Consider the following 57,671-nt stretch of genomic DNA (forward strand, 5'->3'; position numbering starts at 1 on the left):
ATTCCATGTCAGGGAAAGGTCAGGCACAGAAGTCTTGACCTTTGCTCCGGTATGGGCCATTTGGAACAATTCAGGACTTAACAAGTCTTGAATTAGAACAAGATGCGAGTGTGCAAGCGATGCTGAGGCTCTCCAAACTGGCCGATTACGCCACTGTCCTTCTGGTTCATCTCGGTCGTCATGAAGGACTGGCAACAGCCGCAGCCCTTGCAGTAGAAACCGGCGTTCCCGAACCCACCGTGGCCAAACTTCTCAAGGGACTGGCCTCCAGCGGTCTGGTCCTTTCCCATCGTGGCGCACGGGGCGGCTACCGTCTTGCGGGCGAACTTGAGAAGGTGACCGTCGCCGCTGTCATCGCGGCAGTAGACGGGCCGATCGCCATTACCGCCTGCTGTGACGGGCGTGAATGCGAGCATAGCTCATTGTGCGGTCTGTCGGGGCAGTGGGACGTCGTGAACGACGCCATCCTCAGCACACTCAACAGCATTACACTGGCGGATATGGGTCGGCATGCGGAGCGTCTGCCAAGACGCGGCCCTGCTCTGGCTCCTGCCGCCACCGTTGGAGCGGAGTCCCCCTCCGTGACCGAAGCGGTCAGTTAAGGACAGCACACCATGCCAGCCGTGACGGAAACCCGCGAGACAGTCGAAAAGCTCGCGAAATCCAGCTACGAATGGGGCTTTGAAACCGATATCGAAATGGATATCGCGCCCAAGGGTCTCAATGAAGAAACGGTCCGCCTGATCTCCGAGCGCAAGGGCGAGCCGCAATGGATGCTGGACTGGCGTCTGAAGGCTTTTCGCGCGTGGCTGGAAATGGAAGAGCCGACCTGGGCTCATATTCATCATCCGCCGATCGATTATCAGGACGCGCATTACTTCGCCCAGCCGAAGAAGAAGCCTGGTCCCAAGAGCCTTGATGAAGTCGATCCCGAACTACTCAAGACCTACGCTAAACTGGGTATCCCCCTGCACGAACAGGCGCTTTTGGCCGGTGTGGAAGGGGCTGAAGAAGCGCGCCTGCCAGTTGCCGTGGACGCCGTTTTCGACAGCGTGTCCGTCGCAACAACCTTCCGCAAGACGCTTGCCGAAGCCGGTGTCATTTTCTGCCCGATCTCCGAGGCCATCCGCGAGCATCCCGAACTGGTCCGGAAATATCTGGGGACGGTTGTGCCGGTGTCCGACAACTTCTTCGGGGCGCTGAATTCCGCCGTCTTTACCGATGGTTCGTTCGTTTACATCCCCGAGGGTGTCCGCTGCCCGATGGAACTGTCCACCTATTTCCGCATCAATGCGCGCAATACGGGACAGTTCGAACGGACGCTTATCATTGCTGAAGACCGCGCAACCGTTTCCTATCTGGAAGGCTGCACAGCGCCGCAGCGTGATGAGAACCAGCTTCATGCGGCCGTGGTCGAACTGATCGCGATGGAAGACGCCTCGATCAAGTATTCCACCGTTCAGAACTGGTATCCGGGCGACGATGAAGGTCGGGGTGGTATCTACAACTTCGTCACCAAGCGTGGAATCTGCCGCGGCGCACGGTCCAAGATCTCTTGGACGCAGGTTGAAACCGGCTCTGCCATCACCTGGAAATATCCGTCCTGCGTGCTGGCAGGAGAAGGATCGGTCGGGGAGTTCTACTCGGTTGCGGTGACGAACAATCACCAGCAGGCCGATACCGGCACAAAAATGATCCATCTTGCGCCCAATACGCGCTCGACGATCATCGCCAAGACGATCTCGGCGGGTCAGTCGGACAGCACCTATCGTGGCTTGGTCCGCATGCAGCCAAAGGCCCGCAATGCGCGCAATTTCACGCAGTGCGACAGCCTTCTGATCGGCGATCAGTGTGGCGCGCATACGGTGCCTTATATTGAAAGCCGTAACATGACGGCGCGCGTGGAGCATGAAGCGACCACGTCAAAAATCTCTGAGGACCAGCTCTTCTACTGCCGCTCGCGCGGCCTTTCTGAAGAAGATGCAGTCGGTCTGATCGTCAATGGTTTCTGCCGCGAGGTGCTCAAAGAGCTGCCGATGGAATTCGCGGTCGAGGCGCAGAAACTTCTGCAGATCAGCCTCGAAGGAAGTGTGGGTTAATATGAGCGATTTTCTGAAAATTCAGGGTCTTCAGGCCCGCATCGACGCCGACGGCACGCCCAAGGATATCCTCAAGGGGCTCGATCTCGAAGTCCCCAAGGGTGAAGTCCATGCCATCATGGGACCGAACGGCTCAGGTAAATCCACGCTGTCTTATGTGCTTGCCGGTCGTGACGACTACGAAGTGACGGGTGGGTCTGCCACGTTCAAGGGACAGGATCTTCTTGCTCTTGAACCCGAAGAACGGGCTGCTCTGGGTCTGTTTCTGGCATTTCAGTCGCCCGTCGAACTGCCGGGTGTGAACAACGCGAATTTCCTGCGGACTGCTGTGAATGCGGTTCGCCGGGCGCGTGGTGAAGCTGAACTGGATGCCGTGGCCTTTCTCAAAGCTGTCCGTGCCGAGACCAAGCATCTGTCCATGTCCGACGACATGCTCAAGCGTGCGGTCAATGTCGGCTTCTCGGGTGGTGAGAAGAAGCGCAACGAAGTGCTCCAGATGCGTCTGCTCCAGCCGTCCTTTGCCATCCTCGACGAAACGGATAGCGGCCTGGACATTGATGCCCTGCGCATCGTGGCAGAAGGTGTGAACTCTCTGCGTAGCCCGGATTTTTCCGCTTTGGTCATCACGCATCATCAGCGTCTGCTCGACTATATCGTGCCGGATCGTGTGCATGTCATGGCGCATGGCCGTATCATCCATAGCGGCGGCCCTGATATCGCCAAGACGCTTGAAAAGCAGGGCTATACCCAGTTTCTCGAGGCGGCAGCGTGAGCGTACAGCCAATCGTGGCGCAGGATACCCCGGCTCTGGAGGCGTTTATCCAGCGCGCCTCTGGACGCGGGGCCGCTCTTGCCGAAGTCGGCCTGCCGACACGTCGCGTCGAAGCATGGCGCTATACGCCGCTGCGGTCTATCGCGGACACGGCATGGACACAGGCTGCTCCTCTGGCGTCTGAAACCGTCAATGCACTCCTGAACGATTTGCCGTTACCAGAAAGCGGCGCGCGCATGGTTTATGGCAATGGCAGGTTGTTAGAGGGGCTGTCTGCTCCTCTGGACGTTGACCAGCAGGCTTCGGACCATGTTTCCCCGCTCAAGGGTGTCTTTTCCGCGACGCTGAATATGGCGCTGGGCGAAAAGGGGCTTGATCTTCACATTCCGGCAGGAACGGACGCCGGGCTGCTGACCCTTATCAGTCTGTCCAGCGGCGACACTGTTTCGACGCATCTTCAGCATCGTATCGTGCTGGAAGATGGCGCATCGCTCACACTGTACGACGTCAATGCAGGCGAAGGGCGGTATATCGCTAATCCGCGCTTCGATATCGTCGTGGGCAAAGGCGCCACGCTGCGTCACATCAAATTGCAGCGCGAGAGCCTGAGCGGTACGCATCTTGCCATTGTTTCCGCTGACGTGTCGGAGAAGGGCGAGTATGACAGCTTCACCCTAAATCAGGGCGGGAGCCTCGCCCGACACGAAGCCGTCGTGACGCTGAACGCCCCACATGCCATGGTCCATGTAAATGGGGTGCAGATCGTGGACGGCCAACGTCTGAACGACCTGACCTCCATGATCCATCATGCGGCTCCCGATGGCAGTTCACGCCAGACCGTCAAGACGGTTCTGTCCGACGCCGGGCAGGGTGTTTTTCAGGGCAAGATCCTCGTGGATCGCGTGGCCCAGAAAACCGATGGATATCAGATGAATCAGGCGCTGCTGCTGTCTGAAAAGGCGCAGATCAACAGCAAGCCCGAGCTGGAAATCTATGCCGACGACGTCAAGTGCAGCCACGGCGCGACTGTAGGTGCCCTTGATGACGAACAGCTTTTCTATCTGCGCTCCCGCGGCGTTCCCGAAGCGCAGGCGCGCGATATTCTCGTGCGGGCGTTCCTGATCGATGCGCTGGATCTTGTCGCCGATGAGGCTCTGCGTGATCTGCTGGTGCGGAGTATGGCGTCATGACCGGCAGCAGCGTCCCGTCCCGCAAATCGACGGCTGAAATCCGCGCTCATTTTCCGATCCTGAACGAAACCGTTCATGGTCGCCCGCTGGTATTTCTCGACAGCGCGGCCTCGTCCCAGAAGCCCGATGTCGTGATCGAGGCCATGCGGGATGCTGCGTATCATCAATATGCCAATATCCATCGCGGTCTGCACTGGATGAGCGAGCGTACGACGGAAGCCTATGAGCGCGCCCGTCATGACGTCGCCCGCCTTCTTAATGCCCCCGATCATCGCGAAATCGTCTTCACCCGCAACAGCACCGAGGCCATCAATCTGGTGGCTCACAGTTTCGGCAATCTGCTGAAACCGGGGCAGGCGGTTCTGATTTCCGAACTGGAACACCACGCCAATATCGTGCCCTGGCTCATGCTGCGGGACCGGGCAGGAATTGATCTGCGTGTCGTTCCCATCAACGATGCTGGCGACATTGATCTGGACGCCTATGAAGCGCTCCTGTCGGATGGCAAGGTGGCGCTTGTGGCCGTCACGCATATGTCCAATGTGCTTGGAACGATTACCCCGGCCCGCAAGCTGACGGAAATTGCCCACGCTTATGGCGCGCGTATCCTGCTGGATGGATCGCAGTCCGTCGTGCATCGCAGGATTGATGTGCAGGAGCTTGGCGCGGATTTCTTCACCTTCACTGGGCACAAGCTCTATGGTCCCACAGGCATCGGTGTGCTTTGGGGCAAGATGGAGCTTCTGGACGCCATGCCGCCGTTCATGGGCGGTGGCGACATGATCGAGAACGTCTCGTTCGAGCGCGCGACATGGGCGCATGTTCCGCACAAGTTCGAAGCCGGAACACCGGCCATTCTGGAAACGATTGGTCTGGGGGCTGCCGTGCGCTTTGTGGAAGAGATCGGTTATGAGGCCATCTCCCGACATGAAGCGGAACTTACCCGTTACGCATTGGAAAAAATGCGCGCAATCAACAGTCTGCGTGTGCTGGGGGAACCTGCGGAACGCGGCGGCGTGATTTCCTTCATCATGGATGGTGCGCACCCGCATGATCTGGCGACATTGCTTGATCAGCTTGGGATTGCCATTCGCGCCGGACAGCATTGTGCGGAACCGCTGGTCCGGCGTCTGGGTGTTCAGGCAACAGCGCGCGCCAGTTTTGGCATCTATACCACGACCGATGAAATCGACACGTTTATCGAGGGTCTTGAACGGGCCCGGATGATGCTCACATGAGTGAAGCCATGACCGATATCCCCACCACCGAAGATACAGCCTGCGTTCCGACCACCGGAACTGCGCCTGATCAGGACGCGGTCATCGCCGCCATCGCCACGGTTTATGATCCGGAAATTCCGGTGAATGTCTACGAACTTGGCCTGATCTACGCCATCGACCTACACGACGATGGTCGCGTTCATATGGAAATGACGCTGACGGCGCCGAATTGCCCCAGCGCGCAGGAACTGCCCGAGATGGTGCGGGATGCCGTCTCTCATGTGCCGGGCGTCAGTCAGGCGACGATCGAAATCGTCTGGGATCCGCCTTGGGACATGAGCCGTATGAGCGATGATGCCCGTCTTGCCCTTAACATGTTCTGATCCGGGAAAAACCATCATGTCCGATGTCGCAACGCGCCGTCCGCTGCCTGCCCTTATGAGTGTTTCTGATCAGGCCGCCAAACGTCTGAAAGCCCTCTATGAAGGCTCTCATCAGGGACAGATTCTACGGATCAGTGTAGGAACACGCGGATGCTCGGGGTTGTCTTACGAAATGAATTTCGTAACAGAAGCGCAGCCTGCTGATGAACGGGTCGAGGATCAGGGCGTTACCCTGCTGGTGGATCGCAAAGCCACCCTGTTCCTGACCGGCACTGTCATGGATTACGAGGTCAAGGACCTCGAATCCGGTTTTACGTTCAGGAATCCGAACGAGAAGGGTCGTTGCGGCTGCGGCGAGAGCTTTCACGTTTGATCCGCTTCGCATCCCGCGAAAGCACGACGACAGCTTCGACTTCCGTGGACCATAGGAACTGGTCCACGATCGTCAGGCCAACAACTGAAAATCCTGCGTTCCAAAGCGCTCTGCCGTCTTTTTCCAGCGCGACAGGGTTGCAGCTCACATAAACGATGTCCGGCACGGCAGATTTTGCCAGAGGCACAGTCTGTGCGCCCGCACCGCCATAAGGCGGATCGAGCACAACCGCCCGTGTTGATTTCAGATCATGCGGCAGAAGCGGCTGGCGCCCCAGATCCCGATGAAAACCATCCACGCGTCGGCCACCAGCCGCCGCTTTGAGGCAGTTTGCTGCCGCCAGATTACCCTCATAAGCCATGACGCGCCCCTTCTCCGACATGGGGAAGGTGAGTGTGCCACAACCGGCAAACAGTTCGGCCGTCACATCCTTTTTGTTCAACGATGGGAGGCCATCTAGAACCGCCGTGACAATGGCTTTTTCGGCATCGGCCGTTGCTTGAAGGAATGCGGAAGGTGGTGGTGAAACGACTACCCCGCCAAACTCTTCCCGCACCGCTCCCGAATGCGCGACGGTCTCGATTCCCTGATCTTTCGGGTCCTGCCAGGAGATGCGAGACAGATGATGTTCGCGCGCAAAAGCCGCCAGCTTGATGCGGTCCGCGCTGGTTAGTGGAGCAGGGGTCTGAAGCGTCAGATCTGGCCCGCTGTCGAGCAGGTTGACCATCAGGCTTCCACGACTCGTCAGGGCTCCCAGACTGCCCAGAACATCACGTAGTGGTGTCAGAAGCTCGAAAATTGCAGGGTGCAGGACGTGACATTCCGTCATGTCTACAGGATCGCCGTTGCGACGATGCAGGCCGATGATCACGCCGCCAGATATGCGCTGAACAGCAAAATCCATCCGCCGCCGTGTTTCAGGCACCGTTTGGAACACCTGTGCAGGTGGCAGATCGGTGAAACCTGCGGCCGTCAGGGCATGAAGGATGCGCTGCGATTTCCATTCCAGCAGAGCTGGCAGGGAAAGATGCTGTAATGCACAGCCGCCACACTCCCCAAACAGGTCGCAGGGTGGCCTTACACGCTCAGGGGATGAGTGAACGATATCAATCAGTTCAGGATGACCGGAAGCAAGGCGGACCTGAACGTCTTCCCCGGGCAGCGTGCCCGGAATAAAGACGCTCTGGCCATCAAGATGCGCAACGCCATCGCCTGCGGCACCCAGTCCTTCAATCCGGAGTTCTGCAACTCCGGTCAAGGTTTCATTCATTACCGTAATGGCGTCCATCATGCTGAACAGGGGCGGCAAGGTCAGCCTCCCCGGAGACCGTAACTTTCCGACGACGCGGGACCAGCATGAAGGCGGGTGTATCGCCGCCAAAGCCAGTTTTCGGGCCATCGTTTTCGAACGCGGGAGCCAGTTCAACAGAACGGTGGCTCACAGGAGAGTCGATCACCGCAACAGAAGCAGGAGCTGCAACTTGCTGCACGGCTTCGTTTTCATCACGTTCGGTACGATTACGCTTGCGACCACCCCGACGGCGTTTGCGTGCACGCTGTTCTCCGTCTTCGGACATCTCCTGAGGAGCTGGAACAGAGACGGATTCAGTAAGACGGCGTTCGCCTTCTTCCGGAGCCCAGTCAACGGTTGTGATACCTTCGAGAGCAGGGCGCGCAATAATCTTGCCTGTCAGGGTCTCGATCGCCTCAAGGAGTCTGCGATCGCGCGGCGATGCCAGACTGAAAGCGTGGCCTTCCTTGCCGGCCCGTCCGGTGCGCCCGATCCGATGGACGTAATCTTCGGCATTGAACGGCAGGTCGTAATTGAAGACATGCGACAGGCCGCCGATGTCGATACCGCGTGCAGCCACATCAGAGCAGACCAGAAATTTCAGTTCCCCGGAACGAAAACGTTCCAGAGTCGAGAACCGAAGCGACTGCGCCAGATCTCCGTGCAGATGTCCGGCTTCTATACCGTGCTTGGTCAGGTACTGCTGGATCATGTCCACATCGCGCTTGCGGTTGCAGAATACAATCGCGCTCTGGACGTTTTCGCGGCGTAGCAGTTTCTTGAGGGTGCGGCGCTTCTCGTCCTCAGGCACGATCACCAGAGCTTCTTCGATGGTCGTGGCAACGGAAGACTGGCGCGAAACCGTGATTTCAACCGGGTGACGGAGGAATGCATCGGCGAGACGACGGATTTCCGGAGCCATTGTGGCCGAGAAGAACAGTGTCTGGCGATGGGGCGGCAGCAGCCCGACGATTTTCTCGATATCGGGAATAAAGCCCATATCCAGCATGCGGTCGGCTTCGTCGATGACGAGGGTACTGGTCTGCGTGAGAAGCAGGCCGCCCCGTCCGAACAGATCAAGCAGACGTCCCGGCGTTGCGATCAGCACGTCAACGCCGCGATTCAGAACGTCGCGCTGTTCGGCCATGCTTTCACCGCCGATCAGCAGCGCATGCGTCAGGCGCAGATGTTTGCCGTAGAGCTTGAAATTCTCCGCGACCTGCAAAGCCAGTTCACGCGTCGGCTCAAGGATCAGCGAACGCGGCATCCGCGCTCTGGCGCGCGATCCGGAAAGCTTCTGAAGCATTGGCAGCGTGAAAGAAGCGGTCTTGCCGGTTCCGGTCTGTGCCACGCCCAGAACATCATGGCCTTTCAGGATTTCGGGAATGGCCTGCGCCTGGATCGGGGTAGGGTGCTCGTAACCCAGTTCCTGGATGGCCCGCATGATTGGTTCGTCAAGGCCCAGATCAGCAAAGCGGGGCTTGTCGGAAGCATTCTCGGCAATCACGACAGCCTCAGCGACGGCAGGCAGGACAGCCTCGTCCTCTGCGATCACTGTGGGCTCCGCAGCGACAGTCTTGGCACGGCGGCGACGGACCGGAGCCTTTTCGCTCTTGGTCGGTTCGGCTGTTGCCTCGGGGGTTTCTTCGGCGACGGGCGCGACGACGTCTTCTGCCGGAGCAGAAGCCTTGCGACGGGCCGGACGTGCTTTTTTTTCTGCCTTTTCTGCGACGGGCTTTTCGACGGTGGCTTCCGTGGCAACTGCGTCCGTTTTGCGGGGACGTCCGCGGCGGCGCGGAGCTTCGGCAGGCTTCGATGTCTCTTCCGAAGCGACTTCCAGTTCCGGCTGTTCGACAGCAACGACCTTGCGCGGACGACCGCGGCGTTTTGGAGTGGCTTCAGCTACCGTTTCATCCACCACTTTCGGGGAACGTCGACGGATGGGAGCGGGTGATGTTTCGCTGGCTATTTTCGGCTCCGCAACAGTCTTCCTGCCACGTACGGCAGGTTTGGCAACAGACGCTTCGTTTTCGGTGGCGGTCTCGGCAATCGGAGACGTCACCTTGCGGGAGCGGCGCGTAGCGGGTTTCGCTGCGTCCGTCTTGTCCGGGGTTGCGGAAGCTACGGTCTTCGAGCGCCGCGCTCGCGGGGCCTTGGCAGCAGGGGCTTCCGGTGTCGCAGACGTGTCGCCTTCATCGGCAATAGTCGGGGAAACCTCGGCTGCGGCACTGCGCGAAGCGGAAGGGCGGCCACGTTTTGGGGTGGCAGTCGTACGGGATTTGGAAGGACCGGAGGTCGTTTTCGCGCTCAAATGACTCTCGAGACTCTCGTTGACGGTGCGCACCCCAACAGGTGCGGGCCGGAGTTGAGGGCGGGGCAGGGACCCGCAGCTATAACTGGTGCGTTATCGATAAATGGCAGAAATGGCAAGCGATACGGCCCCAAAAGCGCCGTATCGCATACGATTTCAGATGCCGCGTGCCATTGCTGCGACAAGGATGGTCAGAACACCCAGTCCCGCCATGATCGCGGTGCGGCTGCGCAGTGTGTCAAACAGGGCGGCCTGGGGGCGCATGGCCCGGCGTGCCCGACGGAATGGCCCCTGAACGGTCATGATGAAAACCACTGCCATGACCAGCCCCAGGAGCTGCATCGCATTGACGGGCCAGGCCACGGCACCAAATCCGCCTTCATGAAAAACCAGCCCCCAGCCGCTCAGCAGCGAAAACGGCACCACCTGATATAATCCGCGGAAAAAGCGCGTATAGCCCTGAAGCAGAACTGAATTGCGTGGTCCGGGATCAAGCAGTCCGACCGTGGAGCGGACGACCAGCGTCGAATAGATTGACCCGCCAACCCAGTAAGTCATGCACAGCACATGAATTGCGAGCACGAGGCTCCAGATGATCGATCCTGTCATTGGTTCTCGTCAGGGTTGGAAATTGAAAGAGAGGGAAAGATCATTCCCGAAATGCGTTTCCCTTGAATACCCGACGCAGCCCTCTTTGCGCCAGAGTGATTGCAAAAGTGCCATCGCGAACCGGGTAACGCAAAAGCAGTTCGCGCTTTGCATCATGAGTCCGGCAGGAGATTGCCCCGATATGTCCCGACATCCTTTTGCACTTCTTCTCCCTGACGAGAGCGACCGGATGGACCGGCGGGCAGCAGCCATTCTGCCCTCCACGCTTTTGATGGAAAGCGCCGGGTGGGCTGTTGCCCGCGTGATCCAGAGCCGATTTTCGCCCTGTCGTGTCACTGTGGCCTGCGGGCCGGGGAATAATGGCGGCGATGGTTATGTCGTTGCGCGCCATCTTGCGCGTCAGGGCTGGCCGGTCCGTGTGGCTGTGCTCTCCAGTCCGAAGGCAGGAACACCGGCAGCGGAAATGGCTGCGCAATGGACGGGACTGACGGTTCCGTTTTCCGTTGAAGAAATGGGGCGGGCGGATCTGGTGGTGGATGCAGTCTTCGGTTCCGGGCTGAAACGACCCGTTTCGGACGAGATCGCTTCCGTGCTGGCTGCCGCTTGTCAGGTCGTGGCGATCGATATGCCAAGCGGAGTTTCGGGGGCGTCGGGCGAAATTCTTGGTCGGGCGCGTAATTGTCTCCTCACCGTGACTTTCGTCCGTCCGCGTCCCGGCCATGTCCTGCAACCGGGCGCTGGGCTGTGTGGCGAGGTGATCTGTGCCGATATCGGCATGCCTGAGCGTGCTTGGGAGGGAATTCAACCGACCGTGCAGCATAACAAGCCCGGTTTGTGGAGCCTGCCCGTCTCGGGTGAGGGAGATTACAAATATCGTCGCGGGGTCGTCAGCCTGTGTGGTGGAGTTGAGATGCCGGGCGCGACCCGTCTTGCAGCAGCGGCGGCTCGACGAAGCGGCGCGGGGCTGGTTCGAATTTCGGCGGGCGAGGGCGCGCCAGCCTACCGACTCGGCGATCCCGGTCTGGTTGTGGACGCTGAGCCGCTTTCCGAACTGCTGGAAGATGTCCGGCGTAAGGTGTGGATCTGCGGACCCGGTCTGACCAAAGATGAAGTCGCAGCAACCCTGCCGCAACTTCTGAAAGCCGATCGTACGGTGATCGCCGATGCCGGAGCACTGGCTTGGGGAGCGAAGGATCTGTCCCGTCTGAGAGGGGTTGCAGCCGTCACGCCTCATATCGGGGAGTTCCGCAAACTGTTCGGCCCTGTCGAAGGAAATCGTATTGAGGCTGCGCGTGCTGCCGCAGAACGCCTCAATGCCGTCGTTGTCATGAAAGGGCCGGATACCATTATAGCGGGCCCTGACGGACGAATTGCCATTAATAATCATGCCTCTTCCGCTCTTGCGACCGCGGGATCGGGAGATACGCTGACAGGTGTGATCGCTGCATTGCTCGCTGCGGGAATGGACGTCTGGGAAGGCTGTTGTGCGGGCGTCTGGCTGCATGGAGAGGCCGGGATCGAGGCCGGGAAAGCTCATGGTGGCTGGCCTGTGGCAGAAGATCTGGACCTGCCTCTTGGCGCGGCCCGTGCGACCGCCACGCGCCTTGCGCAGGAGGCTGGACGCAAAAAGGCGGTCCACTCCCTGTTGTGAAGTCGCGTTTCATGCGCTAAAGGCCGCGCTTCCGAGGTTCGGTAACACGAGCCAGGAAGCCGAGCGCTGCGGGCGTGGTGAAATTGGTAGACACGCCAGATTTAGGTTCTGGTGGCGCAAGTCGTGGGGGTTCAAGTCCCTCCGCCCGCACCAACCCGGCTTCCCGAGAAAGAGATTTGACCAACCTACCGACCGAGAGGATCGCCTGGCTCATGCAGGTTACGCCCACGCTCAACGAAGGACTTAAGCGCGCCTTCACCGTCGTTGTCCCGTCTGCTGACCTGCAGGCTCGTCGCGATGCACGACTCGCTGAAGTCGCCAAGACGATCAAGCTGCCCGGTTTTCGTCCGGGCAAGGTGCCGGCCTCCCTCGTCAAGCAGCGTTACAGCGATTCCGTGAATGCGGAACTGCTGGAAGAAGTCATCAACGACGCCACGACCAAGCTGTTCGCAGAGCAGAACGTCCGTCCGGCGATGCAGCCGAAGGTCGAAGTGGTCTCCGCCATCGAAGACGGCAAGGATCTCGAATTCAAGGTTGAGACCGAAGTTCTCCCGGAAATCGAAGTTCCCGATCTGTCCGGCCTGAAGCTGACGCGCCTTGGCGCCAAGGTCAGCGAAGAGACCGTCGAGAAGGCGCTGAACGATGTTGCCCGTCGCAGCCGCAAGTTCGAGACGATCGAAGAAGACCGCGCAGCCGCTCAGGGCGATGTGGTCTGCGTTGACTTCGTGGGCAAGCTGGACGGCACGCCGTTCGACGGCGGCACGGCTGACGACGTAAATGTCGAAATCGGCGGCGAAGGCTTCATCCCCGGCTTCGCCGAGCAGATGGAAGGCATGAAAGCTGGCGAAGAGCGCGTCATCAACGTGACGTTCCCTGCCGACTATCAGGCCGAAGAACTGGCCGGCAAGGCCGTGACTTTCGACATCAAGGCGAAGTCCCTGAAGAAGGCCGTTGATCCGGCCATCGACGACGAGCTTGCCAAGACGATCGGTTTCGAGAACCTCGAGCAGATCCGCAAGATCATCACCGAGCAGGCTGAAGGCGAATACCAGCAGCTCTCGCGTCTGCGCATCAAGCGTGATCTTCTGGATGCCCTGTCCGAGAAGACGGACTTCGAAGCACCGTCCAGTATGGTTGACGCCGAGTTCAACCAGATCTGGGCCCGCGTCGAAGAAGACCGCAAGGCCGGTCGTCTGGACGAGGAAGATGCTGGCAAGGACGAAGAGACCCTCAAGGCCGACTACCGTCGCATTGCCGAGCGTCGCGTGAAGCTGGGTCTGCTGCTGGCTGAAATCGGCCGCAAGCAGGAAATCCAGGTTTCCCGTGAAGAGCTTCTGGGCGCGATGCAGCAGGAAGCCCAGCGGTATCCGGGCCAGGAACAGATGGTTTTCGAGTTCTTCTCCAAGAACCCGCAGGCCGTTGAAGGGCTCCGTGGCCCGATTCTGGAAAACAAGGTCGTCGATTACCTGATCGAGCTGGCCGACGTCACCGACAAGGACGTGACGCCGGAAGAACTGGCAGAAATCCCGCCCGCCGAACTCTGATCTTTCGGCGCGGGAACCAGCGGGCACTCTTCGGGGTGCCCGTTTTTTCCTGCCTGCTCCCTTTGACGGAACGCCATGTCGGGTCCATGTTAGGGAGTAGAAGAAAGCCTATCGGGCATTGAGGAACAGACAGCATGGCCATTCGGGATCGTGATCCCCTCGAGGTGTTGAGCAACTCTCTGGTGCCGATGGTGGTCGAGCAGACTGCCCGCGGAGAGCGCGCTTTCGACATCTTTTCGCGTCTCCTTCAGGAGCGCATCATTTTCCTGACCGGACCCGTTTACGATCAGGTTTCCTCCCTGATCTGCGCGCAGCTTCTCTATCTTGAGAGCGTTAATCCCACCAAGGAAATCTCGTTCTATATCAACAGCCCGGGCGGCGTCGTGTCCGCTGGTCTCGCGATTTATGACACCATGCAGTACATCCGCTGCCCGGTCAGCACAGTCTGCATCGGTCAGGCTGCGTCCATGGGGTCGCTGCTGCTCGCAGGTGGCGAGAAGGGACACCGTTACGCCCTTCCGAATGCCCGCGTGATGGTCCATCAGCCCTCCGGCGGTGCACAGGGGCAGGCTTCGGATATCGAGATCCAAGCTCGCGAAATTCTCATCATCCGTCAGCGACTGAACGAGATCTATCGCGAGCATACCGGTCAGACACTGGAGCAGATCGAGCAAAAGCTCGAACGTGACAGCTACCTCTCGGCGCATGAAGCCCGCGAGTTCGGCCTGATCGACAAGGTCGTCGAGCGTAATCCGCACGAGACGACAGCAGACCCGAGTTAAGGCATTTCCAGAATGGGGAGCACGTTGCTCCTCTTGGAACCGAAAAGCGGCATTCCGATATGCCGCTTTTCGTGTCTTGGGCCTTTCAGGCTCCGGGGTTGCCGAAGGCTTTGACCTCGGCCTAAAGTTAAAGTTCTTTCGCATGTCTGCTGCGTGAATGCGGCCATGTCGTGCGTAAGGGAAAGGAAGCAGCAGTGAGCAACAAATCCGGCGATTCCAAGAACACCCTGTATTGCTCGTTCTGTGGGAAATCCCAGCACGAAGTCCGCAAGCTGATTGCAGGTCCCACGGTTTTCATCTGTGATGAATGCGTCGAGCTGTGCATGGATATTATCCGTGAGGAGCATAAGACCCATCTCGTGAAGTCGCGTGATGGTGTTCCGACGCCCAAGGAAATCTGCAAGGTTCTTGACGATTACGTGATCGGTCAGTTCGAGGCCAAGCGTGCGCTCTCCGTGGCGGTTCACAACCACTACAAGCGCCTCGCCCATGCCGCGAAGAGCACCGATATTGAGATTGCGAAATCCAACATCCTGCTGATTGGTCCAACGGGTTCGGGCAAGACTCTGCTCGCCCAGACGCTGGCGCGTATTCTTGATGTTCCCTTCACGATGGCCGACGCCACGACCCTGACCGAAGCCGGCTATGTCGGTGAGGACGTGGAAAACATCATTCTCAAACTGCTCCAGTCCGCCGACTACAATGTGGACAGGGCACAGCGCGGCATCGTCTATATCGACGAAATCGACAAAATTTCTCGCAAGTCCGACAACCCGTCCATCACGCGTGACGTGTCGGGTGAAGGTGTTCAGCAGGCGCTTCTGAAGCTCATGGAGGGCACGGTTGCTTCCGTGCCGCCGCAGGGTGGCCGCAAGCATCCGCAGCAGGAGTTCCTGCAGGTCGATACGACCAATATGCTCTTCATCTGTGGTGGAGCTTTCTCCGGTCTGGACAAGATTATTTCGGCCCGTGGCAAGGGATCGGGGATTGGCTTCGGGGCTGATGTCCGTTCCGAAGATGAGCGTCGTCTGGGGGCCATTCTTCAGAGTGTGGAGCCGGAAGATCTGCTGAAATTCGGCCTTATTCCTGAATTTATTGGCCGTTTGCCGGTCATCGCTGCTCTGAATGATCTGGATGAATCCGCCCTGATCCAGATCCTGAGCAAGCCTAAAAACGCTCTGGTAAAGCAGTATGGCCGTCTGTTCGAAATGGAAGGCGTCAAGCTGACCTTTACGGATGATGCACTCGCTGCCATCGCCAAACGCGCCATCGAGCGCAAAACCGGTGCGCGCGGCCTGCGTTCGATCTTGGAAAACATCCTGCTTGGTACGATGTTCGACCTTCCCGGCCTTGAAGGGGTCGAAGAGGTCGTCATCAATCGCGAAGTGGCTGAAAGCAAGGCACAGCCGGTCTATGTCTATGGAAAAGGCAAGTCGGAGCCTGCCGAACAGTCTGCGTAAAAATGGTTTAGGCTCTTGTGTCGGAGCCTTCGGGGTTCGACATAACTGACTGAGGTTGTCCCAATTCATGCCTCTCAGGCATGAAAGAGATGCGATACTGACGCTGCAAGGCAGGTCGGTATCGCAAGATCGTCCCTCTGGAGATCAAATGAATGACTGACGATACCAAGCCGAAAACCCGTCGCCGGACAAAAAAGACGGATGACGTGGTTGTTGCAGAAACACCCGTAACAGCGCCCAAGAAGGCTGTTCGTAAGCCACGCAAGGCTGCAGCGCCTGCTGTTGTAGAAGTCGAGCAGGAGCCTGTGCGTCACGATGTGATGGCCGTTCTGCCATTGCGTAATATCGTGGTCTTTCCCCACATGATCGTGCCGCTGTTTGTCGGGCGTGAAAAGTCGGTAAAGGCGCTGGAAACCGTGACACGCGAGAGCAAGCAGATCTTGCTTGTGGCGCAGAAGGATGTCTCTCTGGACGATCCTTCGGTCGATGATATCTATCGTTACGGTACAGTCTCGACCATTCTGCAGTTGCTGAAGCTGCCGGACGGCACCGTCAAGGTTCTGGTCGAGGGGACGCGTCGTGTGCATATCACGCGTCTGTTTGATGTGGACGGACATTTCGAAGCTGAAATTGAAGAAATTCCCGAAGAAGGCGTGGATGCGGCGCCGGGAAGCGAAATCGAGGCGCTGAGCCGTTCAACGGTTTCTCAGTTTGAGCAGTACATCAAGCTCAACAAGAAAATTCCGCCGGAAGTCATGGTCTCGATCAATCAGATCGAGGGTATTTCCAAGCTGGCTGATACGATTGCGAGCCACCTGAACCTCAAGATTTCCGAGAAGCAGGACATTCTGGAAACGGCGTCTCCCGCACGGCGTCTGGAGCAGGTGTTCGCTCATATCGAAACGGAAATTGGCGTTCTTCAGGTCGAGAAGCGCATCCGTAACCGCGTGAAGCGGCAGATGGAAAAGACCCAGCGCGAATATTACCTGAACGAACAGCTCAAGGCGATCCAGAAGGAGCTCGGCGAGGGCGAGGACGGTAAGGACGAAAATTCCGAGCTTGAAGAAAAGATCAACAAGACCCGTCTGAGCCGCGAAGCCAAGGAAAAGGCCCATGCCGAGCTGAAGAAGCTGCGTGGCATGAGCCCGATGTCGGCCGAGAGTACGGTTGTCCGCAACTATCTCGACTGGCTGCTGGGTATCCCCTGGAAAAAGCGTTCGAAAATCACGCGCGAATTCCAGCATGCTGAAGACGTGCTTGAAGCCGAGCATTACGGTCTGGAAAAGGTCAAGGAACGTATTCTCGAATATCTGGCCGTTCAGACGCGCTCGCAGAAGCTCAAGGGGCCGATCCTGTGTCTCGTCGGGCCGCCAGGCGTCGGCAAGACCTCTCTGGCGCGTTCCATCGCCAAGGCAACTGGTCGGAATTACATTCGCATGTCACTGGGTGGCGTTCGTGATGAATCCGAGATCCGTGGTCATCGGCGGACCTATATCGGCTCCATGCCGGGCAAGATCATTCAGGGCATGAAGAAGGCGCGGACCTCCAATCCGCTGTTCCTGCTCGACGAGATCGACAAGCTGGGGGCCGACTGGCGCGGTGATCCGTCTTCGGCTCTGCTTGAAGTGCTGGATCCGGAACAGAACTCTACGTTTGCGGATCATTATCTCGAAGTGGATTATGATCTTTCAGACGTGATGTTCGTCACGACGGCTAACAGTCTGAACATGCCTCAGCCGCTGCTGGATCGCATGGAAATCATCAACCTCTCCGGTTATACCGAAGATGAGAAAGTGCAGATTGCGCGCCGTCATCTTCTGGGTAAGCAGGCTGAGGCGCATAATCTCAAGCCAGATGAATGGACAGTGACGGATGATACGATCCGTGAACTGATCAGGGCTTATACCCGTGAAGCAGGCGTGCGAAACCTTGAGCGCGAACTTGCCAAACTGGCACGCAAGACCGTCAAGGAAATCATCACAACCGGTGTCAATCATGTCGCGATTACGCCGGAAAACCTTGAGAAATATGCTGGCGTTCGCCGTTTCCGTCATGGTGAAACCGAGACGGAGGATATGGTTGGCGTTGTGACAGGACTGGCCTGGACACAGGTCGGCGGCGAGATCCTGACGATCGAAAGCGTGATGGTTCCGGGCAAGGGCAACGTCAAGCAGACCGGAAAGCTGGGTGAAGTGATGCAGGAGAGTATTTCTGCAGCGCTTTCTTATGTTCGTTCGCGGGCGCAGGATTTCGGGATCCGGCCGCCGCTGTTTGAGAAGAGGGACATCCATATCCATCTTCCTGAAGGTGCAACGCCCAAGGACGGTCCGTCTGCCGGTATTGCGCTGGCGACGTCTCTGGTGAGCATCATGACGCAGATCCCCATCCGCAGGGATGTCGCCATGACGGGCGAGATCACTCTGCGGGGCCGGGTTCTGGAGATCGGAGGGCTCAAGGAGAAGCTGCTGGCAGCCCTGCGGGCAGGGATCAAGACGGTCCTGATTCCTAAGGATAACGAGAAGGATCTGGCGGAAGTGCCGGATAATGTCCGGCACGCGCTCAAGATCATTCCCGTGAGCCACGTGGATGAAGTGCTCAAGATTGCGCTGACTCGTATGCCGGAAGCCATTGAATGGGATGAAAATGTTGATCCCATCAGTGAAATAACGGTGGATAAAGCGGCTCCGCAGGCACTTCCCCACTAACACGGACGATCTTCTGCGATTCTGGCAGTTGACGCCGGAAAAATCCGCTTCATAGTGCGGCCGCAGATCGAACAAGGCGCCTGAGCCAGAAGGGACTCATCTGAGCCCGGCTCAGGCGCTCTAACACCAGAAAGGCACATCATGGAGAAGCCCCTCAACAAGCAGGAACTGATCGCCGCCGTTGCAGACGCAGCCGATCTTCCGAAGGCAAAGGCCAGCGAAGTTGTCGATGCGGTGTTCAGCACGATCGAAGCGACGCTTGCCAAGAAGCAGGAAGTCCGTCTCGTCGGCTTCGGCAGCTTCGTGACCGCAACGCGTAAGGCCGCCAAGGGCCGTAACCCGCGTACGGGCGAAGAAATCGACATTCCGGCATCCACCTCTGTCCGCTTCAAGCCGGGCAAGGGTCTGAAGGACGCCGTGAGCTGAAAAAGCTCACAAAACGGTTCTGGGTGGCTTTACCGCCATCCGGAACCGTGTATATAGGCCTCACAAACATTCTGAGGGCGATTAGCTCAGCGGTAGAGCGTCTCGTTTACACCGAGAGGGTCGGCGGTTCAATCCCGTCATCGCCCACCATTATGAATACCATGCAGCCATGAATTGGCGTTTCGAATACCATGAAACGCTCGGCTCCACTTCCGACCTCTGCAAAATCAGAGCTGAAGCCGGAGAACCTGAATATCTGGCCGTTCAGGCCTTTTTCCAGACATCAGGGCGCGGTACGCGCGGACGAACATGGACTGATCCGGGAGGGAACCTTGCGATTTCGCTTTTGTTCCGTCCTGTTGATCCTGCGATGTTCATCACGGCTCTTCCATTTCTCACTGCAGTAGCCTTGTACGAGACCGCCACGCATTTCTGTCCTGCGTCTGCAGGGCCGACGCCTTTTATGGTGAAGTGGCCCAATGATCTGCTGCTGGATGGCTGCAAGATGGCTGGTGTGCTGATCGAGGCGGGTGGGCCGCAGGGCAGGCCATGGGTCGTCGTGGGAATCGGAGCCAATCTGACGCAGGCTCCCGAGATCCCCGGCCGCCGTCTTGCCGCACTTTCCGAAATAACTGCTGCGCCATCCGCGAAAGCGTTTGGTAAGATTCTGGTCGCGCAGATTGAGCGCTGGACCGATATTCTGGCAGAGCAGGGATTTGAACCGATCCGGAGCGCGTGGCTGGCCCGTGCACATCCGGTCGGGTCGCGGCTTGCGGTTCAGGGTTGTGAAACCTATATTACAGGTTCATTTTCAGGGCTTGATGCGCAGGGACGCCTGCTGCTGACCCTTTCCAACGGTGAAACCATTCCGGTTGTAACCGGCGATATTCTGCTGGATTGAAGGACCGGATCGCAACGTGCTTCTCGTCATTGATGCTGGAAACACCAACATCGTGTTCGCTGTACACGACGGAAAGTCGTGGCTCGGACAATGGCGAATCTCGACGAACGAAGCACGCACGGCGGATGAATATGCGGCGTGGCTTCTGACTCTTTTCGACCGGTTGGGTCTGGATGCGAAGAAGATCAGTCGCGCCATTATCGGTACCGTGGTTCCCGTGGCGCTGTATGAACTGCGCCGTTTCTGTCGTGAATGGCTGGATGTCGTGCCCCTTGTCGCCAATGCAAGGCTGGACTGGGGTATCGATGTCCTTGTGGAAAATCCGAACGAATTGGGTGCGGACCGGCGTTTGAACGGTCTGGCGGGGCGTGAATTTTATGGCACTCCTCTGATCGTTGTCGATTTTGGCACTGCGACGACTTTTGATGTCGTCAATACGGCGGGTCAGTTCTGTGGCGGCGCAATTGCTCCGGGGGTAAACCTGTCGATTGACGCGCTGCATCGTGCCGCAGCACGCTTGCCGCGCATGAGCATCGGACGCCCCACAACGGCAATCGGTCGCAATACGAGCGTTGCGATGCGCTCTGGCCTGTTCTGGGGCTATGTCGGGCTGGTCGAGGGACTGATCCGTCGTATTTCCGATGAAATGGACGCAACGCCAACAGTGATTGCAACAGGTGGTCTGGCCCCGCTGTTCTCTGAGGGAACGCCGCTTTTCGACGTGCTGGCGCCCGATCTGACGCTGGATGGCCTGCGCCTTCTGGCGGACCGCAATACAGGTCCGCCTCTTTCCTATTCCCCTGAGCGCCCACAGGGCATCGGGCAATGACTCTCGTTTTAATTTTATATTGTATCTGCAAGGAACTATCATGACGGAAAAACCGGACGGTCTGTCTTTCCTGCCCTTGGGCGGGACGGGCGAGATCGGTATGAATTTCAATCTCTACTGCCTCACCAAGAACGGTCGCGACACCTGGCTTGCCATCGATTGCGGCATCGGATTTTCGGGTAATGACACACCCGAAGCCGAAGTGCTGATGCCGGACCCGACCTTTATTGCTGATCGTGCGCGCGATCTGTGCGGTCTGGTAATTACCCATGCGCATGAAGATCATCTGGGTGCGGTGGCGCATCTGTGGCCGTATCTGCGCTGCCCGGTTTATGCAACGCCGTTTGCTGCTGCGGTTCTGCGGCGCAAGTTGCAGGAAGCTCATCTGAACAATCAGGTGAAGATCCACGTTATCCGTCCGGCTTCGCGTTTTGAAGTTGGACCGTTCGATCTTCAGTTCGTCTCCGTCACGCATTCGGTTGCCGAAGCTCAGGCTGTGGCGCTGCGGACGCCGCATGGCCTGATCGTCCATACGGGCGACTGGAAGCTGGACGAGAACCCGTTGGTTGGTCCGGTGACGGACCTTGAGACGTTCGGCAAGCTGGGCGACGAAGGCGTTCTGGCCATGGTCGGCGACAGCACCAATGTGCTCAAGCCGGGCAAGTCCGAGTCCGAAGCGGACGTCCGAAAGGGCCTGACGGATCTGATCATGGGGTTGGAAGGCCGCATTGCCGTGACGTGCTTCGCCAGTAACGTGGCGCGCGTCGAGAGCATCGCCAAGGCGGCTCAGGCCTCGGGGCGTGTGGTCATGATCGTCGGCCGTTCGCTGCGCAATCTTGAGACGGCTGCACGTGAGTGCGGCTATTTTCAGGACCTGCCGCCGTTCCTGACCGAGCAGGATGCTCGGGATGTGGACGATGACAGCCTGTTGATGATCATCACGGGCAGTCAGGGCGAACCACGCTCAGCCCTGTCGCGGATTGCGTCCGACACGCATCCGAACATCGCCCTCGGCGAAGGCGATACGGTGATCTACAGCTCGCGGATGATCCCGGGCAATGAACAGGCCGTCATGGCCGTTCAGGATAATCTGTCGCGTCGTGGCGTGACGGTCCTGACGGACAAGGACGCCAAGGTTCACACGTCCGGTCATGCGACCAGCGAAGACATTCGCACGCTCTATCGGATCGTCCGTCCGAGATACAGCATTCCGACCCACGGAGAATGGCGTCACCTGACGGCCCATGCCGCACTGGCGCACGAAATGGGTTCCGAGCCGATCCTGCTGGAAGACGGCGATATCCTCAACCTGTCTCCGGGTGAGGTGAAGGTTGTCGACACGGCGCCGACGGGCCGTCTGGCACTGGATGGCGGCCGTCTGCTGCCGATGACGGGCGGTGTTCTCGCAGCCCGTCGCAAGATGCTGTTCAACGGCATCGTGCTGGCCAGTTTTGCCGTCGACGACGAAGGTTATGTCATTGGTGAGCCCAAGATCAGTGCGCCGGGCCTGCTGGAAGCTGATGATCCGGAAAGCATCCGTATTCAGGAAGAGTTTGCCGACTCCATCGACCAGATCCCGGATGAACTGCGTCAGGATGATGCAGCTTTCCGCGATGCGGCCAAAACGGCCCTGCGCCGTGCTCTGGGGCGCAAGCTCCAGAAGCGTCCGCTTGTCGATGTTCATCTGCTGCGCGTCTGAGAGAAGTAACACATGCGTTTGACGAAAGCCTTTCAGCCGACGCTGAAGGAAGTTCCGGCCGAGGCGCAGATCGCGTCTCATCGCCTGATGCTGCGGGCTGGCCTTGTGCGCCAGACCTCTTCGGGTATTTATGCCTGGCTGCCGGCAGGCCTGCGGGTTCTGCGCAATATTGAGCAGATCGTCCGTGAAGAGCAGGATGCCATCGGCGCACAGGAAGTCCTGATGCCGACGCTTCAGTCCGCCGATCTGTGGCGCCGCTCGGGGCGTTATGACGCCTATGGTCCGGAAATGCTCCGGATTCAGGATCGTCATGGCCGTGATCTGCTGTACGGGCCGACGAACGAAGAAATGATCACGGATATCTTCGGAGCATCCGTGAAGTCCTACAAGGATCTGCCCAAGGCGCTCTATCACATCCAGTGGAAGTTCCGTGACGAGGTGCGCCCCCGTTTCGGCGTGATGCGTGGGCGTGAGTTCCTGATGAAGGACGCCTATTCCTTCGATGCGACATACGAGGATGCCGTCGCCAGCTATCGCCGGATGATGCTGTCTTATCTGCGTATCTTCCAGCGTCTGGGTGTTCGGGCTGTCCCGATGGTCGCCGATACGGGACCGATCGGTGGCGATCTGAGCCACGAATTCCTCGTTCTTGCTCCGACGGGTGAAAGCGGCGTCTTCTTTGATGCGGCTCTTGAGGAACAGGATTGGCTCGGTCGTCCGGTCGATTGTGACGATCATGAAAGTCTCGCCACATTCTTCTCAACTGTGACCGACCATTACGCCGCGACGGACGAAAAGCACGACGAAGCCGAATGGGCTAAAATCCCGGAGAAGCGCAAGCGCGAAGGCCGTGGGATCGAAGTCGGTCACATCTTCTATTTTGGTACGAAGTACACGGAATCGATGGGTATTGAAGTGATCGGTTCTGATGGGGCGTCGTTCCATCCGCAGATGGGGTCTTATGGCATTGGTGTGTCGCGTCTGGTCGGCGCGATCATCGAGGCATCGCATGACGAGGCTGGTATCATCTGGCCCGCATCGGTCGCGCCATATCGGGCGGCAATCCTGAACCTGCGTCAGGGTGATGAAGCCTGCGATGCGATCTGTGAGACCATCTACGGCACCGATCCCGAGAACCTGCTGTATGATGACCGTTCAGACCGCGCGGGTGTGAAGTTCAACGATGCGGATCTGATGGGACACCCCTGGCAGATTATTGTCGGGCCGCGGGGTGCCAAGGAAGGTAAGGTCGAGCTCAAGCAGCGCGCCACGGGCGAGCGGTTTGAATTGTCGGTTGAGGACGCTCTGGCCAAAATCGGAGCCGCCTGATGTTCGGCCGCTTTGAGCGCATGGTGGCGGGACGGTATCTCCGTGCCCGCCGTGGTGAACGTTTTGCTTCGATCATCGCCATTTTTTCCCTGATCGGGATAGCGCTCGGAGTGGCGACTCTCATCATCGTCATGTCGGTGATGAACGGCTTCAAGGCCGATCTGATGGGACGTATCCTAGGTCTGCACGGTGATCTGACCGTGTATGGCTACGGTCGTCCTATCGAAGTTTATGAAAATGATGTCGCTGCCATCCAGCAGGTTCCGGGCGTAAAATCCGTTATTCCCATGGCGCAGGGAACCGTGCTGGTGGAGGCGGGTCGCTTCTCGTCCGGAGCGGAAATGCAGGGCGTGTCCCAGCAGTCGCTTCGGGACTGGACCGCCCTGAGCAGCGGAATTATTGCGGGAAGTCTGAACAATTTCACGGGCGATGACGCGGTTGCGATCGGAACGACGATGGCTGATCGGGCCGGGCTGACAGTTGGCTCCCCGATCACGCTTCTGTCGCCAGACGGACAGGCAACGCCGTTCGGCACCATGCCACGGGTCAAAACCTATCATGTGGCCGTCATTTTCGATGCCAACTGGAACGATTATAATTCCGGCATCGTCCTGATGCCGCTGCCAGCTGCACAGAAATTCCTGATGCTGGGGTCTTCGGCTGTTTCGCTCATTCAGGTTTCGACGAATGATCCGTCCAATGTCCAGCCGACGCGCAAGGCCATTGCCGAGCGTCTGGAAGATCCGCGTCTGCGAGTGCTGGACTGGACGCAGAGCGCCAACGGTTTTCTGGATGCAGTCACAGTCGAGCAGAACGTCATGTTCCTGATTCTGATGCTCATCATTCTTGTCGCGGCGTTCAATGTGATTTCCTCGCTGATCATGATGGTCAAGGATAAGACACGGGACATCGCGGTGCTGCGGACGCTTGGAGCGAGCCGGGGCGCGATTATGCGGATTTTCCTCATGTGCGGCGCGTCTGTCGGAATTGTCGGAACCGTAGCGGGGTCCGCGCTGGGAATTGCTTTTGCGCTGAATATTGAGCGGATCCGACAGTGGCTTCAGTCGTTGACGGGAACCAATCTGTTCAATCCGGAAGTCTATTTTCTGGAACGTCTGCCTGCGAAACTGGTGTGGTCCCAGGTGTGGGAAGTGATCGGAATGTCTCTGGCGCTCTCGCTTCTGGCGACACTCTATCCGTCCTGGCGCGCGGCCAGAACCGATCCGATCGAGGCCCTGCGTCATGAATGAGCATTCCGTGGGGGCAAGTGCCTTGCGTCTTGAAGGCCTGAAACGCCGTTTTCGATCGGGTGAAGAGACGCTTGAAATCCTGAGCGGGGCCGAGTTCGAACTGCGTGCCGGTGAAATTGTGGCTCTCGTTGCGCCAAGTGGCACCGGAAAGTCCACGCTTCTGCACCTTGCAGGTCTGCTGGAAGCGCCGTCTGAAGGCACGGTTTTCGTGGCAGATCGTCCGGCAAGCGGATTGAGCGATACATTGCGGACGGCGATCCGGCGGGATCAGATCGGGTTTGTGTATCAGTTTCATCATCTTCTGGGAGAGTTCACGGCCTGCGAAAACGTCATGCTGCCGCAACTCATTGCTGGCGTTTCCCCGAAGCAGGCTCGCGCACGAGCCAAGGATCTGCTCGGCCGCTTTGGTCTCTCTCATCGCCTTGAATCGCTGCCCGGTCGCCTGTCCGGTGGGGAGCAGCAGCGGACTGCGATTGCGCGTGCGCTGGCCAATCAGCCCAAACTGCTTCTGGCAGACGAACCGACCGGCAATCTGGATATTGGCACGGCGGATCATGTGTTTGGGGAGCTTCTGCGTGTCGTGCGGGAAGAAGGCGCAGCGGCGCTGATCGCTACGCATAACGATGAACTGGCCTCGCGTATGGACCGGACCGTGACGTTGCGGGATGGAAAACTCGTTTCGCTATAGGACGCTGAATCGAAGCGGCAGGTTTTAAAAAATCCTGCATCTGATGTCCGTCCCTGATAGACTTGCGGCATGTCTCATGCCGATTTTGTTCATCTCAGAAATCACTCTGCCTATTCCCTGAGTCAGGGTGCGATCCGGATTCCCGAACTCGTGAGTCTGGCCGCCAAAAATGCCATGCCAGCCGTTGCCCTTACGGATAGTGGCAATCTCTTCGGGGCGCTTGAATTCTCGCTCTACTGTCGGAGCAACGGTGTGCAGGCGATCGTGGGCTGCCAGATTTCGCTTCCACCCCGCTCGACCAAACCGGGAGCAACTTCCGAGCCTCTAGTTCTTCTGGCGCGGAACGAGGAAGGCCTCGCAAACCTCCAGATCCTGTCTTCCGAAGGGTTTCTGAACGGCGATCCTGCCGATCCTTCCATTGCTGTCGAATTTCTCTGCCAGCACGCGGCAGGGCTGTTTCTGCTGACTGGCGGCAATCGCGGCCCGATCAACAGGCTGATTCTTGAAGAGCAGAAGTCTGAGGCAAAAGCGCTTCTGACACGGCTGGAAGAGGCTTTCCGGGGAAATATCGCGGTCGAACTGAACCGGCTTGGAGAGGCTGGAGAACAGGAGGTCGAGAGTGTTCTGATCCCGATGGCAGATGAGATGAACATTCCTCTGGTGGCGACCAATGAATGCTTCTTTCCCAAGCCTGAAATGCATGAGGCCCATGACGCGCTTCTCTGCATCGCGCAGGGGCGGACCATCGCTGAAGATGATCGCTGGCATGTGTCTTCGCAGGCCTGGTTCAAGACCCCGGCGGAGATGCGGGCTGTCTTTCACGACCTGCCGGAAGCCTGCGACAACACACTGATCATTGCACAAAAATGCGCGGTGGCAGCCTGCACGCGCAAGCCGCTTCTGCCAATCTGCCCGAAGGTTCGGGAAGGTTCGACGGAAGAAGAAACTCTGCGCGCCATGGCCTGGGAAGGGCTGGAAAAGCGTCTTGAAGCGGTCAGTGCGGATGAGGAAAAGCGTAGACTTTACTCAGAACGGCTTCAGGTAGAACTCGATATCATCGTGGGGATGGGGTTCCCGGGCTACTTTCTGATCGTTGCAGACTTCATCCAGTGGGCAAAAGCGCACGACATTCCGGTCGGCCCCGGACGTGGGTCAGGGGCAGGGTCGCTTGTGGCCTATGCACTGACGATTACGGACATTGATCCCATTCCGTTCGGGCTGCTGTTCGAGAGGTTTTTGAATCCCGAGCGCGTTTCCATGCCGGATTTCGATATCGATTTCTGTCAGGATCGTCGCGATGAGGTGATCCGTTATGTGCGCGAGGAATACGGTGGAAGCCGGGTGGCGCAGATCATCACGTTCGGAAAGCTTCAGGCCAAGGCGGCAGTGCGGGACGTGGGCCGTGTGTTGGGATTGCCTTATGGCATGGTCAACCGTGTAGCCGAACTGATCCCGAACAATCCCGCCAAGCCCGTGTCGCTCTCGGACGCAATTGACGGAGAGCCACGGCTTCAGGAAATGCGCGACAGTGATGAGTCGCTCAAGCGCCTAATGGAAATCGCGTTGCAGCTCGAAGGTCTGTACCGTCACGCCTCCACCCATGCTGCGGGTGTAGTGATCGGTGATCGTGAACTGGTGGAACTGGTGCCGTTGTACCGCGATCCCAAGAGCGACATGCTCGTGACGCAGTACAACATGAAATATGTCGAGCAGGCCGGGCTGGTGAAGTTCGACTTCCTTGGCCTGACAACGCTCACGATCCTTAAGCGCGGACTGGATTTCCTTGAAGAACAAGGAGTTACAGTCGATCTCTCACGTATTCCGCTGGACGACGCGAAGACATTCGAAATGCTGGCCAAGGGCGATACGGCCGGTGTCTTCCAGTTCGAAGGCGCGGGGATGCGGGACATGCTTAAACAGATGGCGGCCAGTAGGCTCGAAGATCTGATTGCGGGCGTTTCGTTATATCGCCCAGGACCGATGGCCAATATTCCGGATTACTGTCGGCGCAAACACGGCGAGCACTGGGAGCCTCCGCACGAGGAAATTCGCGACATTCTTGAAGAGACCTATGGCATCATGGTCTATCAGGAACAGGTCATGCAGATCGCGCAGAAGATGGCTGGTTACAGTCTTGGTGGTGCAGATCTGCTGCGGCGTGCGATGGGCAAAAAGATTGCCTCTGAAATGGAAAAACAGCGCGCGATTTTCACTGAAGGTGCCACAGCCCGCGGTATTCCGCAGGATAAGGCGATCGAAGTCTTTGATCTTATGGCTCGTTTCGCCGATTATGGCTTCAATAAATCGCATGCAGCAGCTTACGCACTGGTGTCCTATCAGACGGCTTGGATGAAAGCGAACCATCCGGTAGCGTTTCTTGCCGGCTGCATGTCTTTGGCTCGGGAAAAAACGGATAAGCTGGCAGCATTGTGTCAGGAAGCACGCAGGATGAAGATTCCCGTGTTACCCGTTGATATCAATAAATCTATGGCAGATTTTTCCATCGAGATTATGGAAGATGGACAGCAGGGTATTCGCTATGCGCTTTCAGCCATTAAGCGTGTGGGAGCCGTGGCGATGGAAAGCGTCGTTGCTTCGCGCGGAGAACGTCCATTTCAGGATCTGACGGATTTTTCCGAACGCTGTGATCCAAAGAGCCTGAACAAGATCCAGATCGAAAGTCTTGCAAAAGCAGGAGCTTTCGACAGTCTTCTCAAAGACAGACACACGGTTTTTGCCAGTGCTGACATTCTCCTGCGTCGTGCTCAGGCGCGTGCGCAGGAAGAAAAAGTAGGTCAGACGGGCCTGTTTGGCGGCGTTGGGCAGGAACGTGAGATCCTGCGGTTGAACGAAGGGCGCCCCTGGCCAGATTTCGAGCGTCTTTCGCTTGAAGCCTCGGCTATCGGCTTTCATATGAGTGCTCATCCGCTCGATGCCTATCGCAGTGTGTTGCGCAGACTTGGGGTTACACCATCCAACGCCCTGGAAAACGCTGCAAAAACAGGGACAACGCGCGTCAAGATCGCAGGCTGCGTTGTCGATCGCAAGGAACGACCGACCCGAACCGGCAAGAAGATGGCATGGGTCAATCTGTCCGATAGCGGTGGAGGATGCGAGGTCACGCTCTTTTCAGAAACACTGATCTCCTGTCGAGATCTGCTGGTGGCCGGACAGGCCATTCTGGTGAATGCCGAACTCAAGACTGACGGGGATGCGCTGCGGATTACGGCCCAGAGCGTCATTGATCTTGAAGCTGCAGCGGCGGCAGAGCGGTCGGAAATTCGCGTTTGGCTGAAGCAGGAAAGTGCATTGTCCGAACTCACGGCGCTTCTGGAGGAAGTTCAGGGAGGATTTGGTCGGGTGAAGCTCCTGCCTTCCGTTGAGGAGACGCAGGACGTGGAAATCTCCATTCCCGGACTGTACCGCGTAACCCCCCGACTGGCGGAGCGGCTGCGGACTATCCGGGGGGTGGAAAAGGCGCAGCAGGTCTGATCCTGCGTGTGGATATTGTATGAAATTCTGCGGACAGAGCTTGCGTCCGCAGGGATTTTCCGCCATATCGCGAGCGTTCTTCGTCGGGATCTGTCCTGACGGAAACAATCCGCACGCATGGCTCACGGGTTTTCTGGTGTCCTTTTCAAAGGGACGTTGCCATGCGGAGGTTTAACCAGACGCAAGGAATTCTGAATCATGGCAATGCCTGATTTCACCATGCGCCAGCTGCTCGAAGCCGGCGTTCATTTTGGTCACCACACCCGTCGCTGGAACCCGGCCATGGCGCCGTACCTGTTCGGTGTGCGCAACCAGGTTCACATCATCGACCTGCAGCAGACGGTTCCGATGCTGGACCGCGCCCTGAAGGTTGTCCGTGACACCGTTGCCAACGGTGGCCGCGTCCTGTTCGTTGGCACCAAGCGCGCTGCGGCTGACCATGTTGCTGAAGCTGCACAGCGTTGCGGCCAGTACTACGTCAACCACCGCTGGCTCGGCGGCATGCTGACCAATTGGAAGACCATCACGGGTTCCATCAAGCGTCTGCGCCAGATCGACGAAATGCTGTCCAATGGCACGGCTGGTCTGACGAAGAAGGAAGTTCTCGACATCACGCGTGACCGCGAGAAACTCGAGCGTTCCCTCGGCGGCATCAAGGAAATGGGCGGCCTGCCCGACCTGCTGTTCGTGATCGACACGAACAAGGAAAAGCTGGCGATTGAAGAAGCCACGAAGCTTGGCATTCCGGTCATCGGCGTTCTGGACAGCAACTCCAACCCTGCTGGCGTGACCTATCCGATCCCGGGCAACGATGACGCCATCCGCGCTATCACCCTGTATTGCGATCTGGTTTCCGGTGCGGTTCTCGACGGTATTTCCGCCGAGCTGGCTGCTTCGGGTCAGGACATCGGTGCTGCCGAGGAACTGCCGGCTGAGACGGCTGTTCTTGAAGCCGCTGCTGCTGAAGGCGCAGAAGCTCCCGCTTCCGCAGGCTGAACAGACTGCCGGGGTCCGGTCATGGAAAACGGCAACTGAAACATGGCATGCGGCCGGGCGAATTCGTCCGGCCGCATGATCTTTTTTGAGGGATGAGATAAATGGCAGAAATCACAGCAGCCCTGGTTCGCGAACTGCGCGAAGCCACTGGCGCAGGCATGATGGATTGCAAGAAGGCCCTGACGGAAGCTGCCGGCGACATGGACGCCGCCATCGACTGGCTGCGCACGAAGGGTCTGTCCCAGGCTGCAAAGAAGTCCGGCCGTACGACGGCTGAAGGTCTGGTCGGCGTTGTGTCCGGCAAGAACCGTGCCGCCATGGTCGAAGTCAACGCCGAGACGGACTTCGTGGGTCGTAACGAAGCCTTCCAGGCTTTCGTCGAGCAGGTCGCACACGTTGCACTCGAAGTCGGTGACGATCTGGACACCATCAAGGCTTCCAAGGTTCCGTCCGGTCGTACGGTTGCTGACGAACTGACGCATCTGATCGCCACGATCGGCGAGAACATGGCCATCCGTCGCGCCAAGGTCCTGTCGGTCGAGTCTGGTGTTGTTGCCAGCTACGTCCACAGCGCCCTGCGTCCGGGCATCGGCAAGATCGGCGTTCTCGCCGCTCTCGAAGCTCCGTCCGAGTCTGACGCGCTGCTGACGCTGGGTCGCCAGATCGGTATGCATGTTGCGGCAACCCGCCCGGCTGCACTGGATGTTGCCAGCGTCGATCCGGAATCCCTGGAGCGCGAGCGCGCTGTTCTGATCGAGCAGGCTCGTGAGTCCGGCAAGCCGGAAGCCATCATCGAGAAGATGGTCGAAGGCCGTATCCGCAAGTTCTATGAAGAAGTCGTTCTTCTGGAGCAGGTATGGGTTCTGGACGGCGAGAGCCGCGTGTCCAAGATCGTCGAGAAGGCTGGTGCAAAGCTGGCTGGTTTCGAGCGCTTCCAGCTCGGGGAAGGCATCGAGAAGGAAGAAAACGACTTCGCTGCTGAAGTCGCTGCTGCCGCTGGCACCAAGTAAGGTTTTCCGTTTCTGATCTGAGTCAGGTCTGTCTGGTTCAGGTCGGACGTGAAAGTCTGTAAAAAAGCCCCTGTACGCTCTGGCGTGCGGGGGCTTTTTTTATTTTTAGCCATTGGGGAGGAAACACGGATGGAATGGGAAGCGGCGGCGCTGGTTCTGTCTGTTCGGCCTTATGGCGAAGGCAGTGCGCTGGTTCATCTGTTCAGCGAGGAACACGGCGTTTCGCACGGAATGGTACGGGGCGGGGCATCACGTCGGCAGGCATCCCTGTGGCAGACCGGCAATCTGGTTATGGCGCGCTGGCGGGCGCGGCTGGCGGACCAGCTGGGCACACTGACTGCCGAGCCTGTGCAGTGCGTAGCGGGGCGTATTCTGGATGCTCCGCTCCAGCTTGAGATGGTGAGTAGTGCGTGCGCTCTGGTGGACGGAGCACTGCCGCAGGGTGAAGCGCATCCAGAGATTTTTATGCGGCTGGTACGACTTCTGACGCTGATCAGTGTGGCCCCGGATCCAGCCCCGATGGGCGCCTATCTGCGCTGGGAAAGCCAGCTTCTCGCCGGGCTCGGCTATGGGCTTGATCTTTCGGACTGCGCTGTGACAGGCGCGCGGGAAGATCTGATATATGTGTCTCCCCGTTCCGGCCATGCCGTAAGTCAGAACGGTGCAGGAGAGTGGCGGGACCGTCTGTTACCGTTGCCGACATTGATGATGAATGAAGCAGAGGACGGGATGCCTGACGACTGGAAAAACGGCCTCGCGCTGACAGGGCATTTCCTGTCGCGCTGGGTCTTCGGTGTTCGACACCAGCCTTTGCCGGCAGCGCGGGAGCGGCTGGTTGATTATGTGCAGCGTCTTCAGGTCGCTCCCCCGGATCAGACGATGGACCCCACTTAGTAAAAAACGTGACTGGGGCCGGGACGCAGGCCGTTGACGACGTCGACATCGGCCGTACTCGCCCAGACGGACCAGTCCCAGCCGGGATGCTGATTGATTTCGGCAGTCATCCGCTGTTCCTGTGCAAGATCGACCGGATGGATGGCTCTGTAGGCAGCGTAGGCATTCTTGTCGCCCATATAGACGCAGCCACACGCGATAGGGTCGGCATAAAGCAGGACCGGTTGTCCGTTCTGCATGCGATAGGCCAGCGTGTCGGGGGGCAGGAGGTTCATCATGGCCCAGCGTGCCGTTGTGTCGGCCGGGTGCGCGGTAAAGCCTGCCAGCGCGAGAGACATCTCGGCTTTCTGGATCGGACGGTATGGTGAACAGGCGGTCGCGCCGACAAGGAGGGCGCTGGACAGAAGGGCACGCCAGTGTCTAAGTCCTGCTCGAAAAAGGGGAGCGCTATGGGAACGGATCTTGCTGGTCATATCGAGGATACCAAGCTCGCTGAGGCTCTGAGCGAGCGATATATTGCGTATGCGATGTCGACAATCATGTCGCGTTCCCTTCCGGACGTGCGTGATGGCCTGAAGCCGGTCCACCGCCGCCTCCTTTATGCGATGCAGCAGTTACGCCTTGATCCCACATCAGGGTTTAAAAAGTGTGCACGTGTCGTCGGTGATGTGATTGGTAAATTCCATCCGCATGGTGATGCGTCCGTTTACGAGGCGCTGGTGCGTCTGGCACAGGATTTCGCGGTCCGTTATCCGCTGGTAGAGGGGCAGGGCAATTTCGGCTCCATCGACGGCGATGGCGCGGCGGCCATGCGATATACCGAAAGCCGCCTGACGGAAGTGGCGCAGGCGCTTTTGGACGGTATTCAGGACGATGCTGTCGATTTCCGTGCGACCTACGATAATGAAGATCACGAACCGATCGTGCTGCCGGGGACGTTTCCGAATCTGTTGGCCAATGGCGCGGCAGGCATTGCAGTGGGTATGGCGACGAGCATTCCGCCCCATAATGCTGCTGAAATCTGTCGGGCCGCCAAGCTTCTGATCGAGAAGCCGGATGTAACGATCGCCGAACTGGTGGATCTGATTCCGGGGCCGGATTTCCCCACAGGCGGCATTCTGGTGGAAGAGCGCGACTCCATTATCCGTTCTTACGAAACAGGTCGTGGTAGTTTCAGAACGCGCGCACGCTGGGAGGTCGAACAGGGCCGCTTCGGCACTTGGATGATTATTGTCACCGAGATTCCGTATCAGGTGCAGAAATCCCGCCTGATCGAACAGATCGCGGACCTGATGGAGCAGCGTAAACTGCCGCTTCTGGGCGATGTCCGTGATGAGAGTACGACCGATATCCGTCTTGTGCTGGAGCCCAAGACCAAGGGTGTCGAGCCCGAAGTCCTGATGGAGACGCTGTTCCGCAATACGGCGCTTGAGAACCGTTTCAGCCTGAACATGAATGTTCTGGGCGGTGATCGCGTTCCAGGTGTGCTGTCTCTGAAAGAGGTTCTGCGGGCATGGCTGGACCATGTTCATGAAGTTCTGGTGCGGCGGTCGAACCATCGTCTGGCAGCGGTTCTGCGGCGGCTGGAAATTCTTGATGGTTTCCTTGCAGTCTATCTGAACCTTGATGAGGTGATCCGCATCATCCGCGAGGAGGACGAGCCCAAGGCCAGCCTGATGGACACGTTCAGCCTGACGGATATTCAGGCTGAAGCCGTGCTGAACATGCGTTTGCGCTCTTTGCGGCGGCTTGAGGAAATGGAAATCCAGCGTGAGCGCGATAAACTCGCCGACGAACAGAAGGCGCTTGAAACGTTGCTGGGTTCGGAACGTCGGCGTTGGACGCGGATCTGCAAGGATCTGGACGGCACGATCAAGAAATTCGGGTCAGGCCCGCTTGGTGACCGTCGGACGCTGATTGCCGCAGCGCCGGAGCCGGTTGATATCTCGGCGGCACTGGAAATCGACCGCGAACCGCTGACGGTTCTGCTGTCCCGAGAAGGGTGGATTCGGGCCATGAAGGGCCACGGCCTTGATCCGCAGGGGCATCGCTTCAAGGAAGGCGACGAGGGCTGGCTGTCGGTGGAGTGCCAGAGCACGAACCGGCTGTGCCTGATTTCCAGTAGTGGCAAGGCGTTCACGATCAAGGCTGCCGATCTGCCGCGCGGCCGTGGGTTCGGGCAGCCGTTCCGGACCGTCGTGGAAGTGCCTCAGGAAGACCGGATCGTGACTCTGTTCCCGGTTTCGGACGAAGGACGTCGCCTGATCGCGTCTGCGTCCGGGCGTGGGATGATCGTGTCCGAAGCTGGACTTGTGGCGGAAAAGCGGACGGGGAAGCAGGTCTTCAACGTCAAGGATGGCGACGAGGTCTTTGCCTGTATTCCGGTCGGTGGCACGCATGTCCTGACGCTGGGGCAGAACAAGCGGGCGTTGATTTTTCCACTGGAACAGGTGCCGGAAATGACACGGGGCGCCGGTGTCGCGTTCCAGAAACTGGGCGATAGCACGCTGCGGGACATGCGGACCCTGACCCTGTCTGATGGGCTGTTGTGGCAGGAAGGTCAGCGCGTCCGCGCAACGGCCGACCTGACGCCACTGGAAGGACGTCGAGGAGCGGTTGGTCGCGCTGCGCCGCAATGGATGCTGCGTAAGGGTTGAAGATGCCTCAGGCCGGGAGTGTCCCGGCCAGCAGGCTCCAGTGGCCGTCACGAAAAACTTCGGCAGGTCCGAAAGCGGCTTTGTAGGCCATTTTGGGACTGCCAGGGACGTAATAGCCCAGATACAGGTGCTCCAGTCTCATCCGGGCAGTCTGTTCGATCAGCCACAGGATCGAGAACGTCCCCCAAGACGCCGTCAGATCGTTGACATCATAGAACGTGTACACAGCGGATAGTCCATCCGAGAGACGGTCGATCAGGCTGACACACACAAGCGTTCCATCGGGACGACGAAACTCGGCCAGAAACGTCTCGACCGGGGTGTTGGCGATCAGTTCGGCATAATCGCGCCAGCACATATGGGCCATGTCGCCGTCGGGATGGCGGACAGCCTGATACATCTCGAACAGGCGGAACTGCTCGTCGGTGGGAACCGGAGGCACCATGTCGACGATAAGATCAGCATGGCGCTTGCTGATTTTTTTCTGGGTCCGGGTCGGGGCGAAGGTTGCGACCGGAATGCGCATGGGGGTGCAGGCGCGGCAGCCGATACAGACGGGCGCATAGGCGATAGCATGGCTGCGGCGGAACCCGGCCTGTGACAAACGGTTATGCAGGGCAACGGCGTCGGGGCCAGCCAGTTCGGTCAGGACTTTGCGCTCTGTCCGGTCGGGCAGGTAGGGGCACGGGGCCGGAGCCGTCGTGTAGAAGAGCTGTGGGCGGTGCTGCATGGGACGCTCTCCTTTTCAGATGACGGGCTGAACGATGATCCTATCGCAAGGACAGGGGCTGGCGCATCCATGATCTTTGCGAAAGGATGACGAAAGATGGTCCGCACGGATCGTCCATAACAAGGAAATTTATGCTGCACTGGACCGTTTTCCATATTCTCGTGCAGATCCTGCGCTGGGCTCTCCCTCTTTTGGTGACGATTCACGCACTCGTGCACAAACGGAACACGGCGTCCTGTACGGGGTGGATCGGCATCTGCTGGATTGCGCCGTTTCTGGGTACGGTTCTGTATCTGATGTTTGGCATCAATCGCGTCCGGCGCCGCGCGCAGAAAATGGTGAATCGTCATCTGTGGGAGGGGCGCGATCCGCTGGCGCAGTACCGGCAGACCGTGGACGGCACTCTGGCGCCACTTTCAAAAATGCTGGGGCGTCTGACGGAACGGCCTCTGATGCGGGGCAATTCCATCACCTGCCTGCATGACGGGGACAATGCCTATCCCGTGATGCTGGAGGCGATCGGACAAGCGAAGACGTCGATCATCCTGTGTTCCTATATTTTCCGTGACGACAAGGTCGGTCAGCGTTTCGCGGAGGCCCTGGTAGCGGCCAAACGGCGAGGCGTGGAGGTCCGTGTTCTGGTGGACGGGATCGGGAGCGGGTATTTCCGTTGCGGCATCGAACGCCGCCTGCGACAGGAGGGTGTGGCCTGCGCGCGCTTCATGCATTCGGTCTGGCCCTGGCGCATGCCATTCATCAATTTGCGCAACCATCGCAAGATCCTTGTGGTGGACGGGACAGTCGGCTTCATGGGCGGCCTGAACATCGGCGAGGAGAACATGCTCCGCCTGCGGACAAAGCTGCCGGTGGCGGATACGCATTTTCGTCTGCACGGGCCGATCGTGCATCAGCTTGCAGTTGCGTTCGCGTGGGACTGGTCGTTCACAACGGGCGAAGAGCTTCAGGGCGAGCGTTATCTGCCTGAGCCGCTGCCGATAGGGGACGTTCCCATGCGGATCGTCACGTCAGGGCCGGATACGGATTTGGAAAAGATCGAATACGGGATGTTGCAGGCCTTCGCGCTGGCGCGGAGCCATATCTGGGTGATGACACCCTATTTCCTGCCGGATGACCGCTTCTCGACCGAGCTTATTCTGGCGGCACTTCGGGGGGTGGTCATTGATATCGTCGTACCGAAAAGCAGCAATCACGTTCTGATCGATCATGCGCGGGACGCCAATCTGCGGCAGTTTCTGGATGCGGGTTGCCGCGTCTGGATGGCGGACCCGCCCTTCAATCATTCCAAGCTGATGGTCGTGGATGATGAATGGAGCTTTGTTGGGAGTGCGAATATCGACATGCGTTCGCTGCGACTGAATTTCGAGATCAATCTGGAAATCTATGACCGGGACGTGGCGAAAGAGCTGGCCACATTCATGGAAACGCATCGCCGCAACCGGCTGACCCATCATGATCTGGACAGCAAGCCATTCCTGATCCGGATGCGCAATAATGCCGTCAGGCTTCTGCTGCCGTATCTCTGAAAGATGTCAGGCGCCCAGCCTGAGCGTAACGCAGATGGGGCGATGATCTGAGCCGAAGCGCGGCAAAGCACGGGCTTCCATCCGCGCCAGTCCGCGCACGAGGCAGCGGTCCAGCCGCAGCGGAAGATGGTTCAGCATCCGATGCGTTTTCTCCTGCGGACCGACATCGAGAAATCCGGGAAGCAGGACGGGGCCGACCAGATTGAAATCGCCCATGATGACAGCACGGTGTCGCATATTGGTGCTGATGCTGCGAAGCTGCCGCCGGTTAAGCAACTGGCCGTGAGACAGATGCACGTTCGCGAGCGAAAAGCTGCCGAAATCAATAAGCTGTGCCGTACGTTTGACCAGCAGGCCCCGCGGCAGGCGGCAGAATGACGGCGGGCGGGTGAAGGGCAGGCGGCTCCAGCAGGCGGTTCCATGCGGACGACCGGGAAGCGGGATGCGGTCGTAATAACCGCCGAGGATTTCGGGGAGTTCGTCCACGGCTTCCTGCGCTTCCTGCATCACGACGATGTCCGGATTTTCTGCACGGATGACGGTCAGGACGTCCTCAAGCGAGGCGCCTTCCCAGCGGTAGAGGTTCCAGCTCAGGATCTTGAAAGAGGCTCCGGATTGAGGAAATGCCGTCATTTCGGAGGCTCCGACAGATAGAGAGGTTTACGTTCGCGGTGATGGGGACCGGCAGCGAATTCGCTGGTCAGGGTGTAGCCGACCGCCAGCAAAACGGGACCGAGAAAGATCCCGACACCGCCAAAGGTTACGATGCCACCCAGAACACCGAGGACGGTGAGCAGATAGGGAAGCTGGGCGCCACGGGCAATGAAGGCCGGACGGATGATGTGGTCCGCGCCGGAGATGATGAGAACGCCATAGATCGCAAGAAACAGTCCGTGCCCGACATGGTGCGTTATGCCCAGCCAGATGGCAGCCGGGACCCAGACCAGAGGTGCGCCGATCGGGAAAACTGCGACGAAAGCGGTGATGCCTGCCAGAAGAACGGGAGACGGCACTCCTGCCAGCATCAGGCCAATTCCCGTCAGCACGCCTTGGATCAGCGCTGTGCCGAGAATGCCATAGACCGTCCCGCGCACGGTGCGGCCAATGATATTGATGAGTCTTGGCGTGGTCTGCGGGCCAGCGATACGGTCAATCAGGGCCGCGATGGTATTGCCGAGCGTATCGCCGTTCAGCCAGAGGAAGAATGCGACAAACAGCGCCATGACCAACTCGGCGAGACCGCTTGCGAGACGTAAAAGCACTGTCAGGGTGACATGCGCGATCTGCCCGGCATAGGGGCGCAGAACTTCAGTCGCAAAAGCGCCGACGTCATGGCTGAAATGATGCCAGGCATTGACGAGATGCGGGCCTGCCATGGGGATGCGGTTAATCCATTCCGGGGGCGGGTTCGCGCTGGTGACATGCAGGATCAGGGTGTCGATTTCCGAGATCGTGCCGGGAATGTCGTTGATGCCCGCGCTTGTCAGCACCGTCATCGGGACCAGAATGAACAACGCGCTCAGGGCCATCATGGCAAGGGCGGCCAGAACCGGACGGACATGGCGACGCATCCGCCGATAGATCGGCCATGTCGTAAAGGCGAGAATTGCCGCCCATAGAATAGCCGAGAGAAACGGCCACAGGATGATGCCGCATCCATAAGCGATTCCCGCCAGTACCAGGCCAAGGATAATCCGTTCGGTCGTCATGCGCGGATGCACTCCTGTCTCGAAAAAGACGGACGACACGGATCGCATGACTGGGTGGGCTGCGTGCTCATTGAACGACACATTGGCACGCTCTGGCGCCGGGCGCATCCCTCGACCTATGGTGGGGGCATGACGATCTCGCCACTTGTTGATGCCGCGACCCTGATCTCCGAGGTCGGCCGCTTCATTCCCCTTGATGCCAGCGTGCTTTTGCCGGGGCAGAAGGGCGATCCTGATTCCGCATTTGCCGCACAGCACCTCCCAACTGCGCGGCGATTCGATATCGACGTCTTTGCCGATCCGGAGAGCTCTCTCCCCCATACGGTGCCGGGCGCGGCGCGGTTTGCCCGGTTGATGGGTGAACTGGGCGTGAGTGATGAGACACCGGTCGTCTTCTATGACGGGCGTGGAAGTGTGGGCGCCTGCCGTGGATGGTGGCTTGCTCGGCTGTTCGGACACAGAAAAGCACGGATTCTGGATGGTGGTCTTGAGGCGTGGGTGAAGGCAGGCGGCCCGGTCGAAAGTGGTGCGGCACCTACGATCACGCCTGCGGTTTTCCGCCCCCGCCCGCGTTACGGGCTGCTGGCTGGCGCTAGCGATATACGTCAGGCGCTGAAACGGACGGATGCGCTGGTGCTGGATGCAAGAAGTGCAGGTCGCTTCGCCGCGACGGTGCCGGAGCCCCGTCAGGGTGTGAGAGGCGGCCACATGCCGGGTGCGCAGAGCATGGACTGGACGCGCCTTGTGGACGGAAATGGCCGTTTTCTGCCGCCATACGAACTTAGACAGATTCTGGCTGCTGCGGAAGGACGCTCCGTCATTGCAAGCTGTGGCTCTGGTCTGACGGCTGCAACGATCGTGGTGGCACTGGCAATCGCAGGCTATGACGACGCGGCTTTGTATGATGGGTCCTGGGCGGAATGGGGAAGTGATCCCGACGCGCCGGTTGTGACGGGAGAGGCATGAGCATGAGTGATCTGGAGCAGCGGGTAAGCGCAGGATGGGGCCGGATGGCGTCGATGCTGGTGCGGGAGGGACGCTCGCATGATCTTCCCGAAACGGGGGAGTTCGTAAACGCGCCGGTCAGCCGGGGTTCGACGGTCCTGTTCCCGACGCTGGAGGCCATGAACAGGACAGACGGACGCAGCCACGCGCACAAGGCGGTGTATGGGGCGATGGGGTCGCCGATCCAGCACCAGCTTGAAGAAATGCTTAGCCTGATCGAAGGCGGAACACATACGCAGGTCGTCAATTCGGGGCTGGCAGCATGTACGATGCCGCTTCTGGCGTTTCTCGGCTGCGGCGATCACCTGCTTCTGCCCGATTCGGTTTACGGCCCCACGCGACGTTTTGCAGGGACAATGCTGCAACGGCTGGGCGTAGTGACAACCTATTATCCGCCCATGGTCTCACGCGCCGAAATTAAGGCGCTCATCCGCCCCGAGACGAAGGTTCTGTTTGCCGAAAGCCCGGGCAGCCACACGTTTGAGGTGCAGGACGTGCCGATGCTGGCCGAAGTGGCGCATCAGGCAGGGGCGTTGCTCATGCTGGACAACACCTGGGGGATCGGCGTGTTCCAGCCCTTCGTCCATGGGGTGGACGTGTCGATTCAGGCGCTGACGAAATATCCCGCCGGGCATTCGGACGTCATCATGGGATCGGTTACGGTCAATGACGAAGCACACTGGAAAACGCTGCGTGATGCGGCGATCCAGCTCGGCCAGTGCGCGGGGCCGGATGACTGCTGGCTGACGCTGCGCGGCCTGCGAACGATGGGGGTGCGGCTGGCGCATCAGGCGCGCTCGGCACTGGACATCGCGCAATGGCTCAAAACGCGCCCCGAAGTCGCACGGGTGCTCCATCCGGCACTTGAAGACTGTCCGGGACATCAGTTCTGGAAGCGGGACTTCACAGGCGCCTGCGGGTTGTTCGGGGTTGAGCTTCAGCCGGGCATTTCCGTCGAGGCAACCGAACGCATGATCGACGGACTGAGCCTGTTCGGGATCGGGGCGTCGTGGGGCGGTTATGAAAGCCTTGTCCTGCCGACGACCGGGCATATCCGGCGTGTTACGGGTGAGGGCGGTCCGACATCGGCGACGTTCCGCCTCCATATCGGGCTTGAAGACGTTGAGGACCTGAAAACCGATCTGGCGCGCGGACTGGATGGCCTTCAGTTCTGAACCTTAGCGGCGGCGGAACGTCAGGGCTTCAGCGACATGATGGCGCTGGATGCTCTGCGTTCCTTCCAGATCGGCAATGGTGCGGGAGACGCGGATCAGGCGCGTGATGCCACGGTTGGATAGGCGCAGCTTTTCGGCAGCCTGTTCAGCGAGAGAGCGGGCGTCATCGTCCATGTCCAGATCGTCCGGGGACGCCTGCGAGTTCGGAACGCCCTGACGGACAATCTGGCGCCTGCGGGCAATTTCCACGCGGGCCCGCACCGCTGCGCTGTTTTCGCCTTTCGGGGCTCGGCTGATCTCGATCGGAGAGAGCGGCTCGATCTGGACGCAGAGATCCATACGGTCGAGCATCGGGCCGGAAATCTTGGCCGTGTAATCCTCGCCACAACGCGGGGCCTTACGGCAGCTTCGCTCCAGATCGCCCAGATAGCCGCAACGACACGGGTTCATGGCCGCGATGAACTGAAAGCGCGCGGGATAGGTCGTGTGATGGGCCGCGCGGGCAATGGAAATGCTGCCGGTTTCGATGGGCTGACGCAGGGACTCCAGACAGGAGCGTGAAAATTCCGGCAACTCGTCGAGAAACAGGACGCCATTATTGGCCAGACTGACCTCGCCAGGCCGGGCTTTCGCGCCGCCTCCGACGATGGCGGGAAGGCTCGCGCTGTGATGCGGTGCGCGATAGGGCGGCCGAACGACCAGTCTTCCATTCTGTAGGATGCCGGAGACACTGTGAATCCGGCTGGTTTCAAGCGCTTCTTCGCGTGTCAGATTGGGAAGAATACCAGGCAGACGACTAGCGAGCATGGATTTCCCGGCACCGGGCGGTCCGCTCATGAGCATGGAATGTGCTCCTGCGGCGGCAATTTCCAGAGCGCGCCGTCCGATCGCCATGCCTTTGACATCTGAAAGATCCGGTCCGTATTCAAGAACCTGTTCACTTGGCAGCGGTGCCGGAGACAGGATCTGTTGCCCTTGAAAATGGGAGACGAGAGCGGCAAGCGTGGGCGCCCCGAGAACGTCCGTGCTCCCATTGCCCCAGCGTGCTTCAAGAGCCTGCGCGATCGGACAGATCAGGCCGAGTTTGTCCGCGACGGCGCCGATGGCAGCCGAAAGAACGCCAGCAACGGGGTTGATCCGCCCATCCAGTGAGAGTTCGCCAACGGCGGCATAGGCCGAGACAGCCTCAAAAGACAGAACGCCCATAGCGCAAAGCAACCCAAGTGCGATGGGCAGATCGAAATGCGCGCCTTCTTTGAGAAGATCGGCAGGGACGAGATTGACGAGAATGCGTTTGGGCGGGAGCGCCAGTCCCATGGCTGTTAATGCAGCACGGACACGTTCGCGGGCTTCCCCGACGGATTTGTCCGCCAGCCCTACGACGAGAAACGCCGGAAGGCCGCTGGACACTTGAACCTCGACCTTAACCGGAACGGCTTCGATGCCCGAGAAGGCAAAGCTCTGGATACGGGCAAGGGCAGGTATATGCGGGCTAGGACTCGTCATGAGACAAATCCTAGCCCGAAATTATTTCTTGTTGGTTAACGGAAAATCTCAGGAGCGCTGGTACAGCAGACGGGCACGAAGTGTGCCATCCAGTGCCTTAAGGCCGTCCAGCAGCGTCGTGTCCATGTCAGAGCCTTCTGACTCGGCTTCGACGACGACATATCCCACTTCGCCATCCGTCTGGAGGTATTGGGCGGTCACGTTGCAGTTGTGTGCGGCGAACAGATCGTTGATCTGGCGCATGATGCCTGGTCGGTTGGCGTGGACATGCATGAAGCGCGTGCCGCGCGGGCGTTCGGGAAGCTGGACACTGGGAAAGTTGACCGACCCAATCGTGGACCCCACGTCGGAATAATCGACCAGCTTGCGCGCGACTTCAACGCCGATGCGCTCCTGCGCTTCCATAGTGGAGCCGCCGATATGCGGCGTGAGAATGACATTCTCCAGACCCTGAAGCGGGGATTTGAATTCTTCGCCAGCCTTCTTGGGCTCGACGGGGAACACGTCGACAGCAGCACCCATAAGATGGCCGTCTTTGAGGGCGGCAGCGAGGGCGTCGAGGTCCACGACGCTGCCGCGCGCGTTATTGAGAAGGATGGAATTGGGTTTCATGGCCCGGATTTCCGTCTCTCCGATCAGCAGATCGGTCTCAGGCGTCTGCGGGACGTGGAGGCTGACGATGTCGGACTCGGCCAGCAGATCATGCAGGGTCGGAACGGCGATGGCATTGCCGTGTGGCAGACGTGGCATCACGTCGAAATACAGAACGCGCATGCCGAAAGCCTCGGCGAGGACGGACAACTGCGATCCGATGGAGCCGTAGCCGACGATACCGAGCGTCTTGCCGCGGACTTCCCAGGCATTGGTGGCGGATTTGTCCCAGCCGCCCTTGTGGCAGGCTTCCGAGCGCGACGGGATGCGACGGAGCAGCATGACGATCTCGCCCATAACCAGTTCTGCCACGGAACGGGTATTGCTGAAGGGCGCGTTGAACACGGGAATGCCGAGCATGCGTGCGGCATTCAGATCGACCTGATTGGTGCCGATGCAGAAGCAGCCAATGGCCATGAGGCGGTCTGCGGATTCAAGGACGTCCTGTGTGAGCTGGGTCCGGCTGCGGATGCCAACCATGTGCACACCCTGAAGGGCCTCTTTCAGCGCATCGCCTTCAAGCGCACCCTTGACCCGCGTGACCTCTGCATAGCCCTCTGCGGCGAAATGGGAAGCGGCGCTTTCGTGAATGCCTTCCAGAAGAAGAATGCGGATCTTGTTCTTGGGGAGAGAGAACTGCGTTTCCATAAATCCGTCCCGGTCATGAACCGGAAGGCTCCGGTTTCAATTCAAACTGGTTTTACCAGATCTGGCCGTGACCAGACCGGCCCCGGCTGATGTCTGCCGCCACTTCCGCCGGGGTCCCCTCCCTAGCCGATCAGCGGGTTTCAGGAAAGATGGCGCACGAGTTCGGGAAGCAGGGTTGCGTCTCCGCAGGCGAGGACGGTGCCGTCGCTTTCGAGAGTCAGTCGCTGTCCCTGCCAGTCCGTGATGCGGCCTCCCGCACCTTCTACAACCGGAACGAGCGCGCCCCAGTCCCACGGATTCATGGTGCATTCCGCAATGATGTCGATCTGCCCAAGGGCAAGGAGGCCGTAAGCATAGCAGTCTCCGCCCCAGGATGTGCGGCGGGTGTGCTTCTGCAGGTTGGCAAAGCGGGGCGCATGACCGGCGGTCATAATTTCCGGGGCAGTGCAGGACAGTTCTGCGTCCGCGGCTTTCGGGCAGAGACGGGTACCAATCGTGCCGGGCAGGCGATCGGACAGAAACTGCGTGGGTCGTCCCGAAACACCAATCCAGCGCTCCCCGGTCACGGGCTGATCGATCAGCCCGAGCACAGGACGACCTTTATGGAAAAGGGAAATGAGCGTGCCGAAAGTGGGACGACCGGTCAGGAAGGCGCGGGTGCCGTCAATGGGATCGAGAACCCAGAGCCAGTCGCCATTCGTGCCGCTCATGCCGCTTTCTTCCCCGAGAATGGCATGTTCCGGCAGACGCTCTGCGAGAATGTCGCGCATAGCCTGTTCCGCCTGACGATCCGCGATGGTGACGGGGCTGTCATCGGATTTCGCATCGGCACGCAGGGATGTCCGGAAATGGGGCAGGACGGTCTTGCGGGCGATATCCGCGCAGGCTGTTGCGGCATCAATGGCACTTTGCAGCACGTTTTCAGTCATGATTTGTGTCTATTCCCGTCCTGTAAGCGCTGCATGAGATTGACGCCCGTGGTGGCGGGCGGCATCAGAGGAGCCATGCATCCGATCATCGTCATTCCCTCCAGACTTGCTTCGACCCGTCTGCCGCGCAAGCCCCTCGTTGACATTGGTGGCGTTCCCATGATCGTCCGGGTCGCCCGTCAGGCTCTGGTCGCACAGATCGGCCCTGTAGTCGTGGCGGCGGGAGACGAGGAAATTCTGGAGGCCGTCAAAGGGATATCCGGCGTAAGGGGCGTGCTGACCGACTCGGATCTGGCGAGCGGCTCCGATCGTGTTCATGCCGCTTTGTCGGACGTGGACCCTGATGGCGCTCATGATGTGGTCATCAACCTTCAGGGCGATCTGCCCCTGATTGCGCCTTCCAGCCTGACCGCCGTTCTGAAACCGCTTGAAGATCCGGCGATCGATATCGGAACACTGGCCGCTCCTGTGATGAGCGATGCCGAGCGCGATGCTACGCAGGTCGTCAAGATTGCGTGTGATTTTGACGGAGCGGATGTGACGCGGGCGCTGTATTTCTCGCGCCTGCCTATCCCGTGGGGTGACGGACCGCACTGGCATCATGTAGGCGTGTATGCCTGGCGACGGACCGCTCTGGAGCGTTTTGTGGCTCTTACGCCTTCTGCTCTGGAGCGACGGGAAAGCCTTGAACAGCTTCGTGCACTACAGGCTGGCATGACGATCGGCTGTGCGAGGATTGACCATGCCCCCCAAGGGGTGGATACGCCTGCTGATCTTGAGCATGTGAGAGGGTTGGTCTGATGCCGGTCATTGCATTTCAGGGCCGTCCGGGCGCCTATTCCGATCTGGCCTGCCGTCAGGCGCGTCCGGGCTGGACAACGCTGCCTTGCCCGACCTTTGCCGATGCGATTGACGCCGTGCATGACGGGCGCGCCGAAGAGGCGCTGCTGGCCTGCGAAAACACACTCGCCGGGCGCGTTCCGGACATTCATTCCCTGCTGCCTGATGCCGGACTTCATATCGTTGGGGAATATTTCCAGCGCGTAGAGCACTGTCTTCTGGGGGTGCCGGGGGCAAAGGTCGAGGATATCCGGCGCATTCATACGCATCCGGTTGCTCTGGGACAGGTTCGCAAGCTGATTAGCGAGCTTGGGGTAGAGCCGGTGGTGCAGTTCGATACAGCGGGCGCGGCCGAAATGGTCGCGCAGTGGGGACGGGTAGAAGATGCGGCCATTGCCTCCTCACTTGCGGCTGAACTGAACGGACTGAAGGTACTGCGCAGCAATGTGGAGGATGCCTCTCACAACACGACGCGCTTTTATCGTGTCTCCCGCAAGTCTTGCATTCCCTCGCCTGAACGCACAGATGTGCTGACGACACTGTTGATGCGGGTCGGAAACTGTCCGGGTGCGCTCTATGCGGCATTGGGTGGATTTTCCCGGCATGGTATCAACATGACGCGGATCGAAAGTTACATGCTGGACGGCTCGTTCACTGCGACGCAGTTCCTGATGGATGTCGAGGGACATCCCGAACAGGCAGCACTGGCCAGTGCGCTCGCGGAACTGGAGCAGGTCAGCGATGATCTCAGAATTCTGGGTGTTTACCCAAGCAGCCTCTCACGGCACTCAGCGTGATGGCAGGACAGGAATCCATGACGGAAGGCGAAACAATGGCTGACACGAGCATGTATCAGGGGTCGCTGACGGCTCTGGTGACCCCGATGCATACGGACGGGCGGATTGATTTCGACGTTTCGGCGAAGCTTATCGAGCGCCAGATTGACGCTGGCACTACGGCGTTGATCCCTGCCGGAACAACAGGTGAAAGCCCAACCCTCTCACATGAAGAGCATGGCCGGGTTGTCGCGCACTGTGTCGAGACTGCGAATGGCCGGGTGCGAGTCATGGCAGGAGCGGGTTCGAACAGCACCTCTGAAGCCGTCCTTATGGCAAAACATGCCCATTCTGTTGGGGCGGACAGTCTTCTGGTCGTTGTGCCGTATTACAATAAGCCGTCTCAGGAAGGGCTGTACCGTCATTTTATGACGATTGCAGATGCCACCCCTCTACCGCTTTTCCTGTACTGTATTCCGGGTCGATCCGTTGTCGATATTTCAGTGTCGACCATGGCGCGTCTGGGAGAACATCCCAATATCGTTGGAACGAAGGATGCCACGGCCAATATGGCACGGCCGATCGCGGTCCGTCGGGTAGTAAACAAGCCTTTCAACCAGCTTGCTGGTGACGACAATACCGTTCTGTCGTTCCTGGCTGCGGGTGGCGATGGATGTATTGGTGTGACGTCCAATGTCGTGCCGCATCTGTGCGCGGATATGCATCTGGCCTGGCAGGAAGGGCGGATCGAAGATGCGATCGCTATTCAAGACCATTTGACCCCCCTGCATGACGCGATGTTCATGGAAAGCAATCCGGGGCCGGTCAAGTACGCGATGTCGAGGCTCGGTCTGTGCGGTGCGACGCTGCGTCTTCCTCTGGCAGAACCTCAGGAAGCGACTCGTCTGGCTATTGATGAAGCCCTGCGTGCTCTCGAACTTTTGGATTGAGCGCAGGTATGGCGGGGAAGAAAACCAAAAGCGGCATGATTTCTCATGGCATTGCCGCTCAGAACCGCAAGGGTCGGTTTGACTATACGATTCTGGAAACGACGGAAGCAGGGATTGTTCTGAAGGGACCAGAGGTTAAAAGCCTTCGTCTTGGACGAGCGACGATCACGGAGGCTTATGCAGCCGAGCGTGATGGCGAAATCTGGCTCTTTAATTCCTATATTCCGGAATATCAGGGGGGTGTCCTATCGCGTTTCGAGCCGCGGGCGCCACGCAAGCTCCTGATGCATCGTAAGCAGATCGTTCATTTTCTGGATTCGGTCAGTCGTGCGGGCGCCAGTCTGGTGCCGCTTGATATCCATTTCAATGATCGTGGAATGGCGAAAGTGACGCTGGGCTTGGGTCAGGGGCGTCGCAAGGAAGACAAACGACATGCCATTGCCGAGCGGGATTGGAAACGGGACAAAGCCAGACTGGTTCGCAGTAGTGGTAAAGACTATGGGTAAAAACCCTGAAGGCCGGATCTGATCCGGCCTTTTTTTATGTCTTAAGACAGCGGCTATAATTCTGGACACAAAAAAACCGCTGCAGCAGAAGCTGGCAGCGGCTCTTTTTACTCAGACCGAAGTCCGGGTCGTTCAGTCAGCGCTGATTTCAGCAGCTTCCGGACCCTTCTGGCCCTGAACAACCTTGACGTTGATCGTCTGACCTTCGTCAAGCGTCGGCAGACCGGAACGCTCGAGAGCGGAAGCGTGGACAAAGATGTCCTTGCCACCGGATTCCGGCGTAATGAAGCCGAAGCCCTTCGTGGCGTTGTACCACTTGACCGTGCCACGCATGTCTTCAGCGCGGGACAGGTCAGGAGCCGGACGGCCCGGACGTGCCGATGCGCCACCGAAGCGGGGCTGATCACCGAAAGCAGCGCGCGGACGCGGTGCTTCTGCCGTGCTCTCGTCAACGGAGAGAACTTCAGCGACCTGACGACCCTTCGGACCCTGGCCGATGCGGACCACAACGGTCGCGCCCGGGTTCACGGCGCTGACACCGGCATTGGTGAGAGCATTGGCGTGCAGGAAGATGTCGCCCGAGCCATCGGACAGTTCAACGAAACCGAAACCCTTTTCGGTGTTGAACCACTTCACGCGGGAGCTGATTTCCGGGCCTGAAGCTGCGACGAAGCTGTTGCTGCTGCGACGAGGTGCGCCGTAGCCGCCACCACCGCCACCATTTCCACCACCAAAGCCTCCACGGTCGCCATAGGACGGCTGGGACGAGTATGTGTCGTCAAACCCGCCGCGGCGAGGTGAGTTGAAGCTGCTGCGGTCGGTTCTGTTGTTTCTCAACGGTCTAATCCCGAGACTGGGGTGTCATGATAGGGCGGACCCTGCCGTGACGTAATTTCAAAAATTTGGAAAAAAACGATGCTGCTTTTCTCCTGTAATAAGCTGTAGCACGGTTTTTTCCTTCTCTGCCACAGGGAATATCGGGCTGAAACATAACTCGCGCTAATTTTAAGATTGTGATGTGTCCCGTCGACACTTTGATTTCGCTTCTGGAAATGACATACACACGTTTTCCAGTACTTGATGGTCCCGGATCCCGCGCGTAACAGAGGTGCCCATGCGAAGCAGACTGACTTTTTCCATTGGAGCCACTGCCGTGCTGGCGCTGTCTTCATCCGCCATGGCGACACCATTGCAGGATCCTTATGGAACCTGGACTGTTCAGGGTGAGAATGACGCCATTTCTACTCTGAAAGGCACATCGGATCAGTATTATACGTCTGGTCTGCGCATCAACTGGACGTCCGGGACCGATAACCTGCCGCGCCCGATTGCAAAGCTGAACCGTATCCTGATGGGAGAAGGCGTCCAGCGCATCAGCATCGGTTTGCAGCAGATCATTGATACGCCGCGCGATACACAGGCTGATAATCCACCGCAGGGTGACCGGCCTTATGCGGGACTGCTGCTGGGGACTGTCAATCTTATCAACGATACTGATCTGTCCCGGACCGTAATGGGCGTCCAGTTCGGCATGCTTGGTCCATCAGGACTCGGGCGTCAGGTCCAGAACGGATTCCACAAAGCCATCAGCGATACGCCGAGCACGGGTTGGGGGCATCAGCTTGCAAACCAGCCGATCTTTCAGGTTCAGGCCGGGCGGATCTGGCGCCTGCCAGTCCTGAATGTTTATGGCATTCATGCTGACGTGCTGCCCGCGATCTCGGGCGCCGCCGGTGATTACCGGACCTATGCCGACGTGGCGACGACGTTCCGCATCGGTCAGGGGCTCGACAGCGATTTTGGCAACGCGACAATCGGTCCGGGGCTGGACGGAACGGATGCGTTCCGTGCGACTCGACCTTTCGCTTGGTATTTCTACGGTGGGGTCGAAGGTCAGGCCGTGGGATATGACGTGACGCTTCAAGGCAGCACAGTTCGTCCCAATGCGCCGCATGTGAACAAGATCTGGGATGTGGGTGAGGTTCATGCTGGTGTCGCGGTGATGTGGCACGGCGTACGCCTGTCTTACAGCCAGAACTGGCAGACAGCACAGTTCCAGACCCAAAAGGCCGGTCTGTTCAACTATGGATCGCTCAAGCTTTCTGTAAAGTTCTGAACTGCTCCGACAGATAATCCGAAAAGGCCGCCTTCCATAAAGAAGGCGGCCTTTTTTATGTCATGGCAGGATGTGGAACATGGCTGTCGCGGATTGGTGCGCCAAGAAGATAGCCCTGAACTTCCTCACAACCATTGGCATCCAGTAAGGCCATCTGGTGTTCGGTTTCCACGCCCTTTGCGCAACAGGCGATGTTCAATGATCGTGCCAGAGACAGGATGGCGTACATGACTTCGTCAGCACGCATGTCTTCACCCAGATACTGGACAAAGCCACGATCGAGTTTGATCTGGTCCAGCGGATAAATCCGCAGACGCTCCAGCGAAGAATACCCAGCCCCAAAATCGTCAATGGCAAGCCGTACGCCGAGTGCGCGAACGCGGGAGAGTTCGCGAAAAGCGATATCGGATGGACCGAATGGCCGACATTCAGAAAGTTCGATCTGTAAGCGGCCCGGAGGAAGCCCCGTTTCTTTCAGAACAGTATCGACTAGGAGAGCAAGCCGTTCGTTGACCAGCCAGACGGGCGAGACATTCACACAAACCCGTAACGGGGTAGGCCAGCGCAGCGCAGCCAGGCAGGCATTGCGCAAACTCCAGCTGTCGAGCGCTTCGATAATACCGGCTTCTTCAGCGTAGCGGATGAACAGGTTCGGTGCGACTTCGCCGTGTCCGGGGCGGGTCCAGCGTAACAACGCTTCGTGACCAACGATTTTCTGGGATTCCGTATCGACGATCGGCATCCACTTGAGGAAAAGTGCGCCATCCTCGACGGCCTTGAGCAGATCCTGCTCAAGATTGGACGTGATGGCGTAGGTATTGGTGAGTTCTGCGTTAGCGCGCCGCTCATGGCCGCCCCCGGTACGGTTGGCTTCAGTCAGAGCCGCGCGTGCAGCGAGAATGAGCTGGTTCGCATCTTCGGCATCCTGTGGATACACGCTCCAGCCTGCAGAAATCGAGAAAGCAACAGCCCCCATTTCCAGAGAGACAGGTGTGCTGGAAACCTGAAGAATCGCGTTCACCAGAGACCGGGTGGTGACGGCCGTTGTGCCCGGTGGGGTCAGAACCATGAAATGACCGCCCCCGATCGAACTCAGGAAAGCGCCTTCCGGCAGGACGCATTTCAGGCGTCGGATCATTTCCGCCAGGATCAGGTCAGCCGTATCCCATCCGTAACGCTCGTTGATCAGTGAGAGATGATCGAGATTAAGATGAATGAGGCTGAAAACCGCACGGCGGGAAAGCTTTCCTGTTCTTTCGATAAACTGGTTCAGAACCAGAAGGCTTTCTTCACGGTCAGGAAGGGAGGATCTTCCGGCATGTTCCAGGGCTTCACTTGAAAGCTGGTTGGCAACGCCTTGCATGGCGCTTTCAGCTGCAGACGAAAAGCTGTTGCCTTCCAGACGAAGGGCAATGAGGAACTGTCTGGGCCCGCTGTCATATGCCTGATTCGCAATGGGTAGTCCGATAAGCGACCAGTCTTTAAAAAACGGGCACGCAAAAACGGTTTTGCCATCCCGTCTGCGTTCTGCATCCAGAATGATATTGCCTGCGTCCATCTTGTGCAGAGCGGCAGGCAGGCTTCCTGCGGACTGGAGAACGACTGGTGTTCCGTTTTCAGAAATGTCGAGCAATGCGACTGCCGAACCACCCGTTGCAGGCAGAAGCAGGCGAAAGAGCAGCGATCGACGTTCTGAAGAGGCGCCAGAGTATTCGTGCTTTGTCTTCTCCTGAGCGTCTCTGGCAGGACTGCTCACCATTTGTGGACTCCATGAAATTCGGTTGAACGCATTACTGATAAATTCACAGTATTATATCCGCGTGAATTTTTCTGTCTAACCGGAAATCAAAAGTCTGTCGGTATCATTGCGGTCGAATATTTCAAGCAGAAGTCTGAGTGCATGGCCGCGCACGCCTTCAAGCTGTGGGTTACGGGCGATTTCACGTTCGCTATCCTGCTGCATGGCGGTCAGCAGCAGTGCGAGGCGCGCACCCTGTGCCAGACGAAAGCCGGGAAGGCCGGACTGGCGGTCCCCTGCGATGTCTCCGCCCCCGCGGATCCTGTAGTCCTCGTCAGCGATCAGAAAACCGTCATTGGTGTCGCGTAGGAGGCTCAGACGCCGGACAGCCGTGGGGGTGGCGCTCCGGTCATGGAGAAGGAGACAGAAGGACTGTTTCGAGCCGCGTCCGACGCGGCCACGAAGCTGGTGAAGCTGGGCCAGTCCGAACCGTTCGGCCTGTTCGATCACCATGACGGACGCATTGGGGATGTCCACGCCGACTTCGATGACGGTCGTGGCGACAAGAAGCCGCGTTTTGCCCAGACGGAACGTATCCAGCGCCTCCTGACGGACGGTAATATCCTGTTTGCCGTGCGCAAGACCCACAAGCCCCTCAAACCGCTGCTCCAGCGAGGCCCAGCGCTCTTCTGCTGCTGCCGCGGCCTGTGTTTCACTGTTTTCGATGAGTGGGCAAACCCAGAATACCTGCACACCATCGCGTATGGCGCGGCTGATGCCTGCAAGGACGCTGTCGAGCGAGTCCATGCTGTGCAGGGTCGTGCGGATCGGCTGGCGTCCGGGCGGTTTGGAATCCAGACGGCTGACGCTCATCTCGCCCCATTCCATGAGCTGGAGCGTTCGGGGAATGGGCGTTGCGGTCATGACAAGAATGTCCGTTGCGTCCCCCTTGGCGCTTAGGTTCATGCGCTGACGGACGCCGAATCGGTGCTGTTCGTCGATGACGGCGAGACCGAGATCGTGGAAGGTCACGCCATCCTGAAACAGGGCATGCGTTCCGATGATGATTTTTGCCGTGCCATCCTCGATGGCCGCGAGCGTCTTACGCCGGGCCGCGCCTTTGATGGTGCCGCTCAGATAGACGCATTCCGTCGGGCAGAGGCGGGAGAGCGTTTCGAAATGCTGGCGAGCGAGGATTTCGGTCGGTGCCATGAGCGCAGCCTGAGCGCCGGATTCCACGACCTGAAGCATCGCGTTTATCGCGACGAAAGTCTTGCCCGCGCCGACATCACCCTGCAGCAGACGCATCATGGGCGTCGACGCCGAGAGATCGGCGGCGATTTCTGCAATGGCCATCGTCTGGGCATGGGTGGGTTTGTGCCCGAAGCGCTGAAGCATTTCTTCCTGAAGCGCGCCGGTTCCGGGAAAGCTGCGCCCGTGCCGCTCGCGGGCCTTGAGGCGTGCGAGCCCGAAGCAGAGCTGATCAGCCAGCAGTTCGTCAGCAGCAAGACGGGACAGTGCACGGTTGCGGACAGGCTCCCACGCGATGTCCGGCGGGATGATTTCGGGCGATTGCATCAGGCGCAAAGCCTGCGTGAAGGACGGCCATTTCCTTTGGGTGACAAGGGCCGGGTCCAGCCATTCCGGCAGGTCGGGCAGGAGGGCCAGAGCCGCACGCATCGCCTTGCGGACCGTATAGGGGAAAAGCCCGGCGGTCAGCGGCCAGACGGGTTCGAGCGAGGGGAAGCTGTCGCGTTTGGCCCAGCTCACGACATGATCGGGCTGCGGCATCGTCAGCTCGCCCTGAAAGCTGCCGGTTTTGCCAGACACCAGCAGTTCGGCGCCCACGGCCGGGCTGGGCATGTTGCGCGTCTGGAAGAAGACCAGATCCAGCGCTCCGGTATCGTCTTCGGTACGGATAATCGAGGGCTGTCCCGGACGTCCGGCTTTGCGAAGAGCAACGACCCGGACATGCGCTGTCAGGATTTCGCCGGGGGCGAGATTGTGTCCGTCCGCAACTGTGCGCAGAATGCGCCGGTCAACCACCCGTTCGGGCAGGGTGAACAGCAGGTCCAGCACCTTTCGTCCGCCGGCGATCTTTTCCAGCAGGCTGGCATGCCTTGGTCCAATTCCGGGCAGGCTTGTCAGCGGCGCAAAAAGTGGGGCGAGCGCATGCTCTGTCTCGGAATTGGGATCGGCAGGGGACGGGAACTGTTTGGACGGCATCGTGACAACGGGCGCTTCCCGTGCTCCTCGGGCTGACAGGCGATGGAACGGAAGGTATAGGGCATGAGCAGGATGGAACAAAACGAAACCATGACCCGTGAAATGTCCACAACGTCCTTCGACAGGTCTTTCGGACCGACCGTCTGGGGCGTGCCTGATGGCAGTGTGGCCTTTCTTCTCCGTCAGCGCCTTGCCGAGCATGACGGCCCGCTGCTTCACGTCGCGCGAGACGATGCTGCTGTGGCGGCGCTGGCAGACATGCTGGCGTGGCTCATGCCCGAAGTGGAAGTCCTGCGACTGCCTGCCTGGGACTGTCTGCCTTACGACCGCGTCTCGCCCAATCCGGTTCTGATCGCCGAACGGGCAGGGACGCTCTGCCGCCTTCTGGAGTCCACGAAGGCGCAGCGCATTGTTCTGACGACCGTGCACAGCCTGATCCAGCGTGTGCCTCCGCGTTCGGCGTTTCGGGGACAGTCCATCAGCGTGAAGACGGGCGAGAGCCTCGATCAGGCCATGCTGATCGAACTGCTGGTCGCCAATGGCTACACCCGAACCGATACGGTCATGGAAGCGGGCGAGTTCGCAACGCGCGGCGGCATTTTCGATCTGTTCCCGGCCGGGGAAAGCGATCCGATCCGGCTCGATCTGTTCGGAGACGAAGTCGAGAACATCCGTGCGTTCGACGTGGGAACGCAGCGCTCCACCGAGACCCTGAAGCGCTTCGAACTGCGACCGGTGTCCGAATTCTCGCTGGGCCCCGACAGCATCAGTCGCTTCCGCACCGGCTGGCGCGATTCGTTCGGCCCGGCTGCAATATCCGATACGATTTACGAGAATGTCTCGGACGGTCGGCGCTATCCGGGGCTGGAGCACTATCTACCGCTGTTCCATGACGGCGACAGCCATCAGATGGAAACGCTGCTGGATTATCTGCCGGGTGGTGCGGTCAGTTTCGACCAGCACGCACCGGAGATCCTCAAGGCGCGACTGGATATGATCGCCGATCATTATCAGGCCCGGCGCGTTCCGACGCGTGAAGGCGAAATCCCCTATCGTCCGCTGCCGCCGCACCGGCTCTATCTGGATACACACGGCTGGGAATCGATGCTGGCGGATGTGCCGTCCGTCATTCTGAACGCGTTCGCCATGCCGGATACGGCGCATGGCGTGGATGCGGGATACCGCCCCGGCCCACTGTTTGCGCGTGCGAAGGACGGAACGCGGGCAGGGATGTTCGAGGCTTTTGGCCAGCAGGTGAAAACCTGGGCCGAGGCCGGACGGCGCACCTATGTTACGGCCTGGAGCCGGGGCTCACGGGAGCGGATTTCGCATCTTCTGGCAGAACATGGCGTCACGGTCACATCCTATGACGACTGGCCGGATGCGGCGGGAATGCCGAAAGGCACAACCGGCCTGCTGACGCTGGGGCTGGAGCGCGGCTTCGTCTCGGACCGTCTGTGCTTCGTCTCCGAACAGGACCTTCTGGGCGAGCGGATCTCGCGTCCGCCGCGCCGTCGCAAGCGCGGCGAGCAGTTCATTTCGCAGGTCGGCGAAATTGCGGACGGGGATCTGGTCGTTCATTCCGATTACGGGATCGGGCGGTATGTGGGGCTTGAAACGGTCGTGGAAGGCCGGGTCGCGCACGATTACTTATCGATCCTCTATGACGGGGAGCAGCGGCTTCTTCTGCCGGTTGAGAACATCGAGCTTCTGAGCCGTTTCGGTTCTGAGCAGGCCGGGGTTCAGCTCGACAAGCTTAGCGGAACAGCCTGGCAGGCCCGCAAGGCCAAGATGAAGTCCCGCATCCGCGTCATGGCGGGCGAGCTGATCAAGACCGCCGCAGTCCGCGCCATGAAGGACGCGCCAACGCTCGCACCCGCCGAGGGGCTGTGGGACGAGTTCTGCGCGCGCTTTCCGTTCATGGAGACGGAGGACCAGTCCCGTGCGATTGCGGATGTGCTGGAAGACATGAGCGCCGGGCGTCCAATGGACAGGCTGATCTGTGGCGATGTAGGCTTCGGCAAGACGGAAGTAGCACTGCGGGCGGCATTCGTGGCTGCGCTTTCAGGCATGCAGGTCGCTGTCGTGGTGCCGACAACGCTGCTCGCCCGTCAGCATTTCCGGAGCTTCACGGCACGCTTTGAAGGCTTTCCGGTCAATGTGGTGCAGCTTTCGCGTCTCGTAACGCCCAAGGAGGCTACGAAGGTCCGTGAAGGAATGGCGGATGGCACCGTGGATATCGTGATCGGCACTCATGCATTACTGGCCAAAAGTGTTGCGTTCGAGCGTCTGGGCCTCCTCATCATCGACGAAGAGCAGCATTTCGGCGTCTCTCACAAAGAACGCTTGAAAGCGCTGCGGGAGGACGTACATGTCCTGACGCTCTCCGCCACACCGCTTCCGAGAACGCTTCAGCTCTCGCTGTCCGGTGTGCGGGAAATGAGCCTGATCGCAACGCCACCGACGGATCGTCTGGCGGTGCGCACGTTCATCACGCCCTTCGACAGCGTCATGATCCGTGAGGCCATTCAGCGCGAGCGCTTCCGCGGTGGTCAGGTCTTCTGTGTGGTGCCGCGTCTGGCGGATATGGACAGGATGGCCGAGCGTCTGGCGGAAATCGTGCCGGATGCCAAGACGGTACAGGCACATGGCCGTCTGACGCCGACAGAACTTGAACGGGTCATGACGGAGTTCGCGGACGGGAAATACGACATTCTGCTCTCAACCAATATCGTGGAAAGCGGGCTGGACATGCCCAGCGTGAATACGATCATCATTCACCGGGCGGACATGTTTGGTCTGGGGCAGCTCTATCAGCTTCGCGGGCGCGTAGGGCGTGGCAAGCAGCGCGGTTATGCGTATCTGACCTGGCCGCAGACGCGTCCGCTTTCGGCCTCGTCGGAAAAGCGGCTCGAAATCATGCAGACGCTGGATTCGCTCGGGGCCGGGTTCACGCTTGCGTCCCACGATCTGGATCTGCGCGGTGCGGGTAACCTGCTGGGGGACGAACAGTCCGGACATATCAAGGAAGTCGGGATCGAACTCTATCAGCAGATGCTGGAAGACGCCGTGGTCGATCTGCGTCGCGAACGCGGCAAGCGTCTGGAGGAAGAAGATAGCTGGACCCCGACCATCATTCTCGGTCTGCCGGTCCTGATCCCCGAAACCTATGTGCCGGACCTGCCCGTGCGTCTGGGGCTGTATCGTCGGATTGCAGCGTTGACGAACGAGGCCGAGGTCGAGGCGATGCGTGCGGAACTGGTTGATCGTTTTGGATCGCTTCCGCCGGAAGTCGGCAATCTGCTGGATGTGGTCCTGATCAAGCGTCTGTGCCGTGAAGCCGGGGTGGAGCGTCTGGAGACCGGACCAAAGGGTATGGTGATCCAGTTCCGTCGCAACCGTTTCGGAAATCCCGCCGCGCTGATCGACTGGGTGACGCGCAAGAAGGAATCAGGGGTAAAAATCCGCCCCGATCACAAGCTTGCGGTCATCCGCGAAATGACGAATGCGACCCGCATTGGCTATGCCAAAAAGGTCACGACCGTCCTGTGCAAAATGATCCGCAAGCTGGAAACCGAAACGTCAGGGGACTGAGAATGGCAGCGGAATGCGGTTGACGGTCACGACGCCGCCGCTCAGCCCGACGTCCCACAGGGTCGTATCGCCGCTCTGACGGCCCATCAGTCGGGCAATTGTGAGTGCGGCTACAACCTTCTTGGGGGCCGTATCACGGATCTCACCAATCAGGGTATCGACGTTCGTCACGCCGATATGCAGGTCCGCCGTCGACGTAGATGCTGTGGCGCCGGGCGAGATGGTGCCCTTGCCGTCGATGGTGCTGCTACCCGTGACGGCATGCAGGGCGTTGATCGTGATCTGCTGGCGTGCGGTGTCGAGACCCTGAACCGTCAGGTCTGCTGAAAGCTGCGTGGGCATGAGTGGCTGTTTGGTATCGTGGATGCCAGTGCCCTCAACCTTCAGGCGCAGATCCGGCGTCGTCTGGACCGCCTGGATCGACGCCTTGCGGATCGTCATGTCGTGACCGGGCCGGGCGAGCGTCA

The 57,671-nt window shown here is 59.1% G+C and carries 47 protein-coding genes and 2 tRNA genes (1 of these 49 running past the window's edge); 35 read left to right on the plus strand and 14 right to left on the minus strand.

Annotated elements, in window-relative coordinates:
• The first annotated feature begins 119 nt into the window (after nt 1–119).
• From ABDK74_RS00810 to ABDK74_RS00840, 7 genes are read left to right on the plus strand one after another with little or no spacing between them, the layout of a single operon-like run.
• Complete coding sequence (locus tag ABDK74_RS00810; protein WP_194254621.1) at nt 120–602, plus strand: SUF system Fe-S cluster assembly regulator; 483 nt, start codon at nt 120–122, stop codon at nt 600–602.
• A gap of 12 nt (nt 603–614) precedes the next feature.
• Nucleotides 615–2,099, plus strand: coding sequence for a Fe-S cluster assembly protein SufB (gene sufB, locus ABDK74_RS00815; protein WP_062029656.1), 1,485 nt, complete (start codon nt 615–617; stop codon nt 2,097–2,099).
• Nucleotide 2,100: 1 nt separating this feature from the next.
• A complete protein-coding gene (sufC, locus tag ABDK74_RS00820; RefSeq protein ID WP_011251696.1) occupies nt 2,101–2,871 on the plus strand; it encodes a Fe-S cluster assembly ATPase SufC in 771 nt (256 codons plus the stop codon).
• A complete protein-coding gene (sufD, locus tag ABDK74_RS00825; RefSeq protein WP_346002333.1) occupies nt 2,868–4,061 on the plus strand; it encodes a Fe-S cluster assembly protein SufD in 1,194 nt (397 codons plus the stop codon). The genes sufC and sufD overlap by 4 nt, the downstream gene beginning before the upstream one ends.
• Nucleotides 4,058–5,299 (plus strand): cysteine desulfurase, encoded by a 1,242-nt coding sequence (locus ABDK74_RS00830; protein WP_346002334.1) that lies wholly within the window; start codon nt 4,058–4,060, stop codon nt 5,297–5,299. The genes sufD and ABDK74_RS00830 overlap by 4 nt, the downstream gene beginning before the upstream one ends.
• Nucleotides 5,296–5,664 carry an SUF system Fe-S cluster assembly protein gene (locus ABDK74_RS00835; protein WP_194254618.1) on the plus strand — a complete coding sequence of 123 codons (369 nt, stop codon included), beginning with the start codon at nt 5,296–5,298 and terminating at the stop codon, nt 5,662–5,664. The genes ABDK74_RS00830 and ABDK74_RS00835 overlap by 4 nt, the downstream gene beginning before the upstream one ends.
• Before the next feature lie 16 nt (nt 5,665–5,680).
• Nucleotides 5,681–6,037 (plus strand): iron-sulfur cluster assembly accessory protein, encoded by a 357-nt coding sequence (locus tag ABDK74_RS00840; protein WP_346002335.1) that lies wholly within the window; start codon nt 5,681–5,683, stop codon nt 6,035–6,037.
• Here ABDK74_RS00840 and ABDK74_RS00845 read toward each other — a convergent pair.
• The 3 genes from ABDK74_RS00845 to ABDK74_RS00855 form a co-directional block, all read right to left on the minus strand.
• On the minus strand, nt 5,982–7,325 hold the full coding sequence (locus ABDK74_RS00845) for a TRAM domain-containing protein (RefSeq protein ID WP_346004120.1): 1,344 nt from the start codon (nt 7,323–7,325) through the stop codon (nt 5,982–5,984). The genes ABDK74_RS00840 and ABDK74_RS00845 overlap by 56 nt on opposite strands.
• A complete protein-coding gene (locus ABDK74_RS00850; protein WP_408874490.1) occupies nt 7,300–9,246 on the minus strand; it encodes a DEAD/DEAH box helicase in 1,947 nt (648 codons plus the stop codon). Before ABDK74_RS00850 ends, ABDK74_RS00845 begins: the two co-directional genes overlap by 26 nt.
• 549 nt (nt 9,247–9,795) lie before the next feature.
• Entirely contained in the window at nt 9,796–10,248 is a 453-nt protein-coding gene (locus tag ABDK74_RS00855) for a hypothetical protein (RefSeq protein ID WP_346002337.1), read from the minus strand.
• Nucleotides 10,249–10,429: 181 nt separating this feature from the next.
• Here ABDK74_RS00855 and ABDK74_RS00860 point away from each other — a divergent pair, with 181 nt between their 5' ends.
• From ABDK74_RS00860 to recO, 18 genes are all read left to right on the plus strand, one after another.
• Nucleotides 10,430–11,899 carry an NAD(P)H-hydrate dehydratase gene (locus tag ABDK74_RS00860; protein ID WP_346002338.1) on the plus strand — a complete coding sequence of 490 codons (1,470 nt, stop codon included), beginning with the start codon at nt 10,430–10,432 and terminating at the stop codon, nt 11,897–11,899.
• Nucleotides 11,900–11,967: 68 nt separating this feature from the next.
• Nucleotides 11,968–12,052, plus strand: a tRNA-Leu gene (locus ABDK74_RS00865).
• Between the two features lie 59 nt (nt 12,053–12,111).
• On the plus strand, nt 12,112–13,443 hold the full coding sequence (gene tig, locus ABDK74_RS00870) for a trigger factor (protein WP_194262089.1): 1,332 nt from the start codon (nt 12,112–12,114) through the stop codon (nt 13,441–13,443).
• Between the two features lie 134 nt (nt 13,444–13,577).
• A complete protein-coding gene (locus ABDK74_RS00875; RefSeq protein WP_062029672.1) occupies nt 13,578–14,225 on the plus strand; it encodes an ATP-dependent Clp protease proteolytic subunit in 648 nt (215 codons plus the stop codon).
• 194 nt (nt 14,226–14,419) lie between these two features.
• The gene (gene clpX, locus ABDK74_RS00880) at nt 14,420–15,685 is read left to right on the plus strand and encodes an ATP-dependent Clp protease ATP-binding subunit ClpX (RefSeq protein ID WP_194254613.1); all 1,266 of its coding nucleotides are present in this window, start codon (nt 14,420–14,422) and stop codon (nt 15,683–15,685) included.
• Nucleotides 15,686–15,837: 152 nt separating this feature from the next.
• Nucleotides 15,838–18,390 carry an endopeptidase La gene (gene lon / locus ABDK74_RS00885; protein WP_346002339.1) on the plus strand — a complete coding sequence of 851 codons (2,553 nt, stop codon included), beginning with the start codon at nt 15,838–15,840 and terminating at the stop codon, nt 18,388–18,390.
• Between the two features lie 141 nt (nt 18,391–18,531).
• Complete coding sequence (locus tag ABDK74_RS00890; protein WP_011251684.1) at nt 18,532–18,816, plus strand: HU family DNA-binding protein; 285 nt, start codon at nt 18,532–18,534, stop codon at nt 18,814–18,816.
• Nucleotides 18,817–18,891: 75 nt separating this feature from the next.
• Nucleotides 18,892–18,966: transfer RNA gene (locus tag ABDK74_RS00895), tRNA-Val, on the plus strand.
• A 19-nt stretch (nt 18,967–18,985) separates the two neighbouring features.
• Nucleotides 18,986–19,717, plus strand: a complete 732-nt coding sequence (locus ABDK74_RS00900; protein ID WP_346002340.1) for a biotin--[acetyl-CoA-carboxylase] ligase — start codon at nt 18,986–18,988, stop codon at nt 19,715–19,717.
• A 16-nt stretch (nt 19,718–19,733) separates the two neighbouring features.
• Complete coding sequence (locus tag ABDK74_RS00905; protein ID WP_346002341.1) at nt 19,734–20,546, plus strand: type III pantothenate kinase; 813 nt, start codon at nt 19,734–19,736, stop codon at nt 20,544–20,546.
• Between the two features lie 40 nt (nt 20,547–20,586).
• Complete coding sequence (locus tag ABDK74_RS00910) at nt 20,587–22,245, plus strand: ribonuclease J (RefSeq protein ID WP_346002342.1); 1,659 nt, start codon at nt 20,587–20,589, stop codon at nt 22,243–22,245.
• Between the two features lie 12 nt (nt 22,246–22,257).
• The gene (gene proS / locus ABDK74_RS00915) at nt 22,258–23,574 is read left to right on the plus strand and encodes a proline--tRNA ligase (RefSeq protein WP_346002343.1); all 1,317 of its coding nucleotides are present in this window, start codon (nt 22,258–22,260) and stop codon (nt 23,572–23,574) included.
• Complete coding sequence (locus tag ABDK74_RS00920) at nt 23,574–24,824, plus strand: lipoprotein-releasing ABC transporter permease subunit (protein WP_346002344.1); 1,251 nt, start codon at nt 23,574–23,576, stop codon at nt 24,822–24,824. Before proS ends, ABDK74_RS00920 begins: the two co-directional genes overlap by 1 nt.
• The gene (locus tag ABDK74_RS00925; RefSeq protein ID WP_346002345.1) at nt 24,817–25,512 is read left to right on the plus strand and encodes an ABC transporter ATP-binding protein; all 696 of its coding nucleotides are present in this window, start codon (nt 24,817–24,819) and stop codon (nt 25,510–25,512) included. The genes ABDK74_RS00920 and ABDK74_RS00925 overlap by 8 nt, the downstream gene beginning before the upstream one ends.
• A gap of 69 nt (nt 25,513–25,581) precedes the next feature.
• On the plus strand, nt 25,582–29,004 hold the full coding sequence (gene dnaE, locus ABDK74_RS00930; RefSeq protein ID WP_346002346.1) for a DNA polymerase III subunit alpha: 3,423 nt from the start codon (nt 25,582–25,584) through the stop codon (nt 29,002–29,004).
• A gap of 198 nt (nt 29,005–29,202) precedes the next feature.
• Nucleotides 29,203–30,000 (plus strand): 30S ribosomal protein S2, encoded by a 798-nt coding sequence (gene rpsB, locus ABDK74_RS00935; RefSeq protein WP_346002347.1) that lies wholly within the window; start codon nt 29,203–29,205, stop codon nt 29,998–30,000.
• Nucleotides 30,001–30,101: 101 nt separating this feature from the next.
• A complete protein-coding gene (gene tsf / locus ABDK74_RS00940; RefSeq protein WP_346002348.1) occupies nt 30,102–31,010 on the plus strand; it encodes a translation elongation factor Ts in 909 nt (302 codons plus the stop codon).
• Between the two features lie 129 nt (nt 31,011–31,139).
• Nucleotides 31,140–31,904: a DNA repair protein RecO gene (gene recO, locus ABDK74_RS00945; RefSeq protein WP_346002349.1), complete on the plus strand. Its 765-nt coding sequence runs from the start codon at nt 31,140–31,142 to the stop codon at nt 31,902–31,904.
• On the opposite strand, the gene ABDK74_RS00950 is transcribed toward recO, so the two are convergent.
• Entirely contained in the window at nt 31,901–32,377 is a 477-nt protein-coding gene (locus tag ABDK74_RS00950) for a hypothetical protein (RefSeq protein WP_346002350.1), read from the minus strand. The two genes, recO and ABDK74_RS00950, sit on opposite strands and share 4 nt — an antisense overlap.
• Between ABDK74_RS00950 and parC the strand changes: the two genes are divergently transcribed.
• Nucleotides 32,354–34,561, plus strand: a complete 2,208-nt coding sequence (gene parC, locus ABDK74_RS00955) for a DNA topoisomerase IV subunit A (RefSeq protein ID WP_346002351.1) — start codon at nt 32,354–32,356, stop codon at nt 34,559–34,561. The two genes, ABDK74_RS00950 and parC, sit on opposite strands and share 24 nt — an antisense overlap.
• A gap of 7 nt (nt 34,562–34,568) precedes the next feature.
• Here parC and ABDK74_RS00960 read toward each other — a convergent pair whose 3' ends face one another.
• A complete protein-coding gene (locus tag ABDK74_RS00960; RefSeq protein WP_346002352.1) occupies nt 34,569–35,291 on the minus strand; it encodes an arginyltransferase in 723 nt (240 codons plus the stop codon).
• Between the two features lie 131 nt (nt 35,292–35,422).
• Between ABDK74_RS00960 and cls the strand changes: the two genes are divergently transcribed.
• Nucleotides 35,423–36,835 carry a cardiolipin synthase gene (gene cls, locus ABDK74_RS00965; protein ID WP_346002353.1) on the plus strand — a complete coding sequence of 471 codons (1,413 nt, stop codon included), beginning with the start codon at nt 35,423–35,425 and terminating at the stop codon, nt 36,833–36,835.
• A gap of 6 nt (nt 36,836–36,841) precedes the next feature.
• Here cls and ABDK74_RS00970 read toward each other — a convergent pair whose 3' ends face one another.
• The gene (locus ABDK74_RS00970) at nt 36,842–37,468 is read right to left on the minus strand and encodes an endonuclease/exonuclease/phosphatase family protein (RefSeq protein WP_062029707.1); all 627 of its coding nucleotides are present in this window, start codon (nt 37,466–37,468) and stop codon (nt 36,842–36,844) included.
• Nucleotides 37,465–38,544 (minus strand): AI-2E family transporter, encoded by a 1,080-nt coding sequence (locus tag ABDK74_RS00975; protein WP_346002354.1) that lies wholly within the window; start codon nt 38,542–38,544, stop codon nt 37,465–37,467. The genes ABDK74_RS00970 and ABDK74_RS00975 overlap by 4 nt, the downstream gene beginning before the upstream one ends.
• Before the next feature lie 6 nt (nt 38,545–38,550).
• On the opposite strand from ABDK74_RS00975, the gene ABDK74_RS00980 reads away from it, so the two are divergent.
• A complete protein-coding gene (locus ABDK74_RS00980) occupies nt 38,551–39,510 on the plus strand; it encodes a sulfurtransferase (RefSeq protein WP_346002355.1) in 960 nt (319 codons plus the stop codon).
• Between the two features lie 2 nt (nt 39,511–39,512).
• A complete protein-coding gene (metC, locus tag ABDK74_RS00985) occupies nt 39,513–40,724 on the plus strand; it encodes a cystathionine beta-lyase (RefSeq protein WP_346002356.1) in 1,212 nt (403 codons plus the stop codon).
• Nucleotides 40,725–40,727: 3 nt separating this feature from the next.
• On the opposite strand, the gene ABDK74_RS00990 is transcribed toward metC, so the two are convergent.
• The 3 genes from ABDK74_RS00990 to ABDK74_RS01000 form a co-directional block, all read right to left on the minus strand.
• Nucleotides 40,728–42,230: a YifB family Mg chelatase-like AAA ATPase gene (locus ABDK74_RS00990; protein WP_194254595.1), complete on the minus strand. Its 1,503-nt coding sequence runs from the start codon at nt 42,228–42,230 to the stop codon at nt 40,728–40,730.
• Between the two features lie 48 nt (nt 42,231–42,278).
• A complete protein-coding gene (gene serA / locus ABDK74_RS00995; protein ID WP_346002357.1) occupies nt 42,279–43,529 on the minus strand; it encodes a phosphoglycerate dehydrogenase in 1,251 nt (416 codons plus the stop codon).
• Nucleotides 43,530–43,669: 140 nt separating this feature from the next.
• The gene (locus ABDK74_RS01000; protein WP_346002358.1) at nt 43,670–44,458 is read right to left on the minus strand and encodes an inositol monophosphatase family protein; all 789 of its coding nucleotides are present in this window, start codon (nt 44,456–44,458) and stop codon (nt 43,670–43,672) included.
• A 75-nt stretch (nt 44,459–44,533) separates the two neighbouring features.
• On the opposite strand from ABDK74_RS01000, the gene ABDK74_RS01005 reads away from it, so the two are divergent.
• From ABDK74_RS01005 to smpB, 4 genes are read left to right on the plus strand one after another with little or no spacing between them, the layout of a single operon-like run.
• The gene (locus ABDK74_RS01005; protein WP_346004121.1) at nt 44,534–45,259 is read left to right on the plus strand and encodes a 3-deoxy-manno-octulosonate cytidylyltransferase; all 726 of its coding nucleotides are present in this window, start codon (nt 44,534–44,536) and stop codon (nt 45,257–45,259) included.
• Nucleotides 45,259–46,095: a prephenate dehydratase gene (locus ABDK74_RS01010; protein WP_346002359.1), complete on the plus strand. Its 837-nt coding sequence runs from the start codon at nt 45,259–45,261 to the stop codon at nt 46,093–46,095. The genes ABDK74_RS01005 and ABDK74_RS01010 overlap by 1 nt, the downstream gene beginning before the upstream one ends.
• 35 nt (nt 46,096–46,130) lie before the next feature.
• Nucleotides 46,131–47,024, plus strand: coding sequence for a 4-hydroxy-tetrahydrodipicolinate synthase (dapA, locus tag ABDK74_RS01015; protein WP_346002360.1), 894 nt, complete (start codon nt 46,131–46,133; stop codon nt 47,022–47,024).
• A gap of 8 nt (nt 47,025–47,032) precedes the next feature.
• Nucleotides 47,033–47,530 (plus strand): SsrA-binding protein SmpB, encoded by a 498-nt coding sequence (gene smpB, locus ABDK74_RS01020; RefSeq protein WP_062031523.1) that lies wholly within the window; start codon nt 47,033–47,035, stop codon nt 47,528–47,530.
• Between the two features lie 132 nt (nt 47,531–47,662).
• On the opposite strand, the gene ABDK74_RS01025 is transcribed toward smpB, so the two are convergent.
• Nucleotides 47,663–48,367 carry a cold-shock protein gene (locus ABDK74_RS01025; RefSeq protein WP_194254590.1) on the minus strand — a complete coding sequence of 235 codons (705 nt, stop codon included), beginning with the start codon at nt 48,365–48,367 and terminating at the stop codon, nt 47,663–47,665.
• Between the two features lie 277 nt (nt 48,368–48,644).
• On the opposite strand from ABDK74_RS01025, the gene ABDK74_RS01030 reads away from it, so the two are divergent.
• Nucleotides 48,645–49,646, plus strand: coding sequence for a lipid A deacylase LpxR family protein (locus ABDK74_RS01030; RefSeq protein ID WP_194254589.1), 1,002 nt, complete (start codon nt 48,645–48,647; stop codon nt 49,644–49,646).
• A gap of 55 nt (nt 49,647–49,701) precedes the next feature.
• Here ABDK74_RS01030 and ABDK74_RS01035 read toward each other — a convergent pair whose 3' ends face one another.
• Both ABDK74_RS01035 and recG read right to left on the minus strand, forming a co-directional pair.
• Entirely contained in the window at nt 49,702–51,405 is a 1,704-nt protein-coding gene (locus ABDK74_RS01035) for a bifunctional diguanylate cyclase/phosphodiesterase (protein ID WP_346002361.1), read from the minus strand.
• A gap of 75 nt (nt 51,406–51,480) precedes the next feature.
• Complete coding sequence (gene recG / locus ABDK74_RS01040; RefSeq protein ID WP_346002362.1) at nt 51,481–53,610, minus strand: ATP-dependent DNA helicase RecG; 2,130 nt, start codon at nt 53,608–53,610, stop codon at nt 51,481–51,483.
• A gap of 72 nt (nt 53,611–53,682) precedes the next feature.
• On the opposite strand from recG, the gene mfd reads away from it, so the two are divergent.
• The gene (gene mfd / locus ABDK74_RS01045; RefSeq protein WP_346004122.1) at nt 53,683–57,204 is read left to right on the plus strand and encodes a transcription-repair coupling factor; all 3,522 of its coding nucleotides are present in this window, start codon (nt 53,683–53,685) and stop codon (nt 57,202–57,204) included.
• Here mfd and ABDK74_RS01050 read toward each other — a convergent pair.
• Nucleotides 57,193–57,671, minus strand: the 3' portion of a protein-coding gene (locus ABDK74_RS01050) for a DUF2125 domain-containing protein (RefSeq protein ID WP_346002363.1). It continues 385 nt past the right edge of the window; the window shows 479 of its 864 coding nt (coding positions 386–864); its start codon lies beyond the right edge, outside the window; the stop codon is at nt 57,193–57,195. The genes mfd and ABDK74_RS01050 overlap by 12 nt on opposite strands.

The organism is Gluconobacter sp. OJB (genome assembly GCF_039638275.1).
Lineage (GTDB): Bacteria > Pseudomonadota > Alphaproteobacteria > Acetobacterales > Acetobacteraceae > Gluconobacter > Gluconobacter cerevisiae.

Excerpts from the sequence above, each read along its gene's own strand:
- ABDK74_RS00830 (WP_346002334.1), top strand. The coding sequence starts at position 4,058 with ATGACCGGCAGCAGCGTCCCGTCCCGCAAATCGACGGCTGAAATCCGC.
- proS (WP_346002343.1), top strand. The coding sequence starts at position 22,258 with ATGCGTTTGACGAAAGCCTTTCAGCCGACGCTGAAGGAAGTTCCGGCC.
- ABDK74_RS01030 (WP_194254589.1), top strand. The coding sequence starts at position 48,645 with ATGCGAAGCAGACTGACTTTTTCCATTGGAGCCACTGCCGTGCTGGCG.
- ABDK74_RS01035 (WP_346002361.1), bottom strand. The coding sequence starts at position 51,405 with ATGGTGAGCAGTCCTGCCAGAGACGCTCAGGAGAAGACAAAGCACGAA.
- sufB (WP_062029656.1), top strand. The coding sequence starts at position 615 with ATGCCAGCCGTGACGGAAACCCGCGAGACAGTCGAAAAGCTCGCGAAA.
- smpB (WP_062031523.1), top strand. The coding sequence starts at position 47,033 with ATGGCGGGGAAGAAAACCAAAAGCGGCATGATTTCTCATGGCATTGCC.
- ABDK74_RS00990 (WP_194254595.1), bottom strand. The coding sequence starts at position 42,230 with ATGACGAGTCCTAGCCCGCATATACCTGCCCTTGCCCGTATCCAGAGC.
- ABDK74_RS00860 (WP_346002338.1), top strand. The coding sequence starts at position 10,430 with ATGTCCCGACATCCTTTTGCACTTCTTCTCCCTGACGAGAGCGACCGG.
- cls (WP_346002353.1), top strand. The coding sequence starts at position 35,423 with ATGCTGCACTGGACCGTTTTCCATATTCTCGTGCAGATCCTGCGCTGG.
- ABDK74_RS00855 (WP_346002337.1), bottom strand. The coding sequence starts at position 10,248 with ATGACAGGATCGATCATCTGGAGCCTCGTGCTCGCAATTCATGTGCTG.
- recG (WP_346002362.1), bottom strand. The coding sequence starts at position 53,610 with ATGCCGTCCAAACAGTTCCCGTCCCCTGCCGATCCCAATTCCGAGACA.
- tig (WP_194262089.1), top strand. The coding sequence starts at position 12,112 with ATGCAGGTTACGCCCACGCTCAACGAAGGACTTAAGCGCGCCTTCACC.
- lon (WP_346002339.1), top strand. The coding sequence starts at position 15,838 with ATGACTGACGATACCAAGCCGAAAACCCGTCGCCGGACAAAAAAGACG.
- sufC (WP_011251696.1), top strand. The coding sequence starts at position 2,101 with ATGAGCGATTTTCTGAAAATTCAGGGTCTTCAGGCCCGCATCGACGCC.
- ABDK74_RS00835 (WP_194254618.1), top strand. The coding sequence starts at position 5,296 with ATGAGTGAAGCCATGACCGATATCCCCACCACCGAAGATACAGCCTGC.
- ABDK74_RS00970 (WP_062029707.1), bottom strand. The coding sequence starts at position 37,468 with ATGACGGCATTTCCTCAATCCGGAGCCTCTTTCAAGATCCTGAGCTGG.
- rpsB (WP_346002347.1), top strand. The coding sequence starts at position 29,203 with ATGGCAATGCCTGATTTCACCATGCGCCAGCTGCTCGAAGCCGGCGTT.
- recO (WP_346002349.1), top strand. The coding sequence starts at position 31,140 with ATGGAATGGGAAGCGGCGGCGCTGGTTCTGTCTGTTCGGCCTTATGGC.
- mfd (WP_346004122.1), top strand. The coding sequence starts at position 53,683 with ATGGAACAAAACGAAACCATGACCCGTGAAATGTCCACAACGTCCTTC.
- ABDK74_RS00810 (WP_194254621.1), top strand. The coding sequence starts at position 120 with ATGCTGAGGCTCTCCAAACTGGCCGATTACGCCACTGTCCTTCTGGTT.
- ABDK74_RS01000 (WP_346002358.1), bottom strand. The coding sequence starts at position 44,458 with ATGACTGAAAACGTGCTGCAAAGTGCCATTGATGCCGCAACAGCCTGC.
- serA (WP_346002357.1), bottom strand. The coding sequence starts at position 43,529 with ATGGAAACGCAGTTCTCTCTCCCCAAGAACAAGATCCGCATTCTTCTT.
- ABDK74_RS00975 (WP_346002354.1), bottom strand. The coding sequence starts at position 38,544 with ATGACGACCGAACGGATTATCCTTGGCCTGGTACTGGCGGGAATCGCT.
- parC (WP_346002351.1), top strand. The coding sequence starts at position 32,354 with ATGGGAACGGATCTTGCTGGTCATATCGAGGATACCAAGCTCGCTGAG.
- ABDK74_RS00960 (WP_346002352.1), bottom strand. The coding sequence starts at position 35,291 with ATGCAGCACCGCCCACAGCTCTTCTACACGACGGCTCCGGCCCCGTGC.
- ABDK74_RS00920 (WP_346002344.1), top strand. The coding sequence starts at position 23,574 with ATGTTCGGCCGCTTTGAGCGCATGGTGGCGGGACGGTATCTCCGTGCC.
- dnaE (WP_346002346.1), top strand. The coding sequence starts at position 25,582 with ATGTCTCATGCCGATTTTGTTCATCTCAGAAATCACTCTGCCTATTCC.
- metC (WP_346002356.1), top strand. The coding sequence starts at position 39,513 with ATGAGTGATCTGGAGCAGCGGGTAAGCGCAGGATGGGGCCGGATGGCG.
- ABDK74_RS01010 (WP_346002359.1), top strand. The coding sequence starts at position 45,259 with ATGCCGGTCATTGCATTTCAGGGCCGTCCGGGCGCCTATTCCGATCTG.
- ABDK74_RS00890 (WP_011251684.1), top strand. The coding sequence starts at position 18,532 with ATGGAGAAGCCCCTCAACAAGCAGGAACTGATCGCCGCCGTTGCAGAC.
- ABDK74_RS00845 (WP_346004120.1), bottom strand. The coding sequence starts at position 7,325 with ATGGACGCCATTACGGTAATGAATGAAACCTTGACCGGAGTTGCAGAA.
- dapA (WP_346002360.1), top strand. The coding sequence starts at position 46,131 with ATGGCTGACACGAGCATGTATCAGGGGTCGCTGACGGCTCTGGTGACC.
- ABDK74_RS00900 (WP_346002340.1), top strand. The coding sequence starts at position 18,986 with ATGAATTGGCGTTTCGAATACCATGAAACGCTCGGCTCCACTTCCGAC.
- ABDK74_RS01005 (WP_346004121.1), top strand. The coding sequence starts at position 44,534 with ATGCATCCGATCATCGTCATTCCCTCCAGACTTGCTTCGACCCGTCTG.
- ABDK74_RS00910 (WP_346002342.1), top strand. The coding sequence starts at position 20,587 with ATGACGGAAAAACCGGACGGTCTGTCTTTCCTGCCCTTGGGCGGGACG.
- ABDK74_RS00950 (WP_346002350.1), bottom strand. The coding sequence starts at position 32,377 with ATGACCAGCAAGATCCGTTCCCATAGCGCTCCCCTTTTTCGAGCAGGA.
- tsf (WP_346002348.1), top strand. The coding sequence starts at position 30,102 with ATGGCAGAAATCACAGCAGCCCTGGTTCGCGAACTGCGCGAAGCCACT.
- ABDK74_RS00925 (WP_346002345.1), top strand. The coding sequence starts at position 24,817 with ATGAATGAGCATTCCGTGGGGGCAAGTGCCTTGCGTCTTGAAGGCCTG.
- ABDK74_RS00840 (WP_346002335.1), top strand. The coding sequence starts at position 5,681 with ATGTCCGATGTCGCAACGCGCCGTCCGCTGCCTGCCCTTATGAGTGTT.
- ABDK74_RS00875 (WP_062029672.1), top strand. The coding sequence starts at position 13,578 with ATGGCCATTCGGGATCGTGATCCCCTCGAGGTGTTGAGCAACTCTCTG.
- ABDK74_RS00980 (WP_346002355.1), top strand. The coding sequence starts at position 38,551 with ATGCACTCCTGTCTCGAAAAAGACGGACGACACGGATCGCATGACTGG.